This is a genomic window from Arthrobacter sp. P1_D12 (assembly GCF_056406175.1).
In genome coordinates this window covers 56,216-112,347 of the sequence record NZ_JBFUAR010000004.1, presented here as the reverse complement: position 1 = coordinate 112,347, position 56,132 = coordinate 56,216, and the positions used below count along the sequence as shown (strand labels likewise).

General features: G+C 68.3%; 52 protein-coding genes and 1 pseudogene (2 of these 53 running past the window's edge). 16 read left to right on the top strand and 37 right to left on the bottom strand.

Annotation, left to right across the window (positions count from 1 at the left end; genetic code table 11):
* Positions 1-1,009, top strand: partial view of a TrkH family potassium uptake protein gene (locus tag AC1DZV_RS04080; protein WP_028277722.1) — the 3' portion only. The gene continues 422 nt to the left of window position 1, outside the view; only the last 1,009 of its 1,431 coding nucleotides appear in the window; its start codon lies beyond the left edge, outside the window; the stop codon is at positions 1,007-1,009.
* Between the two features lie 40 nt (positions 1,010-1,049).
* Entirely contained in the window at positions 1,050-1,688 is a 639-nt protein-coding gene (locus AC1DZV_RS04075; RefSeq protein WP_026266712.1) for a potassium channel family protein, read from the top strand.
* 49 nt (positions 1,689-1,737) lie between these two features.
* Here AC1DZV_RS04075 and proC read toward each other — a convergent pair whose 3' ends face one another.
* The 7 genes from proC to AC1DZV_RS04040 form a co-directional block, all read right to left on the bottom strand.
* Entirely contained in the window at positions 1,738-2,571 is an 834-nt protein-coding gene (gene proC / locus AC1DZV_RS04070; RefSeq protein WP_028277720.1) for a pyrroline-5-carboxylate reductase, read from the bottom strand.
* A 485-nt stretch (positions 2,572-3,056) separates the two neighbouring features.
* On the bottom strand, positions 3,057-4,358 hold the full coding sequence (locus AC1DZV_RS04065) for an RNA polymerase sigma factor (protein ID WP_476953020.1): 1,302 nt from the start codon (positions 4,356-4,358) through the stop codon (positions 3,057-3,059).
* 22 nt (positions 4,359-4,380) lie between these two features.
* The gene (locus tag AC1DZV_RS04060; protein ID WP_028277719.1) at positions 4,381-4,722 is read right to left on the bottom strand and encodes a YciI family protein; all 342 of its coding nucleotides are present in this window, start codon (positions 4,720-4,722) and stop codon (positions 4,381-4,383) included.
* A gap of 114 nt (positions 4,723-4,836) precedes the next feature.
* Positions 4,837-5,841 (bottom strand): Ppx/GppA family phosphatase, encoded by a 1,005-nt coding sequence (locus tag AC1DZV_RS04055; RefSeq protein WP_476951460.1) that lies wholly within the window; start codon positions 5,839-5,841, stop codon positions 4,837-4,839.
* Positions 5,842-5,933: 92 nt separating this feature from the next.
* Positions 5,934-6,377 carry an SseB family protein gene (locus AC1DZV_RS04050; protein ID WP_028277718.1) on the bottom strand — a complete coding sequence of 148 codons (444 nt, stop codon included), beginning with the start codon at positions 6,375-6,377 and terminating at the stop codon, positions 5,934-5,936.
* 63 nt (positions 6,378-6,440) lie between these two features.
* Complete coding sequence (gene topA, locus AC1DZV_RS04045) at positions 6,441-9,179, bottom strand: type I DNA topoisomerase (RefSeq protein ID WP_476951459.1); 2,739 nt, start codon at positions 9,177-9,179, stop codon at positions 6,441-6,443.
* A gap of 215 nt (positions 9,180-9,394) precedes the next feature.
* On the bottom strand, positions 9,395-10,093 hold the full coding sequence (locus AC1DZV_RS04040; protein ID WP_476951458.1) for an ArsR/SmtB family transcription factor: 699 nt from the start codon (positions 10,091-10,093) through the stop codon (positions 9,395-9,397).
* 79 nt (positions 10,094-10,172) lie between these two features.
* On the opposite strand from AC1DZV_RS04040, the pseudogene AC1DZV_RS04035 reads away from it, so the two are divergent.
* A pseudogene (locus tag AC1DZV_RS04035) lies at positions 10,173-11,432 on the top strand (MFS transporter); the annotation flags it as partial.
* Between the two features lie 117 nt (positions 11,433-11,549).
* Here AC1DZV_RS04035 and AC1DZV_RS04030 read toward each other — a convergent pair.
* Complete coding sequence (locus AC1DZV_RS04030; RefSeq protein WP_476953019.1) at positions 11,550-13,229, bottom strand: DUF7059 domain-containing protein; 1,680 nt, start codon at positions 13,227-13,229, stop codon at positions 11,550-11,552.
* A gap of 91 nt (positions 13,230-13,320) precedes the next feature.
* Complete coding sequence (locus AC1DZV_RS04025) at positions 13,321-14,100, bottom strand: MerR family transcriptional regulator (RefSeq protein ID WP_476953018.1); 780 nt, start codon at positions 14,098-14,100, stop codon at positions 13,321-13,323.
* A gap of 210 nt (positions 14,101-14,310) precedes the next feature.
* Between AC1DZV_RS04025 and AC1DZV_RS04020 the strand changes: the two genes are divergently transcribed.
* On the top strand, positions 14,311-14,769 hold the full coding sequence (locus AC1DZV_RS04020; RefSeq protein WP_476953017.1) for a hypothetical protein: 459 nt from the start codon (positions 14,311-14,313) through the stop codon (positions 14,767-14,769).
* Between the two features lie 110 nt (positions 14,770-14,879).
* Entirely contained in the window at positions 14,880-15,425 is a 546-nt protein-coding gene (locus tag AC1DZV_RS04015) for a DUF6023 family protein (RefSeq protein WP_476951455.1), read from the top strand.
* Between the two features lie 35 nt (positions 15,426-15,460).
* Here the strand turns inward: AC1DZV_RS04015 and trhO are convergent, their stop codons facing one another.
* Entirely contained in the window at positions 15,461-16,354 is an 894-nt protein-coding gene (gene trhO, locus AC1DZV_RS04010) for an oxygen-dependent tRNA uridine(34) hydroxylase TrhO (protein ID WP_028277710.1), read from the bottom strand.
* Between the two features lie 117 nt (positions 16,355-16,471).
* Between trhO and AC1DZV_RS04005 the strand changes: the two genes are divergently transcribed.
* Complete coding sequence (locus AC1DZV_RS04005) at positions 16,472-17,164, top strand: GNAT family N-acetyltransferase (RefSeq protein ID WP_243182137.1); 693 nt, start codon at positions 16,472-16,474, stop codon at positions 17,162-17,164.
* A gap of 191 nt (positions 17,165-17,355) precedes the next feature.
* Complete coding sequence (locus tag AC1DZV_RS04000; protein ID WP_476951454.1) at positions 17,356-19,782, top strand: DEAD/DEAH box helicase; 2,427 nt, start codon at positions 17,356-17,358, stop codon at positions 19,780-19,782.
* 185 nt (positions 19,783-19,967) lie between these two features.
* On the opposite strand, the gene AC1DZV_RS03995 is transcribed toward AC1DZV_RS04000, so the two are convergent.
* The 7 genes from AC1DZV_RS03995 to ssd form a co-directional block, all read right to left on the bottom strand.
* Positions 19,968-20,456: an Rv3654c family TadE-like protein gene (locus AC1DZV_RS03995; RefSeq protein ID WP_476953067.1), complete on the bottom strand. Its 489-nt coding sequence runs from the start codon at positions 20,454-20,456 to the stop codon at positions 19,968-19,970.
* Positions 20,456-20,926 carry a TadE family type IV pilus minor pilin gene (locus AC1DZV_RS03990; RefSeq protein ID WP_476953016.1) on the bottom strand — a complete coding sequence of 157 codons (471 nt, stop codon included), beginning with the start codon at positions 20,924-20,926 and terminating at the stop codon, positions 20,456-20,458. Before AC1DZV_RS03990 ends, AC1DZV_RS03995 begins: the two co-directional genes overlap by 1 nt.
* Positions 20,923-21,249 carry a DUF4244 domain-containing protein gene (locus tag AC1DZV_RS03985; protein WP_439954156.1) on the bottom strand — a complete coding sequence of 109 codons (327 nt, stop codon included), beginning with the start codon at positions 21,247-21,249 and terminating at the stop codon, positions 20,923-20,925. The genes AC1DZV_RS03990 and AC1DZV_RS03985 overlap by 4 nt, the downstream gene beginning before the upstream one ends.
* A gap of 151 nt (positions 21,250-21,400) precedes the next feature.
* A complete protein-coding gene (locus AC1DZV_RS03980) occupies positions 21,401-21,985 on the bottom strand; it encodes a type II secretion system F family protein (protein WP_476953066.1) in 585 nt (194 codons plus the stop codon).
* 43 nt (positions 21,986-22,028) lie between these two features.
* Positions 22,029-22,763: a hypothetical protein gene (locus AC1DZV_RS03975; protein ID WP_476953015.1), complete on the bottom strand. Its 735-nt coding sequence runs from the start codon at positions 22,761-22,763 to the stop codon at positions 22,029-22,031.
* A 161-nt stretch (positions 22,764-22,924) separates the two neighbouring features.
* Entirely contained in the window at positions 22,925-24,265 is a 1,341-nt protein-coding gene (locus AC1DZV_RS03970; protein WP_476953014.1) for a TadA family conjugal transfer-associated ATPase, read from the bottom strand.
* On the bottom strand, positions 24,262-25,371 hold the full coding sequence (ssd, locus tag AC1DZV_RS03965) for a septum site-determining protein Ssd (RefSeq protein ID WP_476953013.1): 1,110 nt from the start codon (positions 25,369-25,371) through the stop codon (positions 24,262-24,264). Before ssd ends, AC1DZV_RS03970 begins: the two co-directional genes overlap by 4 nt.
* A gap of 134 nt (positions 25,372-25,505) precedes the next feature.
* Here ssd and AC1DZV_RS03960 point away from each other — a divergent pair, with 134 nt between their 5' ends.
* Positions 25,506-27,248 carry a bifunctional 3'-5' exonuclease/DNA polymerase gene (locus tag AC1DZV_RS03960; protein WP_476953012.1) on the top strand — a complete coding sequence of 581 codons (1,743 nt, stop codon included), beginning with the start codon at positions 25,506-25,508 and terminating at the stop codon, positions 27,246-27,248.
* Positions 27,249-27,391: 143 nt separating this feature from the next.
* The gene (locus AC1DZV_RS03955; protein ID WP_052355126.1) at positions 27,392-27,652 is read left to right on the top strand and encodes a YegP family protein; all 261 of its coding nucleotides are present in this window, start codon (positions 27,392-27,394) and stop codon (positions 27,650-27,652) included.
* 85 nt (positions 27,653-27,737) lie between these two features.
* Here the strand turns inward: AC1DZV_RS03955 and AC1DZV_RS03950 are convergent, their stop codons facing one another.
* The 3 genes from AC1DZV_RS03950 to AC1DZV_RS03940 all read right to left on the bottom strand — a co-directional run bounded on the left by AC1DZV_RS03950 (position 27,738) and on the right by AC1DZV_RS03940 (position 30,730).
* Positions 27,738-28,418, bottom strand: coding sequence for an NUDIX hydrolase (locus tag AC1DZV_RS03950; RefSeq protein WP_079555481.1), 681 nt, complete (start codon positions 28,416-28,418; stop codon positions 27,738-27,740).
* Positions 28,415-29,185, bottom strand: coding sequence for an endonuclease III (gene nth / locus AC1DZV_RS03945; protein ID WP_028278262.1), 771 nt, complete (start codon positions 29,183-29,185; stop codon positions 28,415-28,417). Before nth ends, AC1DZV_RS03950 begins: the two co-directional genes overlap by 4 nt.
* Before the next feature lie 96 nt (positions 29,186-29,281).
* Positions 29,282-30,730, bottom strand: coding sequence for a hypothetical protein (locus tag AC1DZV_RS03940; RefSeq protein WP_476953011.1), 1,449 nt, complete (start codon positions 30,728-30,730; stop codon positions 29,282-29,284).
* 431 nt (positions 30,731-31,161) lie between these two features.
* Between AC1DZV_RS03940 and acs the strand changes: the two genes are divergently transcribed.
* Positions 31,162-33,192 (top strand): acetate--CoA ligase, encoded by a 2,031-nt coding sequence (acs, locus tag AC1DZV_RS03935; RefSeq protein WP_476953010.1) that lies wholly within the window; start codon positions 31,162-31,164, stop codon positions 33,190-33,192.
* 103 nt (positions 33,193-33,295) lie between these two features.
* Here acs and AC1DZV_RS03930 read toward each other — a convergent pair whose 3' ends face one another.
* Both AC1DZV_RS03930 and exaC read right to left on the bottom strand, forming a co-directional pair.
* Positions 33,296-33,883 (bottom strand): adenylate kinase, encoded by a 588-nt coding sequence (locus AC1DZV_RS03930; protein ID WP_476951691.1) that lies wholly within the window; start codon positions 33,881-33,883, stop codon positions 33,296-33,298.
* Between the two features lie 58 nt (positions 33,884-33,941).
* Positions 33,942-35,465: an acetaldehyde dehydrogenase ExaC gene (exaC, locus tag AC1DZV_RS03925; RefSeq protein ID WP_476953009.1), complete on the bottom strand. Its 1,524-nt coding sequence runs from the start codon at positions 35,463-35,465 to the stop codon at positions 33,942-33,944.
* A gap of 183 nt (positions 35,466-35,648) precedes the next feature.
* Between exaC and AC1DZV_RS03920 the strand changes: the two genes are divergently transcribed.
* A complete protein-coding gene (locus AC1DZV_RS03920; RefSeq protein WP_476951603.1) occupies positions 35,649-36,272 on the top strand; it encodes a transmembrane-type terpene cyclase in 624 nt (207 codons plus the stop codon).
* Here the strand turns inward: AC1DZV_RS03920 and AC1DZV_RS03915 are convergent.
* Genes AC1DZV_RS03915 through gluQRS form a run of 3 tightly spaced genes read right to left on the bottom strand, consistent with a single transcriptional unit; the run spans position 36,262 to position 38,903 of the window.
* Complete coding sequence (locus tag AC1DZV_RS03915) at positions 36,262-37,263, bottom strand: NADP-dependent oxidoreductase (RefSeq protein ID WP_476953008.1); 1,002 nt, start codon at positions 37,261-37,263, stop codon at positions 36,262-36,264. The genes AC1DZV_RS03920 and AC1DZV_RS03915 overlap by 11 nt on opposite strands.
* Before the next feature lie 2 nt (positions 37,264-37,265).
* Positions 37,266-37,946 carry an HD domain-containing protein gene (locus tag AC1DZV_RS03910; protein WP_476951605.1) on the bottom strand — a complete coding sequence of 227 codons (681 nt, stop codon included), beginning with the start codon at positions 37,944-37,946 and terminating at the stop codon, positions 37,266-37,268.
* Positions 37,947-37,955: 9 nt separating this feature from the next.
* Positions 37,956-38,903 carry a tRNA glutamyl-Q(34) synthetase GluQRS gene (gene gluQRS / locus AC1DZV_RS03905; protein WP_476953007.1) on the bottom strand — a complete coding sequence of 316 codons (948 nt, stop codon included), beginning with the start codon at positions 38,901-38,903 and terminating at the stop codon, positions 37,956-37,958.
* A 333-nt stretch (positions 38,904-39,236) separates the two neighbouring features.
* Between gluQRS and AC1DZV_RS03900 the strand changes: the two genes are divergently transcribed.
* Positions 39,237-39,695, top strand: coding sequence for an Lrp/AsnC family transcriptional regulator (locus tag AC1DZV_RS03900; protein WP_176803545.1), 459 nt, complete (start codon positions 39,237-39,239; stop codon positions 39,693-39,695).
* A gap of 13 nt (positions 39,696-39,708) precedes the next feature.
* Here AC1DZV_RS03900 and AC1DZV_RS03895 read toward each other — a convergent pair whose 3' ends face one another.
* Entirely contained in the window at positions 39,709-40,164 is a 456-nt protein-coding gene (locus AC1DZV_RS03895; RefSeq protein WP_079555658.1) for an Lrp/AsnC family transcriptional regulator, read from the bottom strand.
* 117 nt (positions 40,165-40,281) lie between these two features.
* Here AC1DZV_RS03895 and AC1DZV_RS03890 point away from each other — a divergent pair, with 117 nt between their 5' ends.
* Complete coding sequence (locus AC1DZV_RS03890) at positions 40,282-40,941, top strand: LysE family translocator (RefSeq protein WP_476951607.1); 660 nt, start codon at positions 40,282-40,284, stop codon at positions 40,939-40,941.
* A gap of 21 nt (positions 40,942-40,962) precedes the next feature.
* Here the strand turns inward: AC1DZV_RS03890 and AC1DZV_RS03885 are convergent, their stop codons facing one another.
* The 6 genes from AC1DZV_RS03885 to AC1DZV_RS03860 form a co-directional block, all read right to left on the bottom strand.
* Positions 40,963-41,319, bottom strand: coding sequence for a nuclear transport factor 2 family protein (locus AC1DZV_RS03885; protein WP_476951608.1), 357 nt, complete (start codon positions 41,317-41,319; stop codon positions 40,963-40,965).
* An 81-nt stretch (positions 41,320-41,400) separates the two neighbouring features.
* Positions 41,401-42,450 carry a hypothetical protein gene (locus AC1DZV_RS03880; RefSeq protein ID WP_476951609.1) on the bottom strand — a complete coding sequence of 350 codons (1,050 nt, stop codon included), beginning with the start codon at positions 42,448-42,450 and terminating at the stop codon, positions 41,401-41,403.
* A 33-nt stretch (positions 42,451-42,483) separates the two neighbouring features.
* Positions 42,484-42,984 (bottom strand): DUF456 domain-containing protein, encoded by a 501-nt coding sequence (locus AC1DZV_RS03875; protein WP_243178055.1) that lies wholly within the window; start codon positions 42,982-42,984, stop codon positions 42,484-42,486.
* A gap of 114 nt (positions 42,985-43,098) precedes the next feature.
* Positions 43,099-44,292: an NAD(P)-dependent malic enzyme gene (locus AC1DZV_RS03870; protein ID WP_476951692.1), complete on the bottom strand. Its 1,194-nt coding sequence runs from the start codon at positions 44,290-44,292 to the stop codon at positions 43,099-43,101.
* 302 nt (positions 44,293-44,594) lie between these two features.
* The gene (locus tag AC1DZV_RS03865) at positions 44,595-45,152 is read right to left on the bottom strand and encodes a TetR/AcrR family transcriptional regulator (RefSeq protein WP_439954085.1); all 558 of its coding nucleotides are present in this window, start codon (positions 45,150-45,152) and stop codon (positions 44,595-44,597) included.
* 181 nt (positions 45,153-45,333) lie between these two features.
* The gene (locus tag AC1DZV_RS03860) at positions 45,334-46,599 is read right to left on the bottom strand and encodes an MFS transporter (RefSeq protein WP_476953006.1); all 1,266 of its coding nucleotides are present in this window, start codon (positions 46,597-46,599) and stop codon (positions 45,334-45,336) included.
* Positions 46,600-46,753: 154 nt separating this feature from the next.
* On the opposite strand from AC1DZV_RS03860, the gene rraA reads away from it, so the two are divergent.
* From rraA to AC1DZV_RS03845, 3 genes are all read left to right on the top strand, one after another.
* The gene (rraA, locus tag AC1DZV_RS03855; protein ID WP_476951611.1) at positions 46,754-47,230 is read left to right on the top strand and encodes a ribonuclease E activity regulator RraA; all 477 of its coding nucleotides are present in this window, start codon (positions 46,754-46,756) and stop codon (positions 47,228-47,230) included.
* Between the two features lie 101 nt (positions 47,231-47,331).
* Positions 47,332-48,990 carry an MDR family MFS transporter gene (locus AC1DZV_RS03850; protein WP_476951612.1) on the top strand — a complete coding sequence of 553 codons (1,659 nt, stop codon included), beginning with the start codon at positions 47,332-47,334 and terminating at the stop codon, positions 48,988-48,990.
* Between the two features lie 202 nt (positions 48,991-49,192).
* Positions 49,193-50,668: a sugar porter family MFS transporter gene (locus AC1DZV_RS03845; RefSeq protein ID WP_476953005.1), complete on the top strand. Its 1,476-nt coding sequence runs from the start codon at positions 49,193-49,195 to the stop codon at positions 50,666-50,668.
* 119 nt (positions 50,669-50,787) lie between these two features.
* On the opposite strand, the gene AC1DZV_RS03840 is transcribed toward AC1DZV_RS03845, so the two are convergent.
* From AC1DZV_RS03840 to AC1DZV_RS03820, 5 genes are all read right to left on the bottom strand, one after another.
* Positions 50,788-52,014: an MFS transporter gene (locus AC1DZV_RS03840; protein WP_476953004.1), complete on the bottom strand. Its 1,227-nt coding sequence runs from the start codon at positions 52,012-52,014 to the stop codon at positions 50,788-50,790.
* A 38-nt stretch (positions 52,015-52,052) separates the two neighbouring features.
* A complete protein-coding gene (locus AC1DZV_RS03835) occupies positions 52,053-52,517 on the bottom strand; it encodes a MarR family winged helix-turn-helix transcriptional regulator (RefSeq protein ID WP_476953003.1) in 465 nt (154 codons plus the stop codon).
* A 185-nt stretch (positions 52,518-52,702) separates the two neighbouring features.
* Entirely contained in the window at positions 52,703-53,851 is a 1,149-nt protein-coding gene (locus tag AC1DZV_RS03830; protein ID WP_476953002.1) for a mannitol-1-phosphate 5-dehydrogenase, read from the bottom strand.
* Complete coding sequence (locus tag AC1DZV_RS03825) at positions 53,851-55,797, bottom strand: PTS mannitol transporter subunit IICBA (RefSeq protein ID WP_476953001.1); 1,947 nt, start codon at positions 55,795-55,797, stop codon at positions 53,851-53,853. The genes AC1DZV_RS03830 and AC1DZV_RS03825 overlap by 1 nt, the downstream gene beginning before the upstream one ends.
* A 58-nt stretch (positions 55,798-55,855) precedes the next feature.
* A protein-coding gene (locus AC1DZV_RS03820) for a TetR/AcrR family transcriptional regulator (RefSeq protein WP_028277575.1) crosses the window boundary here: on the bottom strand, positions 55,856-56,132 show its final stretch. Its footprint extends 452 nt past the window's final position; only the last 277 of its 729 coding nucleotides appear in the window; its start codon lies off the right edge, out of view; the stop codon is at positions 55,856-55,858.

The following is a 56,132-nucleotide window of genomic DNA, read 5'->3' as shown; positions in this document are numbered from 1 at the left end:
CGCCCAAGAGGCCATGAACGCCGGCCGGCTCGGCGAAGTCGGCACGCTGCTCCGGATCGTGATCGTGACCTCCGTCGTGATCGAGGCGGCCCTGGCCGTGACCCTGATCCCCCGCTTCCTGCTCCTTGGGGAGAGTTTCCCCCAGGCCCTCTGGCACGGGGTCTTCTACGCCATTTCATCGTTCAACAACGCCGGTTTCACGCCGCATTCGGACGGAATCGTGCCGTACGAAACCGATCTCTGGATCCTCGTCCCGTTGATGCTCGGCGTGTTCCTGGGCAGCCTGGGCTTCCCCGTGGTCATGGTGCTGCACCAGAACGGGCTGCGGTGGAAGAAATGGAACCTCCACACCAAGCTGACCATCCAGGTGTCCTTCATACTCCTGGCCGCCGGCACGGTCCTGTGGGGCTTCCTGGAGTGGGACAACCTGCGCACCATCGGGGACATGGACCTCGGCGACAAGATCACGCATGCGCTGTTTGCCTCAGTCATGTTGCGCTCCGGCGGCTTCAACCTCGTGGACCAGAACCACATGGAGTCCACCACCATGTTGCTCTCTGATGCCCTCATGTTCGCCGGCGGAGGTTCCGCATCCACGGCGGGCGGCATCAAGGTCACCACCATCGCGGTGATGTTCCTGGCGATCACCGCCGAGGCCCGCGGCGACGCGGACGTGAAAATCTACGGCCGCACCATCCCCGAGGGCACCATGCGCGTGGCCATCTCGGTGATCGTCGCCGGCGCCACCCTCGTCTCGGTCTCGGCCCTCCTGCTCCTGCATATCAGCCATGCCTCCCTGGACCGGGTCCTGTTTGAAACCATTTCCGCCTTCGCCACGGTGGGCCTCAGCACCAACCTCAGTGCAGAGTTGCCGCCGGAGGGGGTTTACGTCCTCGCGTTGCTCATGTTTGCCGGGCGCGTCGGGACGGTCACCCTTGCCGCCGGCCTGGCCCTGCGCCAGCGCAGCCAGCTGTATCACTACCCGGAAGAGAGACCGATCATTGGCTAGTTCCTCAGGCGCCGTCAACCGCCCCGCCCACAATGCCCCCGTGCTGGTGATCGGGCTGGGCCGTTTTGGTGCATCCACCGCAGAACAGTTGGTCAAGCAGGGCCGGGAGGTCCTGGCCATTGAACGCGACCGCACCCTGGTCCAGAAGTGGGCGAGCGTCCTGACGCACGTGGTGGAAGCCGACGCCACCAACATCGATGCCCTCCGCCAGCTCGGCGCCCAGGAATTCAGTTCCGCCGTCGTGGGCGTGGGCACCTCGATCGAATCCTCGGTGCTGATCACGGTGAACCTCGTGGACCTCGGAATCGAACACCTCTGGGTCAAGGCCATCACGCCCTCGCACGGCAAGATCCTCACCCGCATCGGCGCCAACCACGTCATCTACCCGGAGGCCGACGCCGGCGTCCGCGCCGCGCACCTGGTCTCCGGGCGCATGCTGGACTTCATCGAGTTTGACGACGACTTCGCGATCGTCAAGATGTACCCGCCGCGCGAAACCGTGGGCTTCACCCTCGATGAGTCCAAGGTCCGGTCCAAGTACGGCGTCACGATCGTGGGAGTGAAGTCCCCGGGCGAGGACTTCACCTACGCTCGGCCGGAAACCAAGGTTTCCTCGCGGGACATGCTCATCGTTTCGGGCCACGTGGACCTGCTCGAACGGTTTGCTGCCCGCCCCTAGGCCACAACCGGAGCCTGCGGCTCCGGGGCCTGCCCGGAGCCGGGCCGGCTCAGGCGAGCTGGCGCGTGATTTCTGCGGCGCGCTCAGCCGCCGCGCGGGCGCCGTCGGCAATGATGGCCGGCAGTCCGCGCTCGTCAAAGGTGGCGATGGCCCGTTCCGTGGTGCCGTTCGGGCTCGTGACCGCCTTGCGCAATGCGGCAGGATCCGCGCCGGGCTCGGCCAGCATGAAGCCCGCCCCGGCGACAGTCTCGCGGGCCAGCAACAGCGACAGCTCCGGGTCCAGGCCCAGTCGTGCCCCGGCCTCGGCCATGGCCTCCGCCAGGTAGAAGGCGTAGGCCGGGCCCGAGCCGCTGATCGCGGAGAGGGCGTCCACCTGCTCTTCCGGGATCTCCACGACCGTGCCGGCGGCGGCGAGGATGTCCTTGGCGCGCTGGAGCTGCCCGGCGGAGCAGCTGGTCCCCGGCGAGACGGAGACGACGCCGCGGCCCAGCTTCGCCGGCGTGTTCGGCATCGTGCGGATGACGGGCTGGCCGGCCGGCAGCGCCGCTTCCAGCTGCTCCAGTGACACGGCGGCCGCAACGCTGATGACAATCGTGCCCGGTGAAAGGGATCCGCTGATTTCCCGGGCCAGGTCCGCGATCCCCACGGGTTTGACGCCCAGGATCACGACGGCGGAGCCGGTGGCGGCCTGTTTATTGTTGTCCGGCTCTTCTTCGCCCGCGATGGCCGTGATCCCGTGGTGGCGCTGGGCCAGCTCGGCCGCGCGCCCGGCCCGGCGGACGGTCGCGACAATGTCGCCCGGGTCGACGCCGCCGTCGATCAGCCCCGCCATAATTGCCTCGTTCATCGACCCACAGCCCAGGAATGCGATTCGGTTGCTCATCTCCCCATCATTGCAGTCTGACGTGATTCCCAGCCAGCTCCCACCTTCAGCGCAGTCAGCGCACAACTTTGGAACCTAACATTGTAACTACCTCATTGAGGGTGCGAGTGATGCAGCAGGCATGCGGATGCCTGCGCGGCACCGGTGGTTGCAGCGGGTTTTCCCATTTTCCCGCAGCGTACCGCCGGTGCCTTTGCCGTTTAAAGCCCCCGATTAAAGCCCCCGCGGCGGAGCCGGCCACCACCCGGGGACGCCGTCGGATTGCCAGCGAACACACAGGGAAAACTCGCTGCACACCCATGATCGGCCATTACCTTGGAAAGTGCCTCAACAGGTGCGAGTGATGATAGCCGGTTCCCCCGGAGCCGGCGGTGCGCCGGGCGATTTGCAGCAGAGTTCCCCCAAGTCCTGCTCCAGATCGCCCGGCCCTACTCTTTTAACCGGCGTGAACGGGCCCGCCACGGGGCGCGGCCCTGCCCAGGTTTCTAACCGTCTGCGGCCCCGCCGAACACCGGGCTGCGGAGCCTGCCTTCCAGGAACCGGCGTTCCGCGGCGCTGCCGGCAAGGGCCAAGGCCCGCTTGTAGCCTTCGGCGGCCTCCGGATAGCGGCGCAGGCGCACCAGGAAGTCGGCACGGACGGCGTGGAAGAGGTAGTAGGTGTCCAGTCCCAGGCCCTCGACCGCCGCCAGCCCGGCAACGGGCCCATGGAGCTCTGCCAGGGCCACGGCGCGGTTCAGCGCCACGACAGGACCCGGCGCGACGGCCAGGAGCTGGTCATACAACTGCAGGATCTGCGCCCAGTCGGTGTCCCCGGCGGTCGCGGCGTCGCTGTGGACGGCGTTGATCGCCGCCTGGAGCTGATACGGTCCGGGCCGGTTCCGGCGCAGGCACCGGCGCACCAGCTCACGGCCTTCGGCGGCCAGGGCGCTGTCCCAGTGCCCCCGGTCCTGGGCCGCGAGCAGCACCAATCCCCCGTCGGGCGTGAATCGCGCGGCGCGGCGGGACTCGATGAGCAGCATCAGCGCCAGCAGCCCCGCCGCTTCCGGCTCGTCCGGCATCAGCGACGCCAACAGCCTGCCGAGCCGGATAGCTTCCGTGCAGAGCTCCTTACGTTCCAGGCCGCCGGCGGGGCCCGCCGTGTAGCCCTCGTTGAAAATGAGGTATACCACCGCCAGCACCGATTGGAGCCGTTCGGGCAGGTCGGCGCCCTGCGGGACCCGGAATGGGACTTTGGCATCCCGGATTTTCGCTTTGGCCCGGACCAGCCGCTGCGCCATGGTCGCTTCCGGGACCAGGAAGGCCCTGGCGATTTCCGCCGTCGTCAATCCACCCAGAAGCCGCAGCGTCAGCGCCACCTGGGCGGACCCGGCCAGGGCAGGATGGCAGCACGTGAAAATCAGCCGCAAAGTATCGTCGTCCACGTCCTCGACCCCTGACTGCTCCGCCAGGAACTGCTCTTCGGCGGCCGGCGCGGGTCCGGCCCCGGACCGCGCCGCCGCGAGCAGGGCCGCCTGTGCGTGCTTGTCCTCGCGTGAGGCTTCCCGCCGCAGCCGGTCAATCGCCCGGTGCCGTGCCGTCGTGATGATCCAGCCAGCCGGGCTGGGCGGGACGCCGGCCGAGGGCCAGCGCTGGACCGCCGCGGCAAAGGCATCCTGGACGGCGTCCTCGGCAATATCGATGTTCCCGAACGTCCGCGTCAGAACGGCTACGGCGCGGCCGTACTCGCGCCGGAACACCCGGGCGATGTCCGCCTCGGTCGCTGCCTCATGTCCACGGCGCTCACCCACACCAGCACCCCCGACCCGGCGGCTAGTGCTGGAACGGACGGACTTCAACGGGAAGTGTGGTGGCGCCGGCCAGCTTCCTTGCCCAGCCAAGGGCCGCGTCCAGATCCTCGGCCTCGATCACGGTGAATCCGCCGAGGTGCTCCTTGCCTTCGGTGAACGGCCCGTCGGTCACCAGGATCTCGCCCCCGTTGGGCCGCAGGACTGTCGCGGACTCCGCCGGGTGGAGACCCGCGGCGAACACCCAGGCCCCCGCCGCCTGCATTTCATGGTTCAGGGCCGCCAGGTCACGCATGATGGGTTCGAGGAACTCAGGGTCCGGGGCGGGGCCGTCCGGCTGGTAAATGCTGAGCAGGTACTGCGTCATTTCGGGTGCCTCCTTGTCGAATCAGCCGGCTCCGTGCCGGCCTCTCAGCAATTACACGATCGAGGACGCTCCGGATCGACACCGTCACGACATCCGCCACTGGCCCAAGCCGTCTCAGAGAGCCTTTTCCGGCGATAGGAGCCGCGCCGGCGGTTGCTCCGCCACATGCGGCGCGGGATCGATCGGCCCCTCAAACACCAGCTGGTCCAGGCGGCGGAGGATGAGTCCCTCACGCAGGGCCCACGGGCAGGTCACCATGCTGTCGAACTTGAACATTTCCAGTGCCGCTTCCGCGACGAGGGCGCCGGCGAGGACCTGCGGCGCGCGGGCCTCGGAGACGCCGGGCAGGTGGAGCCTGTCCCCTATCTCCATGGCCGAGATCCGCTGCGCCCAGAGCCCGAGGTCGAGGGCCAGCAGCTCCCGCTTGACGTAGGGCCCGGCGCCGCTGGGGGCGGCCCCGGCAATCCTGGCGAGGGACCGGAAAGTTTTGGACGTGCCCGCGACGAGGTTGGGCGGGCCCAGCTTCTCGAATTTGCGCACCGCGGGTTTGAGCGTGGAGCGGATGTAGCGGCGCAGCTCCTTGATGCTCTTGGCCGAGGGCGGGTCCTCGGGCAGCCAGTCGCGCGTCAGCCGGCTGGCACCGAGCGGAACGGACATCGCCAGCTCGGGCAGCTCGTCCTGTCCGAGGGCCATCTCGAAGGAGCCGCCGCCGATGTCCAGGTTCAGGATGGGCCCGGCACCCCAGCCGTACCAGCGCCGGACTGCGAAGAAGGTCATGGACGCCTCTTCGCTGCCCGTAAGCTCCCGGAGGGTGACGGTGGTTTCATGTTTGACGCGGGCCAGGACGTCAGCGCCGTTGGTGGCCTCGCGGATGGCCGAGGTGCAGAACGCGAGAAGGTCGTCGGCTTTGTGTTTGGCCGCGAATTCCCACGCCTCGAGGACGAACTCGACCAGTTCATGCTGCCCGTCGTCGTCGATGTTTCCGTCGTCGTCGAGGTACTGCACGAGCGAGAGCCGCCGCTTATGCGAGGCGTAGGGCACCGGGCGGGCGCCGGGATGGGCGTCGACCAGCAGGAGATGGACAGTGTTGGACCCGATGTCGAGGACGCCTAGACGCATGCTGCCATTATTCCCCCCACGGAGCGGACGGCCTAGCTGCGACAGCGGTATTCGCGAAGAATACCGCCGTCGCAGTCTGGCCGGTTACGGGCCTAAGCCGGGTCGGCAGTGCCGTCCGCGGGCTCGTCCGTTGGCTTGAAGTCGCGGCGGATGTTGGCCACGCCCTCCGGGTCGATTTCAAAGCCGTAGGCGGCACCGGGGTTGATCACCATGCCGAGCTCTGCGCCGAGGTTGCCGATGATCGCGGCGCCCTGCGTGCCCAGCACGTTCGGGGCGGCGGCGAGATACTGCTCGGTGACGCGGCTCGGGTGCGAGAAAACGGCCAGGACGGGCTTGCCGGAGGAATTGGCGAGGACCAGCGGCTCCACCTGCGAGTCGGGGCCCTCAAGGGCGTCGGAGCTGACCACATAGACCTCGTTGTTGAGGAAGGCCAGGATCACGTCCACCGGGTTGGCGTCCGGCTGCTCCCCCCGGGCGAGCTGCTCCTCGAGTTCGTTCAGCGGCTGGTTGTCCAGGTGTGCGGGCTGTTCAGTCATATTCCTACTCGACCCGGTAATTTCCGGCGAATCGGCAGGTTTCCGGCGATTTCGGCGTGCTGCCTACTTCTTGGCCGGGGCCTTCCGCGCGGGCGCCTTCCGGGCCGTCGTCGTGCGCTTGACCGGGCCCTTGGCCCGTTTCTCCGCGAGGAGTTCGACGGCGCGTTCCCGGGTCAGCTCCTCGATCGAGGTGGTGCGCGGCACGGTGATGTTGGTGATGCCGTCGGTGATGTACGGGCCGAACCGGCCTTCCTTCACCACGATGTTCTTCTCCGAGACCGGGTCCGGTCCGAATTCGGCCAGCGGCGGCACGGCGGCACGGGCGCCGCGCTGCTTGGGCTGCGAGTAGATCTCCAGCGCCGCCTCGAGGGTGATCGTGAAGATCTCCTCTTCGGAGCCGATGGAGCGGGAGTCCGTGCCCTTTTTCAGGTACGGGCCGAACCGGCCGTTCTGCACCGTGATCGGGTTGCCGTCGGCGTCCTGGCCAAGCACGCGGGGCAGGCTCATGAGCTGCAGCGCCTCGTCCAGCGTGATGCTGTCGACGCTCATGGACGCGAACAGGGACCCGGTGCGCGGCTTGGCCTTAACGGGCTTCTTCGGCGGCTTGGGCTTGCCGTTCTTGTAATACTCAAGGGGCTGGTTGGCCACCTGTTCCTCGGTCATCTCCGGGATGATCTCGGTGACGTAGGCGCCGTAGCGGCCGTTCTTGGCCACGATCGTGTGCCCGGTGTGCGGGTCCGCGCCCAGGACGCGCTCCTCCGGGGCAGCGGTCTCCATGAGTTCAACGGCTTTGGCGGCCGTGAGCTCGTCCGGGGCCAGGTCCTCGGGGACGTTGGCGCGGGCCGCCTCAACCACCTCGCCGGTCTCGGGATCCACCGTCGCGGTGGAGCTTTCCAGGTACGGGCCGAACTTGCCGACCCGGAGGGTGATCGCGTCCGTGATGGGGATGGAGTTGATCTCGCGGGCATCGATCTCGCCGAGGTTGTTCACGATGCTCAGCAGGCCGGGCTCGGAGTCCTCACCGAAGTAGAAGTGCTTGAGCCACGCGGGTCCGGCCGCCTGGCCGTTGGCGATCTTGTCCAGGTCCGCTTCCATGTCGGCCGTGAACTCGTAGTCCACGTAGTCGTGGAAGTGCTGTTCGAGGAGCCGGATCACGGAGAACGCGATCCAGCTCGGGACCAGCGCAGAGCCCTGCTTCCGGACGTAGCCGCGGTCCTGGATCGTGGAGATGGTGGAGGCATAGGTCGACGGGCGGCCGATGCCCTTCTTTTCCAGCTCCGCAGTCAGCGAGGCTTCGGTGTAGCGCGGCGGCGGCGAGGTCTCGTGGCCGACGGCGACAATGTCGCTGGCAGTGAGCGCGTCGTCCTTGGCCACGTTGGGCAGCCGGCGTGCTTCCTCGGACTCGTCGTCGCCGCGGCTTTCGTCCTTGCCTTCTTCGTAGGCGGCGAGGAAGCCGGGGAAGGTGATGACGGTGCCCGACGCCGAGAATTCGGCGTCGCGGCGGTCGGCCGGGTCGCCAACGGTGACGGCGCCGAGGCGGATCGTGGCGGTGGAGCCCTTGGCGTCAGCCATCTGCGAGGCGACCGTGCGCTTCCAGATGAGCTCGTACAGGCGGAATTCGTCACCGGAGAGCTGCTGGGCCACCTGGGCCGGGGTGCGGAAGGAGTCGCCGGCGGGACGGATGGCCTCGTGGGCTTCCTGCGCGTTCGCTGCCTTGCCGCTGTAGACCCGCGGCGACTGCGGCACGTACTCGGGGCCATACAGCTCGGAGGCCTGGCGCCGGGCGGCCGTGACGGCCTCGTTGCTCAGCGCGGACGAGTCCGTACGCATATAGGTGATGTAACCGTTTTCGTAGAGCCGCTGGGCCACCTGCATCGTGCTCTTCGAGGAGAACCGCAGCTTGCGGCCGGCCTCCTGCTGCAGGGTGGAGGTGGTGAACGGCGCCGCCGGGCGGCGGGTGTACGGCTTGGTGTCGACGGAGCGGACGCGGAAGTCGGCGTCCTGCAGCCCCGCCGCGAGCGAGGTGGCGAGTTCCTCGTTGAGGTGGACGGCGTTGCGGGAGGTGAGCTCGCCGTTGTCGTTGAAGTCCCGGCCGCTGGCGACCTTGGCACCGTCGACGGCGGCGAGTTTGGCCTTGAAGGAACCGGAACCGGCGCCGAACTGGCCGGTGAGGTCCCAGTAGGAGGCGGCCTTGAAGGCCATCCGCTCGCGTTCGCGGTCCACCACCATGCGGGTGACGACGGACTGCACGCGGCCGGCGGAGAGGCCGCGGGCCACCTTGCGCCACAGCACCGGGGAGATCTCATAGCCGTAGAGCCGGTCCAGGACGCGCCGGGTCTCCTGGGCGTCGACCAGGTCCTGGTCGACATCGCGCAGGTTGTCCATGGCCCGGTGGATGGCTTCCTTGGTGATTTCACCGAAGGTCATCCGGTAAACGGGAACCTTGGGCTTGAGCACTTCCAGCAGGTGCCACGCGATGGCCTCGCCCTCGCGGTCCCCATCGGTTGCGAGATAGAGAGCGTCGGCGTCTTTGAGCTGCGCCTTGAGCTCGGCGACCTTCTTTTTCTTGTCCGAGGACACCACGTAGTAGGGCTTGAAGTCGTTGTCGATGTCGACGGCGAACTTGCCCAGCGGGGTCTTCTTCAGTTCCGCGGGGAGCTCCGAGGGCTGCGGGAGGTCGCGGATGTGACCAATGGAGGCCTCCACTATGAAGCCTTCGCCGAGGTACTTGGCGATGGTCTTGCTCTTGGCGGGAGACTCCACAATCACGAGTTTCTTGCCGGTTTTGGCCTTGCTTGGCACGGTGCTCCTACAGAAAAAGGTGGCTCGGGCAGATGCGCCCATACCCGCCTAGTTCACCATATTTTGCAGAATCCCGCGCATCCGGCCGGAAATGACGGCCCGGCGGACGCGGCTTCCGGCCGCAATAAGGCCACGTGCCGGCCGGCCCCTGAGGGCGCCCCGGATGCGGTTCAGCGCCGTGCCCGCGACCGGTGCAGGCCTTCCCGGCGGCGGGCTCAGTCCTTGCCGGCGGCGGGCTTGACGGGGGCGGGCTTTGCGGCGGCGGGTTTGGCGGCCGCCGGGCCGCGGTCGTCCGGAATCATCGACCACATCGTTGCCATACGTTCGGCACCTTCGGGCAGGTGGTCCGGATCCTCGAGTTCGTAGTCCCGCAGCAGGTCGAAGATCCGCCGCGTCAGTTCGGCGCGCTGGTCCGGCGTCAGGTACAGCAGATTGCTGGCCAGCACCACCGAGGACGGCCCGTCGGCGGTGTCGCCGCTCTCGCGCCGGGCGTTGCGGGCCGTGGCGTAGGCACGGACCCGGCGGCGGTAGGCGTCGAGCTCGAGGTCCAGGACGGCGAGTTCGGGGCTGGCCACTCCCCCCAGCGAGTGGATGGTGAAATCTGTGCCGGCCGCCTGCCAGCGCCGCTCCCGGGCATCCCCCGCGGTGGCGGCGGGAATCACGATGCCCCACTTCTGCAGTGCCCGCAGGTGGTAGCTCATGGCACTGGGGGTCAGCCCGGTCTGCGCGGCAAGCTCGGTGGCCGTCCGGCTCACCTGCGTGGAATACAGTTCGGAAATGACCTCCAGCCGGGCGGCGTGGGCCAAGGCACGGATCGCCTTCGGGTCGGTGATTTCCACTTGCTTCTCCGGACGGTGCCGGCGCCTGGTGGCCGGCGGAGCCATTGACTCCGCCGGCGGGGTTTCTGCGTTCACTCCTCCAGTGTATCCAGCCCCGCCAAACTATGAAAGAAATGCTTGACATTTGTTTTGCCGCCGGACTAGGTTCCTTTTTATGAAACATACACTTCATAAATTGCCGGCACCCGCAACCGGCGTGCCGCCCCTGTGGCGCAACCGCGACTTCCTGATTGCCGGCACCGCCCGGTTCGTGGCGACGGCGGGGATGGGCGCCGTCGTCGTCAGCGTGATGCTGCATCTGCAGAACGCGGCCGCCGCCGGCGAAACTCCTGTCGCCGGGCCCTGGCTCGTGGCCGCGTACCTGCTGTGCTCAGCGCTGCCGCTGGTCCTCCTGGCCCCGTGGGCGGGCCGGCTCGCCGACACCATGGATTCGCGCACGCTGGCGACGGCGAGTTCGGCGGTCAGCGCCGCCGCCGTCGCCGGCATGGGGCTTGGCATGCAGTACCTGGAGAACTATCTGCCCGTGCTGTTTGCCATGACGTTCCTGCTCGACGCGGCCCAGTCCGTGGCCAGCCCCACCTGGCAGGCCCTTCTGCCGCGGATCGTCGGAGAGGACCGCACGCCCCGGGCCATGGGGACCATGCAGGCGACCATCATGATCGCGGGGATGGCAGGTCCCGCGGCGGGCGGCCTGCTCAGCGGCTGGGGCGGGACCGGGCTGGTGTTCACCGTGGCCAGCGGCTGCTACGTCGCCATGGGGCTGGGCGCGCTGCTGATCCGCACCCGCCGCGGCACGGCGGCCGAACGTGCCGGCCAGGCGAAGCCCGCGCTGCTGGACGGGCTGCGCCTGATCCGCCGGGACAGCCTGGTCTGGGCCCTGGTGCTGGGGGCGATGTTCTTCATCGTCGTCGGCGAGGCCACCAACGTGCTCGAGGTGTTCCTGGCCCGCAACGAACTTGGCGCCACCGAAATCCAGTACGGCCTCCTGTCCGCAGCCTTCGGCCTCGGCATGGCGGCCGGGGCCGGGATGGCCGGCAGGATCAGGACGCCGCGGGTCCGGCTGCGCGTGCTGCTGGCCGCCATGACCGGAGCCTCGGCGTGCCTGGTTCTCACCGGGATGGTCCCGAGCGTGGAACTGCTTTTTGCGGCCTACACGGGGACGGGGGTGGCCTGCGGGGTGCTGAACGCCTGTTTCGGGGCCATCGCGATTCTGCGGATTCCGGAAAGCGGGCGTGGCCAGGCGATGGCGATTGTCGGCGGGATGACGCGTGCCGTCTCCATTGGCGCGCTGGCCCTGGGCGGCCTCCTGGGCGCCCTGGTGCCGGTCCGCGTCGGCTTCGTGCTCACCGGCGCCGTCGGCGCCCTGGTGGCCCTCGCCCTCACGGCGTACGTCCTGCCGCGGTTCGGCCGGGAGGACTCCGCCGCCAACACTCCTGCGGCGGCCAAGTCGGCGGCCGGGGCAGCGGCGGACGCGGCGTTGCCGGCCGGGGCCGCGGCGGAACCGCCGTTGGCGGGCGCGGCCGCGCCGCTATCAGGCAGGCAGCAGGAAGCCGTCGCGGACGAGGTTCCCGGCTTCCTCGAGCAGGCCGGCGCGGAACTCCGCGCTGTCAAACCCCTCGTAGCCGCCCAGCAGCGCCTCGAGGGCGCCGATGATCTGCCCGACGGACAGGTCGCCGTCGCACGCTGAGACCAGGCCCGCCAGTTCGGTACTGAGCAGGTTGGTGCGGCGCAGCCCGGCACCCTGCCGCAGCAGGATGACGCCGGGGTGTTCCGCACCGGGGCGCTGGTGCCGTTCTTCGGTGACGTCCTCCGCGACCAGCAGGTGGGCGGCGGCCAGATCATGGCCGGCCAGCCAGTCGGAACGCTCGACGGCGGCGCCCAGGTGTGGCCCTACCGGCTGTTCGATCGGGTAGGTGATCTCCTCGAAGCGAGACAGTACCCGCCCGGCGCCGTCGGCAGGCCTCCGCAGCCAGATCATTCCGAAGCCGATTCCGGTCACATTGCGCGAGGCGAAGTCGTCCAGGTAGGCCGCGTACGAGTCCTCGTAGAGCCGGCGGTCGCGGCTTTCCGAGGCGTCCTGCAGCCAGGTCTCGGCGTACTGTTCGGGGCCCACCTGCTCGCGCTGGATGAACCAGACGTCGGTGGCCGGGCCGGCCCAGCCCTGGGGCCGGTCGGCCCAGCCGGCGCCGGCCGTGATCTCCCAGTTGCCGAGAAGCTGGGCCGTTCCGCCCGGGGCAAGGACCGAGGGCAGCGCATGGACCAGCGAGGATACAATCTCGTCCCCCGGCAGGCCGCCGTCGCGGTACGTGAACTGGTCCGTGGCGGTCTCGCCCAGGCTGCGGGGGGTGATGACGAAGGGCGGGTTGGAGACCACCAGTTCGAACTCCTGCCCCGCGACGGGGTCCAGCAGGGATCCGAGTCTCAGGCTGACGCGGGCGTCCAGGTCGGCCGGGTCCAGGTGCAGTTCGGCGGCGTTGAGCAGCAGGTTGAACCGGGTAAACGCCAAGGCGCGTTCGGAGATGTCCGTGGCGGTCACGTGCTCGGCGTGGTGCAGCAGGTGGAAGGTCTGGATGCCGCAGCCGGTGCCGAGGTCGAGGGCCCTGGCAACATGGCGGCGGGCGGTGACCTGGACCAGGGTGGTGGAGGCCTGCCCAATCCCCAGGACGTGGTCGTGACGAAGAACGCCGGCGCGCTGGTGGGCTGCGAGGTCGCTGGCCACCCAGAGGTCTGCTCCGCCGGCGCTGGTCCCGTCTTCCCCCACGGTCGGGTCCCAGCCGTACGGCCTGAGGTCCACCCTGGCCTGGACCAGGTCCCCGCCCGCAGGCTCCACGAGCCCAAGTTCCATTAGCCCCTTGGTACGGATGCCGGGGAGGGCGGCGTCGAGCGTCGCCGCGGGCTGCGGTTCAGACAGAAGCCAGAGACGCACGACGCCGGCGAGCGCCGCCGTTGCCGGCTCCCCGAGGGAACGCCCGGTGACGATCAGGGCCGGGATGAGCTGGTCCCGGCCCAGGGCCGAGTGCGCGGCCTCGCCGAGCAGCTCCGCAACCCCGTCCACGGTGTAGCCAATCGCACGCAGGTCCGAGGCCAGGGCCTCGAGCAGGCCGAGGAGGTCGCTGCGCGGAGCGTCCGGGGTGTTGCCGGCCGTGAACGGGGCTGCGGGAGCCTGCGTTGAACGAGAGGGTGCGGCGGGGCCTTGCGCTGAGGAAGTCACCGGACAAGTTTAGTCCGGTGGCCGGGCACGGGCGTGGGCCTGGGTTGGCCCCCGTCAGCGCCGGGGCTGGGGCTGGGGCGTGCGGGTCCGGCTAGAGCTCGTTCTCGGCATAGATCTTCAGCGCGTCCCGGACGAAGGCGGCGCCGTCGGCACCGCCGTAGTTGGCGGCGAACCTGGGATCGGCCACGTACATCTCGCCGAGCCCCGTCACGTACCCCTTGATGCCGCCACGTGCCGCCGAACTGCCGCCCGCTGCGGGTGACGCCGGTGTGCCGGGGATTCCCCTGAGCCATTCGACGTGGCGCCGGGCCAGGTCCTGCGCCTGCGCGCTGTCCGCCGGGACTCCCGACGCCGCAGCAGCCGTCCAGTCGGCACCGAGCTGCCGGGACTGTTCCGTCCAGGCAGCCTTCTCCCCGGCCCCCATGCTGCGCCACCAGGCGTCGGACTTTGCATAGGCGTCCTTGCCCCACCGCTGCTGGACTTCCTCCTGGTACTTGGTGTGGTCGAAACCGTCGAACATTTCCTCCGCCATGATCTTTCCTCCCGTTTGCAATGCCTCAATGGTGTGACGGACCGCGGCAATCTGCCGCCCCAGCCTGTCCTGTTCCTGCAGCAGCCACGCCAGGTGCCGGCCAAGTGCATGCTCCGCGTCCGCCTCATTGCCGAGCACGTCCGCGATCGCCGGCAGCCCGAGCCCCAGGTCGCGCAGGAGCAGGATCCGCTGCAGACGGACCAGGGATTCCTGGCCGTAGTACCGGTAGCCGTTGTTGCCGGTGCGGCTCGGCCTGAGCAGGCCAATGTCGTCGTAGTGACGCAAAGTCCGGCCGGTGGTGCCGGCCAACTTCGCGATCTGCTGAACGGACCAGTCCATGCCGCCACCCTTCTCCTTCTGCTCCTTGGGGGCCCGCGTTCCCTGGACCTCCGCTGTGACCGTGCCGACCGGCCGCTGCCGGCCATCGCTTCCGGCCGTCGCTTCGACTCTAAACTTTGACGCGTCGTCAAAGTCAAGGGCCCGCAGGGAGAGGGTGTCCGGGACGTCGGCGCGGCCGGCGGGGAGCCTGCGAGACGGTAAGTTTGAGGCATGGTTTTCCCTTCCTCCCACGTCCCGGCTGCCCGTCTGGCCCGGCGGACGCTCAGCGGCGTGGCCGCCGTCGTCGTCGTACTGGCTGCAGCGGCATGTTCCCCGGCCGGTTCGATTGAGGGCGCCGATGTCCCGGCGTGGCAGGCCACCGCGCTGCCCTCCGCCCCGGGAACAGTGCTGGAGGATGCCGGCAAAATCCTGAACCGGGATCCGATCGTCCGGACCGCGTCCGGCGTGCCTGCCGGCACCTACACCTTGACCATGACCTGCGACGGCGGCGGGAAGGCGTTCTTCGCCGTCAGCCTGGACGGCAGCCAGCTCGCCGAAGCCGGAGCCGCCTGCAACGGCAGCCGCGAAACCGCCCGCATCAAAGTGCCCGCCGCGGGCAAGGTCACGCTCAGCACGTCCAGTGTGGATGCCCCGCTTCTCTACGCGTACCACCTGGCGTCGTCCGAGTAGCACCCGCCGCAGCCCGGTCCGCGGCGACCTGCCCGGCGCCCCTTAAAGGCCTGTCCGACCCGGACCTTTGGCCTCTGGCGTTTGATTCCGGGCCGCCCTAATCTCAAAGTATGCCAACTGTGCCGGCGAGCAAGGTGCCGCGACGGCGCACCCCGGCGGCCGCCGTGGTGCTTTCAGTTGCGGTATTTCTCGGCACGGTCCTGTCCGGTTGCGCCTATGAATACAGCGCCGACCACTGGGACGATGAATCGACCTCGGCTGCCGCCCCGCCGACCACTGACGCCGCCCTGCCCCAGGACCCCCATCTCAACGAGCCGGTGACGGGCGAGGAACTGGATAACTGGGTCCACACCGTACTGCCCGACGCCGAGGGACAGGTCTTCCAGACGGGTTTTGGGACGCTGGAGGCCGACGAGGAGCGCAAAGAGACCACAGCCCAGCTGCCCAAGGGTACTTACGCCCTGACCCTCGCCTGCCGGAGCACCCGCCGCGTGTCCTTTTCCATCGAGAACGGTGAAAACGAACTCGTGGACCTGAGTCTCCGGTGCGGGACGTCCAGGGTGAACGTGGTGCAACTGGCCGCAGAGGCGTCGCTCTCCATCAATGTGGATGCGAACGCACCGGCAAACTTTGCGTACCGGGTGAGCCGCATCTGAGGGTTCCCCGCCGGCCAAATGTCCCGGTTCGTGCCTCAGGCGGCACAGCCCTCGGGGCACCGCAGGGTGTCAGGGCTCGCGGCGCACCCGGCGCAATAGAGCGTCAGGGTCCGGCAGGACGGATTCGAGCAGTTTTCGAACTTGCTCGTAGGTGCCGAGCAGCGGACGCACTCGCCGATCGTCTTGGCATCCCCGCTGAACTCAACGTGCATGCGCTTGTCGAACACATACAGGGAGCCCTCCCACAGGCCCTGGTCCTTGAAGGCCTCGCCGTAGCGGACAATGCCGCCGTCAAGCTGGTAGACCTCCTTGAACCCGCGGTTCACCATGAGGCTCGACAGCACCTCGCAGCGGATGCCGCCGGTGCAGTAGGTGACAACCGGCTTGTCCTTGAGGGCGTCGTATTTGCCGGAGTCGAGTTCCTTGATGAAGTCGTGGGTGGTGGCGACATCGGGAACGACGGCGTCCTTGAACTTGCCGATCTGGGCCTCGAACCCGTTCCGGCCGTCGAAGAACACGACTTCGTCGCCCTGCTGTTTCTTCGCTTCAATGAGTTCGTGGAGTTCCTCGGGTTTGAGGTGGGTTCCGCCGCCCACCACTCCGCCGGCGTCGACTTTGAGTTCGCCCGGGGCGCCGAAGGAAACGATTTCGTCCCGCACCTTAACGCTGAGCCGCGGGAAGTCCGCCGCGCCGCCATCGGACCACTTCACGTCGATGCCCTGGAAGCCCTTGTACTCGCGCGTGGTTTTGACGTACTGCTTCACGGCGTTCAGTTCTCCGCCGACCGTGGCGTTGATGCCGTCCTTGGAAAGGATGATGCGGCCGGTTAGTCCGAGTTTTTCGCACAGGGCGCGCTGCCAGAGCCGGACGGCGTCCGGGTCAGGCAGGGGGGTGAAACCGTAAAAGAGCACAATCCTGTTCAAAGCCACGCTTTTAAGGGTACTTGCTGGGGCGGACGGCCGGGCGACAGTCACAATTGGATAAGCAAGCGGCTTCCCCCGACCCGGCCCCTGTTGCTTGTGGCACTGCTGGAATACGCTCATCACATGAGTCTTGACGCCATGGTTGAAGACACCACTCACCTGCTGGAAATCTGGGTTGCCGGATGGGCCGGCTGCCGCGGATATGAGACGCGCAGGGAGGGCAGGTTCCCCGCGGCCTTTCGCGGTGACACCACCCACGAATGGGAGTACTTCGCCTACGATCCGTCCGACGCGGAGTTCGAGGCGCTGGCGGCAAAGACGGCCGAAGCGCCGGCCCGGGTCCTCACCATCCTCACCAACGATGCGGCCCGATACACCATGCTGGGGCAGCGGAACGGCCTGCATGTCACCTCGGCCTCCCAAACCATGATGATCGTGGACATGGAGACCCAGGATTCGGAGGACCCCTGGCTTTCGGACGACGACCTCAAGCTCGAGACGTCCCGGACCGACGGCGTCCACCACGCGGTGGTCAGCGCCGGCGAGGACGTCGCCGCGAGCGGACGCGTGTTTGTGGTGGGGCATACCGCCATCTTCGACAACATCGTGACGTCAGAGGCCTACCAGCGGCGGGGGCTGGGCAGCTTCATCATGAAGGCCCTGGCAGCCCAGGCGTTCGAACACGACGTCGACTCCGGGCTGTTGCTCGCCTCGCTGGACGGCCAAAAACTCTATTCGCACCTCGGCTGGCGCGAGGTGTGCCACGTCCTGATGTTGTCGACGTCCGACGAAGGGGCCGACCTGTCCGTGGGCTGAGGCACCGCGAGCGTCTGCATTCCGGGGGCGTGCGCCCGGGGCAAAATGTGTGCCGGGCGGTAGCCAGCCGCGCTGAAGCCGCCGCGCCTGCCGGACTGCGCGCCTGGCTGCGCGCCGGGTTGGGGGCCGGGCTGCTCGCCGGGTTAGGGGCCGGGCGGGGGCGATTTGAGGGCGGATGAAAGAATATGTGAGTGAACCCGCATGAGTCCTTGATTCCGTTGCTGGGCCGAGGTCCGGACCCGGAACAGCTGCGTCATGTGCGGACGATCCCCGCCCGCCAGGCCGTCAATGCGCCGTGGCCGCAGTGGTCCCACCCCGATCTCGTGGCAGCCTACGGTTCCCTCGGCATCCACGAGCCCTACCTTCACCAGGTCCGGGCCGCCGAACTGGCCCACGGCGGAGAGAACGTGGTCATCGCCACCGGCACCGCGTCCGGCAAGTCCCTGGCGTATCAGCTGCCGGCCCTGGACGCGATCCACCGTTCCGAGCTCAGGGTCCTGTCCGATCCCGGGAAAATCCACGACGACGGGGCTGTGACCCTCTACCTGTCCCCGACCAAGGCGCTCGCCGCCGACCAGTTGGCAGCGATCCGGGCACTCAAGCTCCCCACAGTCCGGGCCGAAACCTACGACGGCGACACCGATCCCGCGTCCCGGCGCTGGATCCGGGACCACGCGAACTTCATCCTCGCCAACCCGGACATGCTGCACTTCGGCATTCTCCCGAACCATGCCTGGTGGGCCAGGTTCTTCCGGCGCCTCCGCTACGTGATCGTGGACGAAGCCCACAGCTACCGCGGCGTCTTCGGCTCGCATGTGGCAAACCTCATGCGCCGGCTGCGTCGGATCTGTGCCTACTACAGCCCGGGCGGCTCGCATCCCGGACCGGTGTTCATCGCGGCGTCCGCCACGGCGTCTGAACCCGGCCAGTCCTTCGGCCGGCTGATCGGCGCACCCGTGCAGGCCGTTTCCGAAGACAGCTCGCCCCACGGGTCCACCACGGTGGCGTTTTGGGAGCCGGCACTGACCGAACTCCGGGGCGAAAACGGCGCCAAGGAGCGCCGGACGGCAGTCGCCGAGACCGCCGATCTGCTGGCCAACCTGGTGTCCTCCCGGACCAGGACCATTGCGTTCATCAAGTCCAGGCGCGGGGCAGAGTCGATTTCCTCCATCGCCAAACGCCTCCTCGACGAGGTGGATCCCAGCCTGCCGCAGCGTGTGGCCGCGTACCGCTCGGGCTACCTGCCGGAGGAGCGGCGGGCCCTGGAAAAGGCGCTGCGCTCCGGTGAACTGTTGGGCGTCTCGAGCACGTCCGCGCTGGAGCTGGGCATTGACATTTCCGGTCTCGATGCAGTCCTGGTCGCAGGCTGGCCGGGCACCCGCGCGTCGTTGTTCCAGCAGATCGGCCGCGCGGGCCGCGCTGGCCAGGACGCGATCGCGGCCTTCGTGGCCAGCGACGACCCGCTGGACACTTACTTGGTGAACCACCCCGAGGCGATTTTCGACGTGTCGGTGGAGGCCACGGTCTTCGATCCCTCCAATCCATACGTTCTGGGCCCGCACCTGTGCGCCGCCGCCGCGGAACTGCCCCTCGGGTTCGCCGAACTGGAGCTCTTCGGTGCCACCGCGGAGAAGCTGCTGGACCGCCTGGTCCTGCAGGGATACCTGCGCAAACGGCCGGCAGGATGGTTTTGGACCCATCCGCAAAATGCCGCAGCCATGGTGAACCTCCGGGCCGACGGCGGAGGTCCGGTGAGCATAGTGGACGCGGAGACGGGCTCCTTGCTCGGCACCATGGATTCGCCGCAGACCCATTACCAGGCCCATACAGGAGCCATCTATGTCCACCAGGGCGACAGCTACGTGGTCGAAGACCTGAATGAGGACGACCACTGTGTGGTGGTGCGGCGGGCGAACCCGGACTACTACACGACCGCCCGGGACGTGACCCAGATCGAGGTCCTCGAAACGCAACGCACCACCCAATGGGGCGATGTGGCCGTGCATTTCGGCGATGTGAAAGTGACAACCCAGGTGGTCTCCTTCCAGCGCAAGGCGTTAATTTCGAACGAGATCCTCGGCGAAGAACCCTTGGAATTGGGCGCCAGGGACCTGTTTACCAAGGCGGTCTGGTTTGTCGTGGACAACCGCTCGCTGACCGGCGCGGGGCTGATCGAGGCACAGTTCCCCGGAGCGCTGCACGCTGCCGAGCACGCGGCCATCGGTCTCCTTCCGCTGGTGGCCTCCAGCGACCGCTGGGACATCGGCGGAGTGTCCACGGCCATCCACGCCGACACCGGAGTGCCCACCATCTTTGTCTACGACGGCCATCCCGGCGGGGCCGGCTTCGCCGAACGCGGCTACGACAAGGCGAGGTTGTGGCTGACCGCCACGCGCGACGCCATCAAGGCCTGCGAATGCGAGTCCGGCTGCCCCTCCTGCGTCCAGTCACCCAAGTGCGGCAACAAGAACAACCCGCTCGACAAGGACGCTGCCGTCACACTGATCGATGTGCTGCTCCAAGACGCCACCGAACTCATGCATGCCGGCAATCCCGGCACAACGGCCGCCGCAGCCGGGACCCCGGACGATCAGCCCGCCCAGCCGCTCCGCGCCTGACCACGTCTCAGCGGCCGGTTCGTGGGCGGCGGCCGTCAGGTTCGTGGGCGGGGCGGCAGGGCTGCACGTTCGTGCGAGCCGGGCGGCAGGGCTGCACGTTCGCGCGAGCCGGGCGGCGCCAGGGCTGCACGCCAGGCCGCAGACGGATGCGCGGCTTCTGGCGAGCGCCGGAGTTGGTGCATCTTTCACGGTGCTGGCCCGTTCCCGGCCGCAGGGGGCGGTCCGGCCCTGGCCAGTCCCGTGGCCGCCCCGAGGAACGGTCCGGCGCTGAACTCGGTGCGCACCTGAACGGTGTCGTCCGGTCCTTCGGCACAGGCAGCCAGTGTGGCGTTGTTCTTCAGCGCGACCTCTCGAGCCACAGCGCAGGGCTCGCCGGACGTGATGCCCCGCGCGGCATCCGCCGCAGCCAGCGCTGCCAGATCGGCGGCCGCCGCAGCCCTCGATGCCGCAACGGCCGATTCGGCCAAAAGCAGCAGCAGGGCCAACGCCATGATGACCACCAGCCCGAGTCCCAGGGCCAGGACGGTCCCCGATCCCAGCTCAATAGACGTACACCGGTGCTGGGCGTGGGCGGGATCGGGGCTCCGGGGTCGCGGCCCGCGGGCCCGGGCACGGACAGGTGCAGGTGCAGGTGCAGGTGCAGGTGCAGGTGCAGGTGCAGGTGCAGGCGACATCATGTGCCGCCCCGCCATAGGGAACGGGAGACGCCTTTCAGTCCGGGCTCGTCCAGGCCGGGCCGTTGTGCCGCGCCGGGGGCCTCCGCACGCGCCCACGCGCTGGCGCTGAGGGCCCAGGGAACCAGGGAGCCAACGGCCCCGGGGACACGGCAGGAAACGGTGACCCGGTGCCACTCGCCGTCATGCGTCACCTCGGAGTCCGCCGTGTCGCCGGCGAGACGGCGGACAATCTCACCGACTTCGCCGGCCGCGGCTCCCCTCGCCACCGCCCGGGCACCGCCGCGGGCCGCTTCCTCAACGCGGAGCTGCATCACACCGGCCGCCGAACCCGCGAGCAGCACGGAGAGCAGGAGGACGACCGAGGGCAGTGCGACGGCGAACTCAGCCGTGACGGCTCCGCGGCACTCCGCCGTCGGCGGCGGGTCCGCCCGGCCGCCGCTCCCCCGGGCGTGCCAGAGTCCGTTCATGGCAACGTGAGCGCCGTCCGGATGAGGTTCAGGAGGAACCCGCGGACCTCATCGCTGCGCATGATGAACACGAGGACCCCGGCGAAGCCCACGGCGGCCAGGGTTGCGATGGCATATTCAGCGGTAGCCATTCCCGCCTGCGAGGCCGGCGGCCCTGTACGTCCCCGCGGTTGAACGGGAACAACCGAGCTGGCGCCGGGGTAGATCTCATAGACCTCCGCAACGCCGCCCTCCCCTGCTTCAATGCGACGTGCAGCGGGAGTGTCCTGATTTGTTGACATCTGCTTTCCTTCCACGGGACACCGGCGTGATCGCCGGCTGATTCGACTCTCCCGGCTTGCACGTCGCGCCATAAGCCCCGATGGCAGCTAAGTGGAAAACGTGCCCGAAGATGCCGTCGTGGCGGCCTGTGGAGGAGAAGTCTCTGGCCCTTTCCGGGCGGCCAACGAACCGGTGATCCGCGGGCTGCCGGCATCACGTCGGAAGCAGCCCCAGAAGCACGGGCACGACGCCGAGGCAGACGAAAGCCGGCAGGGAGCACAGGCCCAGCGGTACCACGAGCTTCACCCCCAGCGCGGCCGCGCGCTGCTCGGCGGCCCTGTTGCGTTCGCGGCGAAGCCGGGCCGCCTGCGCATAGAGGAGCGCTGAGGAGGGGGCGCCGGTAAGCGCGGCGAAGGAAAGAGCGTCGTGCATGGCCTGAAGTTGGGGCGCCCGGGCGCCGGAGCTGCGCCATGCCGTGGCCCAGTCCGCACCGATTGCGAGGGCTGACACAACCGGCCGAAGCTGCCGCCCGAGTTCCGGTGGCATGAGGGCGGCCACGAGGTCGAGGGACCGGCCAAGTCCGGCTCCCGCATCCAGCATGGCGCCGATCAGTTCCAGCATCATGGCGGTGTCCCGCAGGCCCGGGAGGCCGTGACGTCCGTGCCGGCCGGCGTCCTGGACCGTCGGGCGCCGGGCGCCCCCGCCAGCAGGCGCCCGAAGCTGGCGCCGGAGCCGCCGGCGGACACGGGCCGGACGGGCGAGGGCGACTGCGGCTGCCCCGGCAAGGCTCGCTGCCATCACGAATCCGGCAAGTTCGGGCCTCACGGCGACGACCGCGGCGTCACGTTGGTGCTTCCGCCGCGGCGCGGACGAGCCTTGTGGACCACAACCGGCCGACGGCGGTCAGCGCCACGCCCGCGCCCAACGCCGACAGGCCCCAAGGATTTCCCAGCAGTGTCGCTACCGGGTCCACGCCGAGCAACAGGCCGAGACCCAGGCCCGACAGGGGCAGCCAGGTCAGCAGACGAACGGTTGCGCGGGGCCCCGCCAAGGCCGTCTGCCGCGCCGCCTCGGCGTCGTCCTCCGTTTCAAGGTGGGCGGCAAAGCGCGCGAGGACATCGGCCAGGGGGCAACCGCTGGCTTCAGCAGTGTCAAAACATGCGGCGAGCTCGCCCCACACGCGCACGTCGCGGCGGGCCCGGATGCCGACGGCACCCCTGGTGACCGTGATGACGGCGCCCGCACCGGCGGAAACCGCGGAGACCTCGCGCCGGATGGCCGCGGCCACCGAGGACCCGCGCCGGGCGGCGGCACGCGCGGCTGCGAGGATCCTGCGGGACTCCGGGCCGAGGACCGTTCCGGCTCCGTTTGCGCTGCGGGGCTGGCCGGCGCTGTGAACTGCCGCCTGGGCCGCCGGCCCGTCCCGCGCGGCGTCACCGCCGTACAGGGCCCACAGTTCATCCCACAGCCGGGCGGGGATGCGCCCTCCCTTCAACAGCGCGGCCAACTGCTGGACCAGGACTGTCATGGGGACGGCCCCGGCATCGGCGGATCCACCGCCGCGCCAACGGGTCATGCCCCCGACGGCTCGTCCTGGGCGGGATCCCGGCGACCCGTAGGCCGCGGGAGCTCGCGTGCCCGCGGCGTGCAAGGCCCTGCGGGTACGATGGCCGGCCGCGCGCGGGGTGGGAAAGGCCAGCCACACGGCCAGAACCAAAACGACGAGGAGGAAGACCGTCATCGCCGCGTCCAGGGCTGGAGGGATTCGCGGCCGGAACCCGGCGGCCGTCCTTCCAGCGGGGCCGCCTGCAGTCCGGAGGGGTCCGCCCCGGCCAACCCGGGATCCAGGCCGAGACGGCGCGCCAGCAGCGGCCAGGCTCCGCCGAAGCGGAGCTGGCCCTGTTGGATCTCCAGTGCGGCGGCGACTACCAGGCCCGAGACTTGGACCTCCATGATTCCAACGCTCGCCACCTGGCGGCCCGATTCGGTCCGCTCGACGTGCACGACGACGTCGATCGCGCTGGCGACCTGCAGCCGTACGGCCTCCTGGCCCATGCCGGCGAGCGCGCCGAGGGCCGCCAGTCGGGCAGGCACAGCCGCCGCATCATTGGCGTGGATGGTCCCGCCGCCTCCGGTGTGTCCGGTGTTCATCGCCGAGAGCAGCTCGCGGACCTCGGCGCCGCGGCATTCGCCCACCACCAGCCGGTCCGGCCGCATCCTGAGGGCCTGGCGGACCAGTTCGCCCAAGTCGACGGCGCCACCTCCTTCCAGGTTTCCGTGCCGGGATTCCAGCGAGACGACGTGCGGGTGGACAGGATTCAGTTCTGCGGCGTCCTCAATCAGGACGAGTCTCTCCCCGGGGTGGCACAATCCCAGCAGCGTCGCCAGTAACGTGGTCTTCCCCGAACCGGTGGCCCCGCTGATGAGGAAGCTCAGCCTGGCCGCCACCATGCGTTCGAGCACGGACTGGACCAGGCTCCCGGGCGTCCCGGCCCCGAACATGCCGGCGCGCTTCAGCTCGGGCATGGAGAAGACCGCGGCCCGGCGGATCCGCACGCTCAGGAGCGTCCCGGCCGTGGAAATGGGCGGCAGCACCGCGTGCACCCGGTAGCCGCCGTCGAGCCGGACATCGACGCACGGCGAACCGTCATCCAGGCGGCGGCCACCGGCCGCCACCAGCCTCGCGGCGAGGGCCCGGATCTGCGGTTCCCCGGAAAAGACGACCGGAGCCTTTTCCAGACCGCGGCCGCGGTCCAACCAGACCGAGTCCGGCCCGTTGACAAAGATGTCTGTCACGGCGGGATCACGGGTGAGCGGTTGCAGGGGGCCCAGGCCGTTCAATTCCGCGCTGATGCTCTCCACTGCGGCCAGGGCGCCCGCCGTGCCGAGCAGCCGCCCGCTCGCCTGGACCGCAGCCGCGACCCTTGAGGGGGTCACCGGGGAGGCATCGGCCATGACGGACTCGCGCACGGACTCCAGCAGCGTCTGGTCGAGAAGTCCCTGCGAGCGGCGGCGGACCGGTGCCCGCCGGGCCGGACGTTCCGGTCCGGCCGGTTCTTCAGCCGCGTGGGCACTCATGAGTCGTCTCCGCCGTTCAGCTCAAGGAGTCCGGCCGCGAACCGGCGGACGGCGCGGTGCCGGCCGGTTTCGAGAAGGCGGCCGAGTTCCGTTGCCCCGGCCAGATCCTTGATGTCCGGCATGATGCCCTGAAGGACAAGCCCCACGGAGCCGGCGATCAGCGGCGCATCCAAGGCGGCGCCGCGACTGGCCCGGACCACGAGCGCGGTGTCCACGGGTGGAAGCTCCTGCAGCAGCCAGGCCGTGGCGACGGCGGCCCGGAGCCGGGCGGGCGCCACGACGATGATCCGGTCGCATTCGCCGGCGAAGGCCCGCAAAGCATCCCGTTCCCGGCCGATATCCAGCACCACCAATTCGCAGCCGCGGCGCGCGGCGTCAAGAACCGCGGCCACGGTGGTGGCGTCCACCCCGGCGGCTTTGTCACGGGTTCCCGGCCACGACAGGAAGGAGAATCCACCGGCGACCGGCAGCGACTCCTCCAGCTGGGCGGGGTCGATACTGCCGCTCACCCCGGCCAGATCCGGCCAGCGGAGCCCGTGGGTTTCCTCGGCGGCCAGCGCCAGTTCCAGGCCCCCGCCCCGGGGGTCGCCGTCGATCAGAAGAACCCGGATCCCGGCCCCGGCGGCGGCCTGCGCGATCCAGATGGCGGCGGTCGTGGCCCCGGCACCGCCGCAGCCGCCGGTGAGACCCAGCACCAGTCCGCCGGCTTCCGGGGCGCGGGACCGGCTCAGGTATTCCGCCAGCCAGGCGGCCGCGTCCGGCAACACCGCGACGCGTTCGGCCCCGATGGCGGCGGCCAGATGCCATAACCCTTCTCCGTCACCTTCGAGGCCGAGCATCACGGCAGGGGTCCTCTGCCGGGGTGGCAACCCGCGGATGTCGCTACCCACCAACACGGCGGCCGCGGCGTCCCAGAACGGCGCGGCCTCGGCAACGTCCTGCACCGTCCGCAGCTGGCCCCCGGCTGCTGCGACGATGCGTTCCACCTCGCTGCGCAGCACATCGGCGCCGGTTACCAGCAGGATTTCCGCGGAATCCCCGGGGGTCCAGGGCTCATGCGCCCGCGGTGGCGGTGAGCCTGGACCATGGTGCTGGTGCCTGTTCATGCTGCCACTGTGCCCGGGCCGGGACCGCAACGGAACCGCCGTCGTGGGCTATGTGAACAAGTCCGGCGTCTTTCCTGCACCGCGGCCGGGGACCGAGCACGGACCACGTCCCGGAGCAGGGCAGAATTGATCCTATGTATCTGCTGCTCGCTGCCCACGCCGACGGCGCGGCACTGCAGCACCTCACGGCCGATGGCGCCGCCGAACCCTCCAATCCGGAACCCCGCGTGGTCAGGCCCGGCGACCTCGCCGGATTAGTGCGCGAGCTTGAGGAACGGCACCCGCGCTGGATCTGGCACCGTACGCAGGACTGGTATCCCGCGTTGCTGCGCGCCGGGGTGGAACTCGAGCGCTGCTACGACCTCACCTTGTGCGGTTCGATCCTGGCCCACTCGGAGTTCACCGCCCACACCGGCTACGCGCAGGCGGCGGAGAAGCTGACCCAGGACGACGAGCTGCACCAGCCATCGCGGGGACTGCAGCCTCCTGCCCCGCCGCCGGAACAGGGGGCCCTGTTTGATGCCCCGGCCTCCGGCCACCGACCCGGCCAATCCCTTGAGGCTCTCCGGGCCGAGTACGCCGCGCAGCAGGAGGCCCTTCGCCAGGCGGGACCTGCGCCCGGAACCGCCTCCGGCACGGTCGTCGTCACTGACCCCGGCCGGCGCCAACGGCTCCAGCTGCTGCTCGCGGCCGAATCCGCCGGAGCCATGATCGCCGCCGAAATGCAGCACACCGGCGTCCCGTGGCGGGAGGAACTGCACGAGCAGATTCTCGCGGAGCACCTCGGACGTCGCCCGGCTCCCGGCCAGCGGCCGGCCAAACTCGAATCGCTCACGGCCGAACTGAGGCTGCTGCTGAAGTCGCCGGCGCTGAATCCGGACTCCCCGCAGGAGCTCATGCGCGCCCTGCACCGCAACGGCATCGAAGTGAAAACCACCCGCCAATGGGAGCTGAAAGAATCCAGCCACCCCGTGATCGTGCCGCTGCTGGCCTACAAGAAACTGGCCCGTCTCCACGCGGCAAACGGCTGGGCGTGGCTTGATACCTGGGTGAAGGACGGCAGGTTCCAGCCTGAGTACGTGGTGGGCGGCGTGGTCTCGGGCCGGTGGGCGTCGCGGGGCGGCGGGGCGCTGCAAATCCCGCGCCAGGTCCGCGGCGCGGTCCACGCCGATCCCGGCCACAAACTGATCGTTGCCGACGCCTCGCAGCTGGAACCGCGTGTGCTCGTGGCGCTGGCCCAGGATTCCAAAATGGCCGAGGCCGCCCGGGACAAGGACCTCTATGCCGGCATTGCCGCCCAAGGCTTCGGCGGCGACCGGGCGAAGGCGAAGGTGGCCCTCCTTGGGGCCATCTACGGGGCGACCACGGGCGAGTCCGGCCGGCTGATGCCCCAGCTGGCCCGCACCTACCCCCGCGCCGTGGGCTTCGTCGAACAGGCTGCCCGCGACGGCGAAGCCGGCAGGACCGTGACTTCGCGCCTAGGCCGGAGCAGCCCACCGCCGTCGGAGCGCTGGCTGCAGAGCCAGCACTCCACCACCGCTGAAGAACAGCGCCGGGCGGACTCGATCGCACGCTCGCGCGGCCGCTTCACCCGGAACTTTGTGGTCCAGGGCTCGGCCGCTGACTGGGCGGCATGCTGGCTCGCGGAACTGCGACGGAGGCTTCGCGCCATACGGGCGGAAGGCGCAGCCGCCGGCGAACTGGTGTTCTTCCTCCACGACGAGGTGATGGTGCACTGCCCCGAAATCGCAGTCCCAGATTGCATCAAGGCGATCGAGGACTCCGCTACTGCCGCCAAGGAGCTTTTGTTCGGCCGGATTCCGGTCGAATTTCCGGTCAGCGTGGCCGTCGTGGACTCGTACGACAACGCCAAATGAACGACCGAAGTCACCGCCTGTAACGTACCCGTCGGTAGCGTTGTGTGCGCTCCGTCACCGGGCTACCCTCGGAAAGGCCGGCGAAATTCCCGTACGATCCGCCGGCTATTGCAACGACGCAAGGAAATTGGGGAGGCAGCGGTTTGGCTGGCATTTTTGAGATCGCGCAGGCTGGCGACAAGGCATATTTCTTCAGGCTGACGGCAGCGGATGGCACAGTAGTGGCCGTGTCCCCGCTCTTCAGCTCCATCAAGAGCGCGGCGGCGGGCATCAACGCCGTGCGCGAGAACGCCGCGACCGGCCTGGTTGTGGATCGTTCCGGTGCTCACCGGCGGGTCGCCACCAGCAGGTCGGGAGGACGGGCGATGGCTCCCTTGGCGGGCAGCCCGGTGGCTGCCGGCTAGGTGGCCGCAACCCCGTTGCTGCCAGGCAGGCAGCCCGGTGGCTGCCAGCGAGCGGACCGGCCGGCAGGTCGGCGCCGTGCGGGCTTCACACATCAATCCCGTAGAGCCGCGCGCGGTCCCAGGGCACGGCCCAGCCCAGCTGTTCAAAAAGCTGGTTCAGGATCATCCCGGTAAAACCCCACACCACGACGCCGTTGACGGTGAAGGCTGGGCTCTGGAATGTCTGGCCGGCCCGGCTGACCGTGGCCATCACCCGGTTGTCCGGGTCCAGCAGGTCCCTGACCGGGACCCGGAACACCTGCGCGGATTCACCGTAGTCGACCACCCGGACCGGCGACTGGGCAGCCCACCAGGCCAGGACCGGTGTCACCAGGAAATTGCCCCGGGGCAGGGCCAGTTCAGGCATTACGCCGAGTACGTCCACCCCCGCAGGGTTCAGGCCAGTCTCCTCCTCCGCCTCGCGGAGGGCCGCGTCCACCACGGACTCACCCGGATCGATGCCGCCGCCGGGAAACGCCACCTGCCCGGGATGGTCCTCCAGCGTTTGGGCCCGCTGCAGGAGCAGCACGTCCAAATCGGCCGGAGCCAGCAACTTCTCCGACACCGCGGGGACGTTGTCCAGCGCACCAAAGAGCATCAGCACCGCTGCCCTACGGACCCGCTCCCCGGGTTCGACGGCGAGTTCCCGCCACCGCGGATCCGGGGCCGGCGCCGTGCCCGCCTCCACCGCGGCAACGAGGTCGACGAGGTCCTGGCGCGCGGTCACGGCTGTTTCCTCTGCGATTCCATCCGGATTTCCGCGGCGCGGTGCGTCTCGGCCAGCAGCCGGGCCAACAGTTGTTCCTGGCCCGGGGCGAGTTCGTACTTCAGCAGTTTCTTTGCCTTCTCCGGGTCGGTTTCCCCCATGCCGTAGCTGGGGCACCAATTGGCCACCGCGCAGGCGCCGCACGCCGGCTTGCGGGAATGGCAGACGCGGCGGCCGTGAAAGACGACGCGGTGCGAGAGCATGGTCCAGTCCTTCGGCTCGAACAGCTCAGCGACGTCCGACTCGATCCGGACCGGATCATCCGACTCGGTCCAGCCAAAGCGCCGGGCCAGCCGGCCGAAGTGGGTGTCCACCGTGATGCCCGGAATGCCGAAGGCATTGCCCAGCACGACGTTCGCGGTTTTCCGCCCGACGCCGGGCAGCGTCACCAGGTCCGCGAGCCGGCCCGGCACCTCGCCGTCGTACTCGTCCACCAGCCGGGTGCACAGCGCCAGGAGATTTCTGGCCTTGGCGCGAAAGAAGCCGGTGGGCTTGATAATGGCCTCCAGCTCGGCCGGATCCGCCTCCGCCATCCGCCGCGCATCCGGGTAGCGCGCGAACAGCAGGGGCGTGATCTGGTTGACCAGCACGTCCGTGGTCTGCGCGGACAGCACGGTGGCTATCACGAGTTCGAACGGCGTGCGGAAGTCCAGCTCCGCGTGGGCGTAGGGGTACTGCTCCGCGAGTTCCCGGTTGATCCGGCGCGCGCGGCGCTTGAGCGCCAGCATTGACTCCCGCGACGCCCGCGGCGCACCCGGCTTGGCGCTCCCCGGGATCGGGGTGCCGGGTACCGCGCTGCCGGATTCCGTGGTCACGGCGGCGGACTAACCGCGTTCGATGTTGCTGAGGTCCCGCAAAACGCCGAGCCGGCCGTCGGTGTGCTGGACCAGGAACTCGTTGCCGCGGTCCTCCAGGGCAAGGACCCAGCCGCCGGGTTCAATGACGAACGCCGGGGCACCGGTGCGCACATCGACGGCGGTGCGGGGCTGCGCGACGGCGAACCAGAAGGCCTCGTGCACGGGGTGGACATCGTCCTCCGCGGGCCGGCTGGCGGGATCAACGGTCGCGCCGATGGGTTCCTGCGGCCGGACCTGTTCCTGCGGCCGGACCTGGGGGTTGACTGTAGTGGGGGCACTGCCGCCGGTGGCGGCCGGCACGCCGGCGGCCTGGGTCTGTTCCGCGGCGGGAGCGGACTGTGCAGCGGCACCAGCGGCAGCGGCACCAGCGGCGGCACCGGCACCGGCACCGGCGGCAGGGACGCCGGCGGTCCGGGTCTTGTCCGCGGCGGGCGGAGCAGACTCCGGAGCCGGGGCCTGCGTCGGGGCCGTCGATGAATCAGTAGATGCCGGCGCAGCCGCGCCGGCGGCCGGCACAACGCCCGAGATCTGGGTCTCCGGTGCACCGGCCGCAGCGCTGGGGGCTGCCGCGGACGCCGCACCCGCCGAAGATGCCCCGCCAGGGGTCCCGGCAGGTGTGGTTGCCGCCTGGCTGCCGGTGGCCGGACGCTTGGCCCACCCCGCGGCCGCGCCGGAAGCAGCCTCCCCGGAATTGACCGGGCCGGACGCAACCGGGCCGGATGCGGCCGCCAGAGAGCCGCCCGCCCCGGCTGCACCCGCACCCGCAGCGTCCTTGGTCAATTTGGATTCCTTCGGTTGCTTCGGTTGCTTCGGCGCCTTCGGTGCCCGGGGCTTTCGCACCGGGACAACAGCTTCGCGGGCAACCACGTGGGCAGACGCGTCCTCCCGGCCCAGGAAGTCGCCGGCAAAGAACGGGATCCAGCGGCCCAGCACCGTGGCGGCGAAGAGCCCCAAAGCGCCCAGGAGCGCGATCAACATGCTCGGCACGAACGCCCCGGCGGCGGCGAGGAAAAAGAAGGCCAGCGTGAAGGACGCTACAACGGACGCGAACTGGTCGATCGACAGGGATCCGATCCGGATCTTGGTCGACGGGCTGAGGTGGCGGGCCACAAACAACGCGGTGACAATGAGCGGCAGAACGATGCCCAGGCCCAGGAAGAAGAGGCTGCCCAGGTTCCAGAGGTTATAGGCGAAGGCAAACATCGGAATCAGTGAGGCGATGAAAAGAAGCAGCGTGGAGCCGAAAACGGTGAGGTCACGGATGGTGAACGGGCCGAGGACGGCTTCGTTCTTCTTCCCGGTCTTTTTGTCCACCGTGAAGCGTGGCGCGTCCCCGAACCCGGCGGGCCCCGGCTGCGCCGTTCCACCCTGGTTCTGGGCGGGCGCCCGGAGCTGCCCGTTGTCTTGCTCGTTCATTCCGTATCTCCTTAGCATGGCGGCACCCTGGACAGCGCCGTCTAACGGCAGGCAAGGACAGGACCGCAAGCGGTCCGGTCGCCTCCATCGGATGTCACAACTTCATCTCAGCCTAGCCAAGTGAATGGCCGATCACTAGCTGACAAGCCGAGGGCGGACGCAGCAGAATTCCCCAGATTTCCGAATCCCGGACGCTTGCCCCGGCCCGCCGTCCGGCGCCCGGGACAGACCACTCGGCGCTTAACGAACACCGCTCACGGAGCTGTTTGTGACGGGGCGCACGTTTGGTCGGACCCAAGTATTAGTGTTGATGCCAGACAGCGCTAGCGGCACTGCCGCCGTCTGCCGCCGCCCGACGTCGCGCAAGCGGCCCGGCGCGACGGTGACGGGCACGGCCGCGCAGCCCGGATCGATGAATGATGAGGTTCACCATGTCCCAGCAGACACCCGGCTCCATGGCCACGCAGATGCCCCAGGGCGAYGCSTTCGAAAACCTGTCGCAGGAGAACCGCCGTTTCGCGCCGTCCGCCGAGTTCGCCGCGAACGCAGTGGTCGCCGCCGCCGATTACGCCGAGGCCGACGCCGACCGTCCCGCCTTCTGGGCGAAGCAGGCCCGGGAGCTGCTGAGCTGGTCCAGGGACTTCACCCAGGCGCTGGACTGGTCCGACCCGCCGTTCGCTAAGTGGTTCGTCGGCGGCGAGGTCAACGCGGCCTACAACGCCCTGGACCGGCACGTCGAGGCCGGCAACGGGGACCGGGTGGCCATCTACTTCGAGGGCGAGCCCGGCGACACCCGCACCTATACCTACGCGCAGCTGACCGAGGAGGTGAAGAAGGCCGCGAACGCGTTCGAGTCCCTCGGCGTGGCCAAGGGCGACCGGGTGGCCGTGTACCTGCCCATGATTCCCGAGGCCGTCATCACCCTGCTGGCCTGCGCCCGGATCGGCGCGATCCACTCCGTGGTCTTCGGCGGCTTCTCCGCCGAAGCCCTGCGCTCCCGGATCGACGACGCCGAGGCCAAGCTCGTGGTCACGGCCGACGGCACGTACCGCCGCGGCAAGCCCAGCGCGCTCAAGCCCGCCGTCGACGACGCGTTGTCCCACGAGGGTGACGGCACCGGACACACCGTGCAGAACGTCGTGGTGGTCAAGCGCAACGGCCAGGCCGTGGACTGGCACGAGGGCCGGGACCACTGGTGGGCGGACACCGTCGGCGCCGCGTCCGCCGAGCATACCGCCGTCGGGCACGACTCCGAACACCCGCTCTTCATCCTTTACACCTCCGGCACGACGGGCAAGCCCAAGGGCATCCTGCACACCACCGGCGGCTACCTCACCCAGGGCGCCTACACGCACAAGGCGGTCTTTGACCTCCACCCGGAGACCGACGTCTACTGGTGCACCGCCGACGTCGGCTGGATCACCGGGCAYTCCTAYGTCGCCTAYGCCCCGCTGATCAACGGCGCCACCCAGGTCATGTATGAGGGCACSCCGGATTCCCCGCACCAGGGCCGCTGGTGGGAAATCGTGGAGAAGTACAAGGTCTCCATCCTCTACACCGCCCCCACCGCGATCCGCACCTTCATGAAGTGGGGCAAGGACATCCCGGCCAAGTCCGACCTCTCCTCGATCCGGGTCCTCGGTTCCGTCGGCGAACCCATCAACCCCGAAGCCTGGATGTGGTACCGCGAGGTCATCGGCGCCAACGCCGGCAAGAACGGCGAACGGAAGCAGAACCCCGCGCCGATCGTGGACACCTGGTGGCAGACCGAGACCGGGGCGCAGATGATCGCCCCGCTGCCCGGCGTCACGGCCACCAAGCCCGGCTCGGCCCAGGTCGCGCTGCCGGGCATCGCCGCGGACGTCGTGGACGAACTCGGCGAATCCGTACCCAACGGCCACGGCGGCTTCCTGGTGATCCGYGAACCGTGGCCTGCGATGCTGCGCGGGATCTGGGGCGACCCGGAGCGGTTCAAGGACACGTACTGGTCCCGCTTCGAAACCATGTACTTCGCCGGCGACGGCGCCAAGAAGGACGAGGACGGCGACTTCTGGCTGCTGGGCCGGGTCGATGACGTGATGAATATTTCCGGCCACCGCCTCTCCACCGCCGAAATCGAGTCCGCCCTCGTCTCCCACCCCGCGGTCGCGGAAGCCGCCGTCGTCGGAGCCGCGGACGAGACCACCGGCCAGGCCGTCGTCGCCTTCGTAATCCTSCGCGCCGACGCCACGGACTCCGGCGACGCGACCGTCCAGGAACTCCGCAACCACGTGGCCAGGGAAATCGGCCCGATCGCCAAGCCCAAGATCATCCTCGTGGTCCCSGAACTGCCCAARACCCGGTCCGGCAAAATCATGCGCCGCCTGCTCAAGGACGTCGCCGAAGGCCGCGAAGTTGGCGACGCGACCACCCTGGCRGACAACACGGTCATGGCCCAGATCGCCCAGTCACTGAAGAAATAGCCGGCTCGTTCCGATAGGGGTTCGTCGGCAGTGTTTGACTGGCCTGTTTGTCCGGCGGCGGCGCCGCCCACCGTGGTGGGCCGCGCCGCCGTCGTCGTCAGTGCTAGCGTCCGCTCACGACGGAGGTCTGAACGGGATGTTCCAGGCTCCGTATCACCCTGTTTGTGACGTCGTCGATCCCGCCCAAGCCGTCAACTTGGGCCAGTATGCCGCGCTCGGCATACTTCGCCACCACAGCTTCCGTCTGCCCGTGGTACAGGTCCAGCCGGTGGCGGATCACGGCCTCGTTGTCGTCGCTCCGCCCGGTTTCCTTGGCACGGTGCAGGAGACGGGAGACCAGTTCCTCGTCGTCGGCAGTCAACTGCAGGACGACGTCAAGAACCTGGTCTCCGGCCGCCAGAATGTCGTCCAGCTCGTCAACCTGGCATGTGGTGCGCGGGTAGCCGTCCAGCAGGAAGCCTGACGTGGCGTCTTCCTGCAGCAGCCTGTCCCGCACCATCTTGTTGGTCACGCTGTCCGGGACGAAGTCGCCGTTGTCGATGTACTGCTTTGCTTCCAGCCCCAGCGGCGTTCCGCCTTTGACGTTGGCTCGGAAGATGTCGCCGGTAGAGATCGCAACGACGCCGAGGCGCTCGGAAATCCGTTCCGCCTGGGTGCCTTTGCCGGATCCGGGCGGGCCAATAATCAACATTCTCGTCATTTGTGAGTCCTTCGTGGTGCCGTCGTTGAAAGGGGTGCGTCAAGGGCCTTTAGAAGAAGCCGAGCTTGTTCTCTGAGTGGCTGACCAGCAGGTTCTTGGTCTGCTGGTAGTGGTCCAGCATCATGGCGTGGTTCTCGCGGCCGATGCCGGAGGACTTGTACCCGCCGAACGCGGCACCGGCGGGGTAGGCGTGGTAGTTGTTGACCCACACTCGGCCGGCCTGGATCTCACGGCCGGCGCGGTAGGCGACGTTTCCGTTGCGGGACCAGACGCCGGCGCCGAGGCCGTAGAGGGTGTCGTTGGCGATACTGATGGCGTCGTTGTAGTCGTTGAACCGCGCCACCGACACGACAGGACCGAAGATTTCCTCCTGGAAAATCCGCATCTTGTTGTTGCCCTCGAAGATGGTCGGCTGGACGTAGAAGCCACCGGCCAGGTCTCCGTCGAGCTGTGCCTGGTTCCCGCCGGCGAGGATCCTGGCGCCCTCCTGGAGCCCGATGTCGATGTAGGACAGGATCTTCTCCATCTGGCCTACAGACGCCTGGGCACCGATCTGGGTGGTGGTGTCCAGCGGGTTGCCCTGGATGATCTGCTGCGTGCGGGCCACGGCGTCGGCCATGAAGGAATCGTAGATGTCTTCCTGGACCAGGGCGCGCGACGGGCTGCTGCAGACTTCGCCCTGGTTGAAGGCATACAGGGTGAAGCCCTCGAGGGCCTTGTCGTAGAACGCGTCATTGGTGTCGGCGACGTCGTTGAAGAAGATGTTCGGGCTCTTGCCGCCGAGCTCCAGCGTGACCGGGATCAGGTTGGCGCTGGCGTACTGGCTGATCAGCCGTCCGGTGGAGGTTTCGCCGGTGAAGGCGATCTTGCGGATACGCGGGCTGGAGGCCAGCGGCTTGCCGACCTCCGAGCCGAAGCCGTTGACGATGTTCAGCAGGCCGGCGGGCAGCAGGTCCGCGATGAGCTCGGCCAGCACCAGGATGGAGGCCGGGGTATTAGACGCGGGCTTGAGGACGACGGCATTGCCGGCGGCCAGGGCCGGAGCCATTTTCCAGACCGCCATGAGAATGGGGAAGTTCCAGGGAATGATCTGGCCCACGACGCCGAGCGGCTCGTGGAAGTGGTGGGCCGTAGTGTCCTCGTCGAGCTGGGACAGCCTGCCCTCCTGGGCCCGGATGGCGGAGGCGAAGTAGCGGAAGTGGTCCGCCGCGAGCGGGATGTCCGCGTTGAGGGTTTCGCGGATCGGCTTGCCGTTGTCCCAGGATTCGGCGACGGCGAGCATCTCCAGGTTCGCATCGATGCGGTCGGCGATCTTGTTCAGGACGGCGGCGCGCTCGGTGGCCGAGGCCTTGCCCCAGGAGGGTGCGGCTTTATGGGCGGCATCAAGCGCCAGCTCAACGTCGGCGGCTGCGCCTCGGGCCACCTCAGTGAATTGCTTGCCGTTCACCGGGGAGACGTTCTCGATGTACTGGCCGGTAGCAGGAGCCACCCATTCGCCGCCGATCCAGTTCTCGTAGCGGTCCTTAAACTGGACCTTGGATCCTTCTTTGCCGGGCTGGACATAAACAGTCATGGTTACTCCTCATGGGAAACAGACGTCTTCGTCCTGGCCGCAAGCCTAGAACTTCAAAGGTTGCGGCCACGCTGCAACGGGGCCGTCTGCTGCTCCCTGACCTTCCGCTGAGCGGCCTCTGCCAGCCATCGATATGCTCGCTGTGTCGGCACAAATTGACGCCTGTGCATGCGAGGAGGGACCGTGATCCTGTTTCTGACGGTCGTGAGCGGCCTGGCCTGGACCGTGGTCTACGTCGATGCCATCCGGATCGGCTTCAAGGACCGGAGCTACGCGATCCCGGCCGCCGCGCTAGCCCTGAATTTCGCCTGGGAGGCCATCTACGCCACGCGCTCCATCGCGACCGGAATCACCACCCAGGGGGTCTTCAATATCGCGTGGGGACTGGCCGACGTCGTGATTGTGTACACCTTCCTGAACTTCGGCCGCTCCGAGCTGCCGGCCTGGGTGACGCGGCGGCTGTTCATCGGCTGGGCGCTCCTGCTGGGCGTCACGTCCTTCGCGGTCCAGCTGCTGTTCGTCGTCCAGTTCGGCTGGGACGACGCGGCCCGCTACGCGGCGTTCCTGCAGAACCTGCTGATGTCCGGGTTGTTCATCGCCATGTTCGCCGCCCGGGCCGGCACCCGCGGCCAGACCCTGCTGATCGCCGTGGCCAAATGGATCGGCACCCTCGCGCCCACGATCGCGCTGGGCTGGTACGGCAACTCGCCCCTGATCCTGGGCGTGGGGGTGCTCTGCAGCGTCTTTGACCTGGTCTACATCGGCCTGCTGTGGCGGGCCCGGCAGCCAGGAGCCGCTAGAGGGTGACGACGATCTTGCCCTTGGCGTGGCCCTGTTCGAGCGCGGCAAAGGCTCCCCCAATTTCCGCGAACGGGTAGGTGCGGTCCATGACCGGCTGCACGTGGCCGGCGTCGACGAGGGCCGCCAGGGTGCGCAAATCATCCCCGCTGGGGTGCATGAACAGGTAACGGTAGATGGCTTTCGCCTTGCGGGCGCGGCGGCGCATGCCCGTGCTCATCAGCCAGAACGCGGCGGTGATCACCGGCGGCGAGCCCAGGTCTTTCGTCGCGGTGAGCGGCTCGGGAACGCCGGCGATGGATACCACCCTGCCGCCGGGCCGAAGAATGCGGAAGGAATCCCTGAGGGTCACGCCACCGACCAGGTCCAGGACCGCGTCGAACCCGTGCAGTACCCTGGAGAAGTCATCCCGGTTGTAGTCGATGACGGCGTCCGCCCCCAGCCGGCGCACCAGCGCCTCGCCGCGGGCCGACGCCGTGGTGGTGACCTGGGCGCCGAGATACTTGGCGAGCTGGATGGCGAGTGTTCCCACCCCGCCGGCGCCGCCGGAGATGAAGAGCCAGGTGCCGCGGCCCACGGCAAGTTCATCGCGGAGGGCCTGCAGCGCAGTGAGCCCGGCCAGCGGCAGTCCTGCGGCCTCGGCGAATCCGAGCGACGCCGGCATGGCCGCCACTAATTCCTGCTGCACGCACACCTGCTCGGCGAAGGCTCCAAGCCTGGCCTTGTCCACCCGGGCGTAGACGCGGTCGCCGATGGAAAAGCGGTTGGGCCCGGGTCCGATTGCGTCGACCGTCCCGGCGAGTTCACAGCCGGCAACGATCGGCAGTCGGACATGGCTGATGGGCCGCAGCGCGCCCCGGCGGAACTTGAAGTCCACCGGGTTCAGCCCGGCCGCGGCGACCTTGATCCGGACGTCGCCCGGGCCTGGCTGGGGATCCGGAACATCCCGGAGTTCCATGGCGTCCGGGCCGCCGTAGCGTGTGAGGACGTAGGCCCGCATGCTCAGTCCCGTGCGGACCCGGTGTCGCCGGCCGGAGCATCGCCCGGCGCAGCTTCCGCGTCTGCTGCTACGGTCGTTGCCGCGTCTGCTGTCGGGGCGTCGTAGGAGAGGAATTCGTAGTCCGTGTCGTCCGCCTCATCGAGCATGTCGTCGAGTTCGTTCAACAGCCAGGGATTGATCCGGGCCAGGATTTTCCGGGTTTCCTCGACAGGAACGGCGGCGTAGAGCACCGGGCGGGCATCGTCGTAGCGGGTGACCGGGGGCTTGTCCGGCCACTTTTCGGCCAGCGCCTTGACCCGTTCGGGCAGCGAATTGTGCGCGTTGTCGGCAATCTTCACGAGCGTGGCGTCGTGGTCCTCGGCGATGTACCGGATGCCGGCCTGGTAGTCGTCCGGATTCTCATGCAGGCGCTTCGTGACCCGTTCGATGATGTCCGCGGCACGCTCGGAGACCCCCATGTCCAACAGCGCCTGCCGCGTCATCGGGGTGTCCTCGGCGATGTCGTGGAGGTACCCGGCGATCCGGATGTCGTCGTCGAAGTCTGCCAGGGCGTCCCCGACGGCGAGCACATGCTCCCGGTACGGCCGCTTGAGCTTGTCCTTCTGGCGGTTGTGGGCCACCTCGGCCAGGACCTTGGCTGTCTCGACAGTGAAGCGGGGCTGGGGGTGTGCGGACTCGGTCATGAATCCAGCCTACGCGCCGCGGCTGTCCGTCCCTGCCCGGAGGCCGGTTCCCGGATGCGCCCCCTTGTGCGCTCCCGGCACCCCGGGCCACACCCAGGGCTCGCGGGGCAGGGCGGCCGGGTCGAAGGCGGTGAGGACATCGTCGAGGCGGCCCGGCGGGAGGCCAAGGGAGTCCAGCAAAGTGTCCCGGACCTGGTCCGCGCCCACCCCGGCCAACGCCAGGTCGGCGAGCGTGACGGCGCCGTCGCGCTTGGCCAGCCTGGCACCGTTGGCGTTCAGTACCAGCGGCACATGCGCATATTCCGGAATAGGCATATTGAGAAGCGACGCCAAATATGCCTGCCGCGGCGTGGACGGCAGCAGGTCATCGCCGCGGACCACCTGGTCGATGCCCTGCGCGGCGTCGTCCACCACCACGGCCAGGTTGTAGGCGGTCACGCCGTCGTTGCGCCGGAGCACGAAGTCGTCGACCACCCCGGTGTAACTGCCGTGGAGCACGTCCCACACCGTCACCTCAGCCACGGTGGAGCGGAGCCGGACAGCCGGCGGCCGGGTGGCCCGCTTGGCCTCGCGCTCGGCACCGCTGAGGTTCCGGCACGTTCCCGGGTAGGCGCCCAGCGGAGCGTGCGGTGCCGAGGGGGCCTCCTGGATTTCGCGGCGGGTACAGAAGCACTCATACGTCAGGCCGGCCGCCGTCAGCTCCGCGATCGCCCCGTCATACAGGTGCTCACGCTCCGTCTGGCGCACGACGCCGCCGTCCCAGCTCACGCCGATCGCCGCCAGGTCGCGGAGTTGCTCGGCCTCGGCGCCGGCCCGGGCACGGTCCAGGTCCTCCACCCGCAGCAGGAACCGCCGCCCCCCGGACCGGGCGAACAGCCACGCCAGGATGGCCGTCCGGAGGTTGCCCACATGCAGTTCGCCGGAGGGACTGGGGGCGAAGCGGCCAGCTGAGGTCATGTGACTAGCCTATGTGGAGCAGCACAAGAGCCCCTCAGCTACCGATGACTTCGGGAAATCCGACGTCGGTGGCTCAGGGGCTCTTGCCGCGAGTGCGTTGTGCGGAAAGACGATGCGTGAACAAGAGTCAATCAGCGGCTGGTTCCTTGCGGGAGCCTCGTCCGGGGTCCGGGTGGTGTGCCGGGATGTCCGTAGCCTTCGGGATCGTGGCGGTGGCCTCGTCCCCTTGTTGTCACCATTTGAGCAGAAGCCCTACAGTTGGTGCAACGGACCGGCCCCAGAGTGGTCAATCTGATCAACCACAGCCCGGGCCGCGAACAGGAAGTGGTCATTTTGCAGGAGCTCGATGCGACGGACCGGCGGATCCTCGCCGCGCTGGACGAAGATCCCCGCGTGCCGGTCATGGTGCTGGCGCAAAAGCTGGGCCTGGCCCGCGGCACCGTCCAGTCCCGCCTGGAGCGGATGTCGGCGTCGGGCGCGCTCCGGCCGAACAGCAGCCGGGTGCTGCCGTCCGCCTTGGGCCGCGGCGTGGCGGCCGCGGTCAGCGCGGAACTGGACCAGAGCCACCTCAACGAGGCAATCGCCGCCCTGCGCAACATCCCGGAAGTGCTCGAATGCCATGCCCCGGCCGGCGATACCGATCTCCTGATCCGGGTGGTGGCCAAGAGCCCGGACGATCTCTACCGCGTGTCCGAGGAAATCCGGCTGTGTCCCGGAATCGTCCGGACCTCAACGAGCATGTTCCTGCGCGAGGTCATTCCCTACCGGACCACGGGACTGCTCGGCGCCTGAGCAGGCGGCCGCTTTAGACCGGCGGCCCGGCGTTGGCCTTCAGGTTCTTCATGACCAGCGTTGACGTCAGGCGCTCGACGCCGGGCAACGAGGTCAGTTCACTGTCGTAGAAACGCTGGTAGGAGGGCAGGTCCTCCGCGATGACCTTGAGCAGGTAGTCCGGCGACCCGAAGAGCCGCTGGGCCTCGACGATGTTGGGATTGCCGGCCACCCGGCTCTCGAAGATCTCCATGGTGGAACGGTCCACCTGGCGCAGGGTCACGAACACGATCGCCTCGAAACCGAGCCCCACCGCGGCCGGATCAATATCCGCCCGGTAGCCCCGGATGATCCCGGCGGCCTCCAGATCCCGCAGCCGGCGATGGCACGGAGCCACGGTCAACCCCACCTTGGCCGCCAGGGCCGTGGCAGTCATCCGGCCGTCCGATTTGAGGTAACGCAAAATACTTCTGTCAATGGCGTCAATCACGCAATTATGTTACCCAATAGCGGTGATTCACCAGTAAATAAGCGAGCACTTCGCGGCCGAATTTGCCTAGAGTTTTTCTTGTACCCGCCACGGGGTGCCGCACTCCTGGAGCCCGCCATGAACCCCCAGCTTTTCCTCGCCTTCCTGGTTGTCGCCGTCGCCCTGGCATGCACCCCCGGCGTCGACTGGGCCTATTCGATCGCGGCCGGGCTCCGGCAGCGCAGCTTCGCGCCCGCCGTCGCCGGGCTCTGCGGTGGCTACGCCCTCCACACGGCGCTGCTGGTGCTGGGACTGGCGGCACTGCTGGCCGGGATGCCCGGCGTGCTGGGCTGGCTGACGGCGGCGGGCGCCCTCTACCTGCTGTGGCTGGGCTTCAGCACCCTGCGGTCCTGGCGCGGGGCCAGCTTCAGCACCGGCACCGCTGCTCCCGGAGCCGCCACACCCGCGAGCCAGTTCCGGGTTTTCCTTCAAGGCATGGGCATCAGTGGGATCAATCCCAAGGGCCTGCTGTTCTTCGTGGCCCTGGTGCCGCAGTTCGTCAGCCCTGACGCCGCGTGGCCGGTTCCGGTCCAGTCGGGTCTGCTCGGGCTGACCTTCATCCTGCTCGTGGGCGTCATCTACAGCTGTGTGGCACTCCTGGCGCGGAAACTGCTGCAGGCCAGGCCGGGCGCAGCGCGCCAAGTGACGCTGGCCAGCGGGATCATCATGCTGGCCCTGGGCGCCTTGCTGCTCGGCGAGCAGATCGTGCCCGCTGTCAGCGCCATGACGCGCGGGTGAGGGCGCGAATCCGCCTAGGGGCTACTTGCGCTGCATGTACCACTCGGTGAAGGACGACGCGCGGCCGTCCGCGGTCAGTTGGATGACCCACAGGTTGTCATAGCTCCGGCTGTTGCCGCGGTACGTCGTAAGGCCCTGCACAAACGCCCGGCCGCCGTCGACCCCCAGCAGCTTCCACTCAAACATCCAGTCATCCGGCTCATCACGCCCGGCAAGCCAGTGCTCCACGATATCGTCCCGGCCCCGCCACGGTTCGGCTTCCTGGGGGTTGGTCGCATAGATGGCGTCCTCGGTAAACAGCGCCCGGATGTCCTCCGGATCGTTCGTCGTCCACGCTGTGATGTAGTGCTGCATCCAGCGCTCCACCGCATCTCTCATGCCTCGTTTGTACTCCGCACCCCAGGGGGCCGCAAGAGTAGTAGATACGTGGATTTGGCCGCGATCGGGCGTGGAAGCCCGTCAGTCGTCGTCAGCGCGCCCGTATTCGCGGTCCCAGAGTTCGTGCATTTCGGCGTCTTTGCGAATGGCTTTCACGGCCTCCAGCTGTGCAGGTTTGTGGCGCTGCCAGTCCCGGCCGCCGAGGGTCTTGCGGCCCGCCTCGAGGAGGAGCAGGGCGGTGTCCGTCAGCGCGTCGCTGCGGAGGGTGAAATCAGTCTTCCGGCGCCGCAGGACTTCCTGCAGGGCCGAACGGGAAGCGGTGTAGGCGCCGAGCCTGCGCAGCGACCGGGCACGCACCAGCAGCAGCGCCGCGGACAGATCGTCCGCGTTCAGCAGGCCCTCGGTCTCTGCCACCACGTCGACGTCGCGTCCCAGCTCGGCCTCCAGCGAACAGCGCGCCAGGGCGAGCGGCAACGACGGCGGCAGGCCGGCCAGCGCCGCCAGAGCCGCCTCCGTCTGGCCCGTCTCGCGCAGGGAATGGGACAGCGCCAGGAACACGGCCTCCTCGGAGAAGAGCACCGGAACCTCAATCCGCTCGGCCACCTCCACCCTGGTGACCACGCCGGCCAGGTACTCGCCGGCGTAGCGGTTGGCGTCCTCGTCGTTCCGCAATCTCAGGCCGTGCTGCAGGAGTTCGGACGCGCGCAGGTGCCCGCCATGGGCGTACGCCAGCAGCCCGGCCATGAGGTAGCACACCCCCGCCCAGCCGGGGTAGGAGCGGGCCAGGGTTATCAGGCGGTCAGGGTCGGTGCTGCCGAAGACGGCGGAGTGCACGGCTTTCATCCTCTTGGCCGAGGTCCGGCCCCCCACCCTGCCCAGCCGCGGCACCCCGCCTTCGGCGGCCAGCGTCCCGGGTGCCCGGCCCGCCATGAGTCCGGCCACCGCGCCGCCCACTGTGCCGGCCAGGCCGCGGACGGGCGTCCGGACCACTACCTTGCGGAACGGCGTCAAGTCGCGGGTGTCCGTGTACGGCCTGCGCTGGCCGTCGGGACGTTCGCCGTCAGCAAGCTGGCCAGGGGGAATGCGGCCGTCGGGAATGTGGGGGGCGGATTCGCCAAGTCCGGCGCTCATTCCCCCATGGTAATAGGCTCCGGCAGGCCGCTGCTAGGCCGCCGAGGCCACCCAGAGCCCGATCACCCAGGTGCTCGCGGCGAGGCACGCGAGGCCGAATTCCACGATCATGCCCAGGCCCGTGGCCTTCAGCGCGGCCCAGCTCGAGGCCACTGCTGTGCCGAACACGCGGGTCCGCTGCAGCTCGCTGAGCAGGAGCCCGGCGGCGAAGCCCACAAAGAGCCCCACCACGGGGATCACGAACATGCCGGCCACGCCCAGCACGAGGCCCACCACCACGGAACGGCTCGGGATGCTGTGCTCCTTGAGCTTCCGGCCGGTCAGGACGGTGCTGGCGGCCATGCCGGCCAGAACGAAAAGCATACCGATCCCGAAGACCACCCAACCGGTGGTCCCGGCGCCGCCCCACAGGGCCCAGGCAAGCAGGCTCGCCCCGATCAGGATGCTGCCGGGCAGAACGGGAATGATCGTCCCGGCAACGCCCACCACGATGGCGAGGCCGCAGAGCACTGTCACGACAATCTCGGGGTTCATCGCACCAGTCTATGGCCGGGCCCGGACGCTACCAGGAACGACAGCGGCGACGCTCCCCCTCAGGGAAGCGCCGCCGTCGTCGTCCGGTGTCGGATGATTTCTGACGCGGTCCGGCTACTCGGCGGCCACCGCCGCGGCGACTGCCGCGGAGACAGCCGGGGCCACGCGCGGATCCAGCGGGCTGGGCACGATGTAGTCCGTGGAAAGGTCATCCTCGGCCAGTTCCGCGATGGCCCGGGCCGCGGCGAGCTTCATGGCCGGCGTGATCCGGCGGGCGCCGGCGTCGAGGGCGCCGCGGAAGATGCCGGGGAAGGCCAGGACATTGTTGATCTGGTTCGGGAAGTCGCTGCGTCCGGTGGCGACGACGGCCGCGTACTTGGTCGCGACCTCCGGCAGGACTTCCGGGTCCGGGTTCGACAGGGCGAACACGATCGAGCTGTGGTTCATCAGCTTGAGGTGCTCCTCGTCCAGCTTCGAAGAGGAGACCCCGACGAACACGTCGGCGCCGAGCAGCGCCTCCCCCGGGCCGCCTGTCACGCCACGCGGGTTGCTGCGGGCGGCGAGCTGGGCCTTCTTGCTGGCCGGATCGGCGGCGATGTCCGCGCGGTCCTTGTTGATGGTGCCGCGGGAGTCCAGGAGGACGACGTCGCCGATCCCGGCCGTCAGCAGGATTTCGGCGACCGCGATCCCGGCGGCCCCGGCGCCGGAGACCACCACACGCAGGCTGTCGAGGGTCCGGCCGGTCACCTTGGCGGCGTTGGTCAGGGCGGCGAGGACCACGACGGCGGTGCCGTGCTGGTCATCGTGCATGACCGGGCAGTCCAACGCCTCGATGAGTTTCTCCTCGAGTTCGAAGCAGCGCGGCGCGGCGATGTCCTCAAGGTTGACCGCGCCGAAACTGGGGCGCAGCCGGACAAGAGTCTCGATGATTTCGTCGACGTCGGTGGTGTTGAGGACCAGCGGGATGGAGTCGAGTTCGCCAAAGGCCTTGAACAGCGCGGACTTGCCCTCCATCACGGGCAGCGAGGCGCTGGCGCCGATGTTGCCCAGCCCCAGCACGGCCGTGCCGTCGCTGACCACCACCACGAGGCGCTGTGCCCACGTGAGCGTCTTGGCGAGCTCCGGGTTGGCGTGGATGGCGCGGCTGACCTGGGCGACACCGGGGGTGTAGGCGATGGAGAGGTCGCGCTTGCTGGCAAGCGGGACGGTGCTGGAAATCGACAGCTTGCCGCCCTCGTGGGATGCGAAGATTTCCTCGTCGCTGAGCACGGCTACTGCCTCAGCCGGGGAGGTGGAATCGGCGGGAATGATCGTTTCAGTGGACACGTCGTTGTCTCCTGGGGCTCACCGTGGGCACACGGCTCATGGAAGCTCAAGCAAGGATGCTCAAGTTGGTCTGGCAGGGGCGGCGGCGACCAGAGGTGGCGGTCGCCGGTGTTTCCCCGAATTGCCGGCGTCAGCCGGCTCCGGTCCAGCAATGGTAAACAGGACATCGCACCCGTTACGCCCGCCGGGAGCGTTACCGCCCCTTGGTGAAACGTTTCTTCACCAGAATATGTGATCCGGATCACACGCGTGAGGGCACATTCCGGACCGCTGGTCTAGACCAGTTACGCGGCCTGCGGGGCCCGCTGCAGGAGGGAACAGGCCTTCTTCAGGTCCTCCTCCGCTTCGAAGAGGGACAGCCGGCGGCAGCGGACGGCCTGGACCAGGCCCGTAACCGTCAGCAGCAGGACCCGGGCCACGGCCGGGTCGCCGCACGCCGCAGTCACTGCCTTCTCGGCCGTCGCATCGATCTCGCGCAGCAGCCGCGTTGTGTCGTTGTCCTTGACGTAGACCGCCCGGTTGAGGGACTGCTCCACGGCGGGCTGCATCAGGCGCATGTGGAAGATCTCCATCACCACTCCCGCGAGGGCCTGGGCCGCGACCTTGCCGGCCGCCGGCGAGCTCCCCGCGAGCAGTTCGCCCAGTTGCTTGCGGTACAGCGCCAGGACCAGCTGGGTGGCCGACGGGAAGTAGCGGTACAGCGTCCCCAGTGGCACGTCCGCCTTGGCTGCCACCTCGGACAGGACCACGGAGTCCAGGCCCTTGCGGGCAAACCCCGCGGCGACATCGAGGATCCGCACGTAACGGAGCCGCTGCCGGGGCAGAGTGGGTGGAGGGGCCATCGGTGGAAGATCTGAGTGAAAATCAGGCATCAGCAGCGTTCCGGGGGTCGTTTTTCTCGGCAGCCGGGCGCGGTCCGCCCACCGCGCTGCCGCGGCAATTGCCGTCCACTATACGCCACGAATCCGGGGGCCCGGCGAGTAGACCGGGGCGCCGAAGCCCCCCGTACGGAACGCGGGCGGCTCAGTCCACGCCCTTGATCTTCACCACGAACACGGCCCCCAGAAGCCCAATTACGGCGGCCGCCACGTACAGCGCCACATAGCCGCCCCAGAAGGCAACAAAGGGGTACGCGATCAGCGGGGCGAGCACTTGCGGCAGCGAGTTGGCAATGTTGATGACGCCAAGATCCCTGCCCCGGTTCAGGGCCGTGGGCAGCACCTGGGTAATGAGGGCAAAGTCCACCGCCAGATAGCAGCCGAAGCCGATGCCGAGCACGGACGCGCCGATCAGCGCACCCGGCCAGGTGGGGGCGAAGGCAAGAATGAGGGAGGCTGCGGCGATCACGGCGGAAGAGATGATGACCAGCGGCTTCCGGCGGCCCAGGCGGTCGCTCAGCCGGCCGCCGACCACGCTGGTGATGATCACCATGACCGTATACAGGCCCGTGAGGATCAGGACGCCAAACTCGGGCTCGATACCCTGGGTTTCGCGGACGCGGACGGCGTCGTTGAGGAAGAACAGCAGGTAGAGGGTGACCATATGGTTGCCGATGTTCACCAGGAGCCGCGTCAGCCAGGCCCAGGCAAAGTCCGGATGGCGGGCCGGGGAAATCCAAAAACCCCGCACAAAGCCGCCCAGGCTGAACGGCGGACGGGCCTGCGCAGGCAGCGGGACGTCGTCGTTCTTGAAGTAATAGAGCACGACGCCGGCGAGCAGCGCCACCGCGCAGACAACATACCCCGCGGCGAAGTTTCCGGCGACGGCGGCGGCGATCACCGCCCCTGCCAGGATTCCCGCTGTCTGGCCCATGGCGGCAAGGCCGCCGACCATGCCGCGCTGGGGTACCGGCACGCGGTCCGGGATGGCCGCCGTGATGGCCGCATAGGCGCCGTTGCAGCCGGCCTGGACCAGGCACCAGAGCAGCGTCATTGCGGCAACGCCCGGAGCGCCGGCCAGCGCGATCAGGGCCGCGGCACCCAGGACGGCACCGAAGAGCACCCACGGCACCCGCCGCCCCCGGCGCGCGGTGGTCCGGTCGCTGAAGGCGCCGAAGAGGGGGTTGGCCACCAGGGACACGGCCGCCCCCGCGCCCGTCACGAGGGCGAGGATGGCTTCCTTGTCCGGTTCGCTGAAGGCTGCCGCCTGTTGGCCGAGGAGCACCTGGAGCGGGCCGAAGAATGCCGCGTTGATGCCGACGTTGACCAGCACCACCCCTGCCGTCCAGACAGGCCGGACGCGGCGTTCGGGTTCGGCGAGCGCCGGCGCGGTGGTATCGGACATGCTCATGGCTCCCCCTGGAACTGATGATCAGGCATATGTATCAGTGCGCAGCCAGACTACCGGGACTCGGCAGATCTGGGTGCAATGTGCGAGTCTCGGTCATGAAACACGCTGCCAACCCGCTCTGCCACGCCATCCGGTTAACACGCAAGGAGTCACTGTGAACGCTTCCGCCCTGAATACTGCAGACCTTTACGACGAGCGCGGCGGGGAGCTGGAATCCGTGTCGGTGCAGTTCCAGTCCCTGGGCGGGCACACGCACTTCAGCGGACCGGTCCGGACCATTCGCTGCTTTGAGGACAACGCGCTGGTCAAGACCGTGCTGGCCACTCCCGGCAACGGCTCCGTCCTGGTGGTCGACGGCGCCGGTTCCCTCCGCACGGCACTGATGGGGGACATGATCGCGGCGAGCGCCGTCGCGAACGGCTGGGCCGGCGTCGTCATCAACGGTGCCATCCGGGACCGGCTCGCCATCGCGGGGCTGCCGCTCGGGGTCAAGGCACTGGGCAGCAACCCGCGCAAGAGCGCCAAGGACGGCGCCGGGGCAATCGACGTGCCCCTGGAGATCGACGGCGTGGCCATCCGCCCCGGCGTGATGATCTGGTGCGATCCGGACGGGATCCTGGTCGAACGGTAAGGACTTTCTTCTCCCGAGGTAGTGGCGGGAACAATTCAGCCAGTAACATAGTTACTGAAAGCAACTATCCGCTTAATCCCCCACTTCACCTTGGAGCAGTCATGTCCAAAACCACCTCCGTGCGCGCCGCGGGAGAGGTCCTGACCCACCGTCAGACCATCACCGTCATGGTGGGACTCATGCTCGGCATGTTCCTGTCTTCGCTGGACCAGACGATCGTGTCCACCTCGATCTACACGATCGCCAACGACCTCGACGGCCTCTCCCTGCAGGCCTGGGCCACCACCGCCTACCTCATCACCTCCACGGTGAGCACGCCGCTCTACGGCAAGCTCAGCGACATCTTCGGGCGCCGCCCGCTGTATCTCATCGCCATCGTGATCTTCCTCGCCGGTTCGCTCTACGCCGGCTCGGTCCACTCGATGACCGAACTCGCCATTGCCCGCGGCATCCAGGGCATGGGCGCCGGCGGCCTCCTGGCCCTCGCACTGACCATCATCGGCGACATCGTGCCGCTCAAGGACCGGGCCAAGTACCAGGGCTACTTCATGTCGGTCTTCGGCATCTCCTCCGTCCTGGGCCCGGTGATCGGCGGCGCCTTCGCGGGCACCGAAACGATCCTCGGGATCGACGGCTGGCGCTGGGTGTTCCTGATCAACATTCCGATCGGCCTCGCGGCCCTCACAGTGGTGTTCATGTACCTGCACCTCCCCGCCAAGCACGTGAAGCAGAAGATCGACTACTGGGGCGCCGCGGCCATCACGCTGGCCATTGTGCCGCTCCTCCTCGTGGCCGAACAGGGCCGCACCTGGGGCTGGAGCTCCGCGAACTCCTACCTCTGCTACGGGCTCGGCGTCGTGGGCATCATCGCGTTCCTGCTGGCCGAACGGCACGCCGCCGACTACGCGCTGATCCCGCTCCGGCTGTTCCAGAACATCACCTTCGGCCTGTCCTCGCTGCTGAACTTCATCATCGGCATCGGCATGTTCGGCGCCATCGCAATGCTGCCCATGTACCTGCAGCTGGTCAAGGGCCTGACCCCCACCGAGGCCGGCCTCATGATGATCACCTTCACCGTGGGCATCCTCACCGGCTCCATCACAGCGGGCCGGACCATCTCGGCCTCGGGCACCTACCGGATCTTCCCGATCCTTGGCACCGCTACGCTGACGGTGGCCGCCGTCGTCATGGGCCTCTCCCTCGGCGTGGACACCCCGCTGTGGGTCCCCGGCGCCATCGCCGTGTTCTTCGGCCTGGGACTGGGCTTCTGCATGCAGCCGCTGACGCTGGCCATGCAGGTCTCCGTGCCCTCGAAGGACATGGGCGTGGGCACCTCCTCCGCCGCGTTCTTCCGCTCCATGGGCGGCGCGGTTGGCACGGCCGTGTTCATCTCGATGCTTTTCAGCCTCGCGGCGGACAAGATCGCCACGGGCATGAAGGACGCCGCGCAGAATGCCGACTACCTCAAGGTGCTCAAGGATCCGGCCGTGGCCGCCGACCCGGCCAACGCCCAGCTCTACGAGTTCTTCAAGAACGGCGCCAGCAACGATTCACTCAACGACACCAGCTGGCTGCACACCGCCAACGCGACGCTGACGCGCCCCATCACCGAGGGCTTCGCGCAGTCGATCGACGCCGTCATGCTCACGGCCGCCGTGCTCACCGGCATCGCCTTCCTGATCACGTTCGCCCTGCCGAACAAGAAACTCACGGACCCGAAGGTGGTTGCCCGGGAGGGTGCCGTGGCCGCCGCCCACTAGGGCGGTCCCGAGGTCTGGAACACGACGACGGCAGGCAGTCTTCTGGACCGCCTGCCGTCGTCGTCTGCCCTCAGGCGCAGCAGCTTCAAAGTGTATGTTTCGTCTCACTTTCCGGTGGTTGTGACAGGCGGCACGCCGGGTCGGGTGTAAGACTGTGTAGTTGCGGCGAAGGCCGTGGACCGCGAACTGCCAAGGGAGCCGTATGACCACCACCCATGACCAGACCGCCGCCAAGATCCCAAAAAGGGTCATTTGGCTGGCCGTAGCGGGCGCCGTCGGCGGCTTCCTCTTCGGTTTTGACTCCTCCGTCGTCAACGGCGCCGTCGACGCGATCAAGGACGAGTTCGCCCTCAGCGAGGCCGTGACCGGCTTCGCCGTCGCCGTGGCCCTCCTCGGCTGCGCGGCAGGGGCCTACCTGGCCGGCAAGATCGCCGACCGCTATGGCCGGATCCCGGCCATGAAGCTGGGCGCGCTGCTGTTCCTCGTCAGCGCCATCGGCACCGGGTTCGCGTTCGGCGTCTGGGACCTGATCTTCTGGCGCCTGGTGGGCGGGCTCGGCATCGGCCTGGCCTCGGTGATCGCGCCGGCCTACATTTCCGAAATCTCCCCCCGCCACGTCCGGGGCCGCCTGGCCTCGCTGCAGCAGCTGGCGATCACCACCGGCATCTTCGCCGCCCTGCTCTCCGACGCCGTGTTCGCGACGTCGGCCGGCGGCGCGGACCAGGCCCTGTGGCTTGGTTTGGAAGCCTGGCGCTGGATGTTCATGGCCGCCGCCGTCCCCGCGGTCGTCTACGGCTGGATCGCCTTCACCCTGCCCGAATCGCCGCGGTTCCTGGTGTTCCAGGGCAAGGACCAGGAGGCCCTCAGGGTCTTCAAGTCGATCGCCCCGGACGAGGACTCGGACCGGCACCTGCGCGACATCAAGAAGGCCATCGACGAGGACAAGCTCGCCGGCCAGAAGGGTTCCCTGCGCGGCAAGGCCCTGGGCCTGCAGCCGGTGGTCTGGATCGGCATCATCCTGTCCGTGCTGCAGCAGTTCGTCGGCATCAACGTCATCTTCTACTACTCCACGACGCTGTGGAAGGCCGTGGGCTTCCAGGAAAAGGATTCGCTCACCATCTCCGTGGCCACCGCCGTCACCAACATCCTGGTCACGCTCGTGGCAATCGCCCTGGTGGACCGGATCGGGCGCCGTCCGATCATGCTGGCCGGCTCGATCGGCATGGCCCTCTCGCTGGGCACCATGGCGCTGGCCTTCGGCTCGGCCACCGGGTCCGGCGACGCGATCTCGCTGCCCGGGGCGTGGGGTCCGGCGGCGCTGGTCGCCGCCAACGTGTTCGTCATCAGCTTCGGCGCCTCCTGGGGCCCGCTGGTGTGGGTGCTGCTGGGGGAGATCTTCCCGTCCCGGATCCGCGCCCGGGCCCTGGGCCTGGCCGCGGCCGCGCAGTGGATCGCCAACTTCGCCATCACCCTGAGCTTCCCGGTCATGGCCGCGGCCTCCCTGCCGCTGACGTACGCCATGTACGCGCTGTTCGCGGCGGCGTCGTTCTTCTTCGTCATGTTCAAGGTCCCGGAGACCAACGGCATGTCCCTGGAGCAGGCCGAAACCCTGTTCGTACCGAAGGGATCCGCAAAGGAAGCCGCCAAGGAATCCGCGAAAGAGTCCGCCAGGGCCTGAGCCGGCGCTTCTGTGAGGCCCGCCGCACCTTCAGCGTTCCGACAAAGAACGCCCATGCTTCCTCGGAAGCATGGGCGTTCTTTGTCACCTCAGCGGGTTCTGCACAACACGGGGCGTTGCTACACCACGTGTGGCTCGTGCGCCGCCAGGTAGCGGCGTCCGCCGAAGACGACGGCAATGGCGGCCACCATGGCCAGCGCGCCGGCGAAGAAGGGCACCTGCGGGCCGAAGTGCTCGCCCAGCTGCGCCGCGGCAAACGGTGCCAGGGCGCCGCCCATCCAGCGCACGAAGTTGTAGCCGGCCGAGGCCACCGGCCGCGGCGAGTCGGACACGCCCATGGCCAGTTCGGTGTAGATGGTGTTGTTGATGCCCAGGAGCGCCCCGGAAATGACGACGAGGACGACGACGGCCGGCACCGAGTGCCCGGCGGCCAGGCCCAGTCCCACAAGGTCGAGCATCAGCAGGACGAGGGTGCCGGTGAGGACCCGGACCGCTCCGAAGCGGTTCTGCAGCACAGGGGCGGCAAACACTGAGAAGACCGCGACGGCCACACCCCAGCCGAAGAACACCCCGCCGATCCCGTAGGCGTCCATGCCGAGGATGAAGGGCGTGAAGGCGAGGACGGTGAAGAAGCCGTAGTTGTAGAACAGGCCGCTGGCCGCCGTCGTCCGCAGCCCCTTGTGTCCGAGGGCCAGCAGCGGATCCCGGAGCCGGACTTTCCGCCCGGGCAGCGGAGTCCTGGGCAGCAGGGCAATGAGCGCGATGAATGCGGAGGCCATCAGCACGGCCGTGCCGAAGAACGGGGCGCGCCACTGCCAGCCGCCCAGCAGTGCGCCCAGGAGCGGGCCGAGGGAAATGCCCAGGCCGAGCGCGGCCTCGTAAAGGATGATCGCCGTGCCGGCGCCGCCACTTGCCACGCCGACAATCACGGCCAGCGCCGTGGCCACGAACAGGGCGTTGCCCAGCCCCCAGCCGGCGCGGAAGCCGATGAGCTCAGACACGCTGCCCGACGTGCCGGACAGGGAGGCGAACACGACGATGACCGCCAGCCCGATCAGCAGCGTCCGCTTCCCGCCGATCCGGGAGGACACGTAGCCGGTGATCAGCATGGCGACTGCGGTCACCAGGAAATAGCTTGTGAAGAGCAGTGACACCTGGCTCGGCGAGGCGTCCAGGTTCTTGGCGATCGCCGGCAGGATGGGGTCCACCAGCCCGATCCCCATGAAGGCGAACACCGCCGCGAGGGCCGTGGCCCACACCGCCTTGGGCTGTTTGAGCAGTGAGGCCTTCTCGGCCTCGAGGGTTACTTCCGCTGCCGGCAGGGTGTCGGCGGGCTGGCCGTGCATGGGGGCACTCCTAAGTGATTGGAATTGTTGGGTGAAGATCAGGCCAGGAGCGTCGCGTTGATCCTGCCGATGACCGGGAGGGCGGCCGCGAGGGCGGCGCGGTCTTCGTCCGAAAGGGACGAGAGGACGCCGGCCATGACGGCGTTGCGGCGCTCATTGGCGGATGCGACGGCGGCGAGGCCGGCGTCCGTGAGGGTGACCCGGACGGCGCGGGAATCGTCGGGGTCCGGCTCGCGCCGGGCGAGGCCGGCGCGCTCGAGCTTGATGATCTGCTCGGTGGCACTGGGCACCTTGACGCCAAGATTCCGGGCGATTTCGCCCACCCGCACACCGCCTGCGGCGGGCCCGGCGTCCAACAGCATCTTGAGCATGCTGAGCTGGGCGGCGCTGAGTTCGCCGTCGGCGTCCAGCCGGCGGACGAGGTAGATGCTGTGGCGAAGGGCCTCGCGGAAGTCCTCGGCGAGAGCGAGGAGGCCGGGGTCAGCCGGTTGACTGGCATTCATAGTTAGGTAGCCTAACAGTTAGGCACCCTAATGGTCAACGTCCAGTCCCTCCCTCACTTTTCGCGTCAAAAAAACAGACCCTCCCTCATCAGAAGTGAGGGAGGGTCTGTGTATCGGACAATCATCTGAGGGAGCGTCGCCCAAAAGCCCGCGCGATCTGAGGGAGCGTTGTTGGGCTGGGGCGGCTAGACGACCGCTTTGGCCTCCTCGATGAGGGAGGACACGGCGGCAAAGAGCGGGTGGTCCGCCGGCAGGCCAGTGATCTTCTCCGTGGCCTCGTCCGGCGTGGACGCGGAGAGGATTTTCGCCAGCTCCACGGCCTCGGCGTCGGCCGGATCATTGAAGCGCAGGGCCGCGGCGATGGCCCCGAGCAGCGCCTCGGGGACAATTCCGCGTTCGGCCAGCTCGGCAGCGGGACCGATGAAGCGCTCATGCCGGCTGAGTTTGCGCAGCGGGGCACGGCCCACCCGGGTGACGGTGTCCGGCAGGTGCGGGTTCGAGAAGCGGCCCAGGATTTTTTCCACGTACGCCTCCTGCTCGGCCCGGTTGAAGCCGTGCTTGGCCACCAGCAGCTCCTTGGTTTCGTCCAGGACGGCGCGCACATCGGCCGCGACGTCCTGGTCGGCCATGGCCTCGGAAATCTTGCCCAGGCCGGCCTCGAATCCGAAGTAGGCCGCCGCCGCGTGCCCCGTGTTGACGGTGAACAGCTTCCGCTCGATGTACGGTGCGAGATCGTCCACGAACGTCGCGCCCGGGACCACCGGCTCGTTACCGGCGAACGGGGTGCGGTCGATCACCCACTCATAGAACGTCTCCACCGTGACGTCCAGGCCCTGCCCGGCTTCCTGGTTCGGCACAATCCGGTCCACCGCCGTGTTGGCAAACACGGCGGCCGCGTCCAGGGCGCCCGCGGCCGGATCCCACTGGGCAACGACCTCGGACTTCAGGATGTCCGTGGCGTTGATCGCGTTCTCGCACGCCATCACCTGCATCGGCGCCAGCCCGGCGGCACGGGCGGCAATCCCCTTGGCGATCACGGGCGCCACGAACTTCAGGATGTGCGGCCCCACGGCGGTGGTGACGATGTCCGCCGTCGCGATTTCCGCGACGACGTCGGCCTCCTGGGTGCCGGAGTTCAGCGCCCGGAAGTTGTTGACGGTACGGACTGCGGGGTTCTCTCCGACTTCGTGGACCTCGTAGCTGTCCGCGGCGGCCAGTTCGGTGATGAGGGCGTCCGCGACGTCGGCGAACACCACCTCATACCCCGCGTCGTGCAGCAGCAGGCCCACGAAGCCGCGCCCGATGTTTCCGGCTCCGAAATGAACAGCCTTCACTAGGAGTTGACCTTTCCGAACAGGGCCAGCACTTCGTCAACCGTGGTGGCCGCCTCGAGCTGGGCCACCTGGGCCTTGTTGGTGAAGACCTTGGCGATTGAGGACAGGATGTGCAGGTGTTCGTTGTTGACGCCGGCCACACCGACGACGAACTTCACTTCTTTGCCGTTCCAGTCGATGCCGTTCGGGTAGCGGATAACGGAGACCGCCGACTTCATGATGTGGTCCTTCGCGGCGTTGGTGCCGTGCGGGATGGCCAGGAAGCTGCCCATGTACGTGGAGACGGATTCCTCGCGTTCGTGCATGGCGTCCACGTAGCCGGAGTCGACGGCGCCGCGGTCCAGCAGAAGCTGCCCGGCCTCGTCGATCGCGGCGTCCCGCGTGGTCGCGTGGCCGTTGAGGACGACGCTTTCGGCCACCAGGATGCCGGCGGGACCCTCCTCGGCTTCTGCCTCGGCGGCCGCGACAGGGGTCGTTTCCGTGGTGCCGGCTTCCGTGTTGCTGGCCTCGACCAGTTCCACGATCTCGTCGTACCGCGGGCTGTTCATGAAGTTGTCCACAGAGACATGCACGGCGCTGGCGGTCGCGGGCTTGGCCCGTTCGGTCAGGTCCTGGTGGGTGATGACGACGTCGTAGGTGTCGGTGAGGTTGGCGATCGCGGAGTTGGTGACCTTGACGTCCGAGAAGCCGGCGGCCTTGATCTTGTTGCGGAGCACCGAGGCGCCCATCGCGCTGGAACCCATGCCGGCGTCGCAGGCAAAGACGATGTTCTTGATCGGGGTGGCGAGGACGGCGACGCCGCTGGCACCCACGCCCTCACCGATCAGGGCTGCGGACACCGAGCTCTTCTTGCCCTTCAGGGCCTCCATCCGGTGGGTGGCCTGATCGAGGTCGTCTTCGGCGGGCGCCTTGCTGGCTTTCAGGACCACCGAGGCGATCAGGAAGGACACCGTGGTGGCAAAGAGGACGGAGAGCGTCACGCCAACATAGCTGTCGCGCGCCGTGGAGGCGTAGACCGCGATGATGCTGCCCGGGGCTGCCGGGGACCGGAGTCCGGCGCCGGTGACCACGAGCGTGAAGATGCCGGTCATGCCGCCGCCGATTGCGGCGAAGATCGTCATCGGCTTCATCAGGACGTACGGGAAGTAGATCTCATGGATACCGCCGACGAACTGGATCACGGCTGCGCCCGGCGCGGACGCCTTGGCCAGACCCTTGCCGAAGAATGAAAAGGCGAGCAGGATGCCGAAGCCCGGACCGGGGTTGGCTTCAAGCAGGAACAGGATGGACTTGCCCTGCTCGAGCGCCTGCTGCGTGCCCAGCGGGGTGAGGATGCCATGGTTAACGGCGTTGTTCAGGAACAGGACCTTTGCGGGCTCGATGAAGATGCTCGTGAAGGGCAGCAGGCCGTTGGTGACCAGGAATTCGACCACGGCGCTGGCGCCATTGCTGAAGGCCTTCACGATCGGGCCGACCACCAGCATGCCGACAACCGCCATGGCGGCGGCAACGATGCCTGCCGAGAAGTTGTCGATCAGCATTTCGAAGCCGGGCTTGACGCGGCCTTCCCAGATCTTGTCCAGCTTCATCATGATCCAGGCAGTGAGCGGGCCAAGGATCATGGCGCCGATGAACATGGGGATGTCGGTACCGACGATGACACCCATGGTGGCCACCGCGCCCACCACGCCGCCGCGCACGCCGTAGACCATCCGGCCGCCGGTGTAGCCGATCAGCAGCGGGAGCATGTACGTGATCATGGGCCCGACAAGCTTGCCGAGCTCCGCATTGGGGAAGAAGCCGGCCGGGATGAAGAGCGCCGTGATGAAGCCCCAGGCGATGAAGGCGCCGATGTTGGGCATGATCATTCCGGACAGGAACGTCCCGAATTTCTGGACGTGTACGCGCATGCTGGTGCGTGGTTTCGCAACTGTCTCTGTTGCCATGTGAGTTCCTAACCGTCGTTCCCGCTGCATTGCAGGATGGTCCGATAATTTCGCCGAGCTAGCTGGTGGAGCTGTTGGAGATCCGGTGGAGCCATTCGAGGAAGAGCTTGAGTTCCGAGCTGGAGAGCTGGTCCGAGTGGGACGCCTGGAGGGCTGCGTTCAATGCGATGGCCGCCACAACCACTGAGGACTTTCCGCTGTCCACAGAACCGTTGTCCCGGGCCTGCTCGGTGGAAACCGCAAAGATCATGGCGTCGCGGGTCATGGCGGAGAGCTCGAGGTTCCGCTCCGGCACCTTTTCCGCGATCAGCATGAGGGTCATGCCCACATTGGCC

What these genes read in the sequence shown, in the direction of transcription:
- AC1DZV_RS03990 (WP_476953016.1), bottom strand. Translation starts at nt 20,926, where the DNA reads ATGAACGGACTCTGGCACGCCCGGGGGAGCGGCGGCCGGGCGGACCCG.
- AC1DZV_RS03915 (WP_476953008.1), bottom strand. Translation starts at nt 37,263, where the DNA reads ATGCGGGCCTACGTCCTCACACGCTACGGCGGCCCGGACGCCATGGAA.
- AC1DZV_RS03860 (WP_476953006.1), bottom strand. Translation starts at nt 46,599, where the DNA reads ATGAGCATGTCCGATACCACCGCGCCGGCGCTCGCCGAACCCGAACGC.
- AC1DZV_RS04005 (WP_243182137.1), top strand. Translation starts at nt 16,472, where the DNA reads ATGAGTCTTGACGCCATGGTTGAAGACACCACTCACCTGCTGGAAATC.
- AC1DZV_RS03970 (WP_476953014.1), bottom strand. Translation starts at nt 24,265, where the DNA reads ATGAGTGCCCACGCGGCTGAAGAACCGGCCGGACCGGAACGTCCGGCC.
- AC1DZV_RS04055 (WP_476951460.1), bottom strand. Translation starts at nt 5,841, where the DNA reads ATGCGTCTAGGCGTCCTCGACATCGGGTCCAACACTGTCCATCTCCTG.
- AC1DZV_RS03890 (WP_476951607.1), top strand. Translation starts at nt 40,282, where the DNA reads ATGAACCCCCAGCTTTTCCTCGCCTTCCTGGTTGTCGCCGTCGCCCTG.
- AC1DZV_RS03865 (WP_439954085.1), bottom strand. Translation starts at nt 45,152, where the DNA reads ATGGCCCCTCCACCCACTCTGCCCCGGCAGCGGCTCCGTTACGTGCGG.
- nth (WP_028278262.1), bottom strand. Translation starts at nt 29,185, where the DNA reads ATGCTGGCGCTCAAGCGCCGCGCGCGCCGGATCAACCGGGAACTCGCG.
- AC1DZV_RS03880 (WP_476951609.1), bottom strand. Translation starts at nt 42,450, where the DNA reads ATGAGCGCCGGACTTGGCGAATCCGCCCCCCACATTCCCGACGGCCGC.
- AC1DZV_RS03840 (WP_476953004.1), bottom strand. Translation starts at nt 52,014, where the DNA reads ATGCACGGCCAGCCCGCCGACACCCTGCCGGCAGCGGAAGTAACCCTC.
- AC1DZV_RS04015 (WP_476951455.1), top strand. Translation starts at nt 14,880, where the DNA reads ATGCCAACTGTGCCGGCGAGCAAGGTGCCGCGACGGCGCACCCCGGCG.
- AC1DZV_RS03845 (WP_476953005.1), top strand. Translation starts at nt 49,193, where the DNA reads ATGACCACCACCCATGACCAGACCGCCGCCAAGATCCCAAAAAGGGTC.
- AC1DZV_RS03825 (WP_476953001.1), bottom strand. Translation starts at nt 55,797, where the DNA reads ATGGCAACAGAGACAGTTGCGAAACCACGCACCAGCATGCGCGTACAC.
- AC1DZV_RS04025 (WP_476953018.1), bottom strand. Translation starts at nt 14,100, where the DNA reads ATGGACTGGTCCGTTCAGCAGATCGCGAAGTTGGCCGGCACCACCGGC.
- AC1DZV_RS03875 (WP_243178055.1), bottom strand. Translation starts at nt 42,984, where the DNA reads ATGAACCCCGAGATTGTCGTGACAGTGCTCTGCGGCCTCGCCATCGTG.
- AC1DZV_RS04020 (WP_476953017.1), top strand. Translation starts at nt 14,311, where the DNA reads ATGGTTTTCCCTTCCTCCCACGTCCCGGCTGCCCGTCTGGCCCGGCGG.
- AC1DZV_RS03885 (WP_476951608.1), bottom strand. Translation starts at nt 41,319, where the DNA reads ATGAGAGATGCGGTGGAGCGCTGGATGCAGCACTACATCACAGCGTGG.
- AC1DZV_RS04060 (WP_028277719.1), bottom strand. Translation starts at nt 4,722, where the DNA reads ATGACGCAGTACCTGCTCAGCATTTACCAGCCGGACGGCCCCGCCCCG.
- AC1DZV_RS03960 (WP_476953012.1), top strand. Translation starts at nt 25,506, where the DNA reads ATGTATCTGCTGCTCGCTGCCCACGCCGACGGCGCGGCACTGCAGCAC.
- AC1DZV_RS03975 (WP_476953015.1), bottom strand. Translation starts at nt 22,763, where the DNA reads ATGACCCGTTGGCGCGGCGGTGGATCCGCCGATGCCGGGGCCGTCCCC.
- AC1DZV_RS03930 (WP_476951691.1), bottom strand. Translation starts at nt 33,883, where the DNA reads ATGTTGATTATTGGCCCGCCCGGATCCGGCAAAGGCACCCAGGCGGAA.
- AC1DZV_RS04050 (WP_028277718.1), bottom strand. Translation starts at nt 6,377, where the DNA reads ATGACTGAACAGCCCGCACACCTGGACAACCAGCCGCTGAACGAACTC.
- exaC (WP_476953009.1), bottom strand. Translation starts at nt 35,465, where the DNA reads ATGACTGTTTATGTCCAGCCCGGCAAAGAAGGATCCAAGGTCCAGTTT.
- AC1DZV_RS03850 (WP_476951612.1), top strand. Translation starts at nt 47,332, where the DNA reads ATGTCCAAAACCACCTCCGTGCGCGCCGCGGGAGAGGTCCTGACCCAC.
- gluQRS (WP_476953007.1), bottom strand. Translation starts at nt 38,903, where the DNA reads ATGACCTCAGCTGGCCGCTTCGCCCCCAGTCCCTCCGGCGAACTGCAT.
- AC1DZV_RS03835 (WP_476953003.1), bottom strand. Translation starts at nt 52,517, where the DNA reads ATGAATGCCAGTCAACCGGCTGACCCCGGCCTCCTCGCTCTCGCCGAG.
- proC (WP_028277720.1), bottom strand. Translation starts at nt 2,571, where the DNA reads ATGAGCAACCGAATCGCATTCCTGGGCTGTGGGTCGATGAACGAGGCA.
- AC1DZV_RS03910 (WP_476951605.1), bottom strand. Translation starts at nt 37,946, where the DNA reads ATGACCGAGTCCGCACACCCCCAGCCCCGCTTCACTGTCGAGACAGCC.
- AC1DZV_RS03980 (WP_476953066.1), bottom strand. Translation starts at nt 21,985, where the DNA reads ATGGCAGCGAGCCTTGCCGGGGCAGCCGCAGTCGCCCTCGCCCGTCCG.
- ssd (WP_476953013.1), bottom strand. Translation starts at nt 25,371, where the DNA reads ATGAACAGGCACCAGCACCATGGTCCAGGCTCACCGCCACCGCGGGCG.
- AC1DZV_RS03995 (WP_476953067.1), bottom strand. Translation starts at nt 20,456, where the DNA reads ATGTCGCCTGCACCTGCACCTGCACCTGCACCTGCACCTGCACCTGCA.
- AC1DZV_RS03940 (WP_476953011.1), bottom strand. Translation starts at nt 30,730, where the DNA reads ATGAACGAGCAAGACAACGGGCAGCTCCGGGCGCCCGCCCAGAACCAG.